Below are 57,671 nucleotides of genomic sequence, written 5' to 3' on the forward strand. Positions count from 1 at the left end.
GAACATATTAAATTAACGGATAAACTCACAAATTAAATTAAATATCATGTTAAAACCTCCTTCTAACCTTTAATCCTGTATGCAAAAGTTTGATTTTTTCAGATAAGCTTATATGCATAGTTCTGGATAGGATTAAAATATAAGAAATGAGGTTTTATTCATGGCCATTAACACACCCCTCCCAAAACAAAGGGAGCTGCCTTCCATATCTTCAGAACGCCTTCCGTGGGCTGGGCTACTTGCTTTAGCCATGGCGGGATTTATTTGCATCCTCACTGAAAGCTTGCCTGCGGGACTGCTGCCGCAAATCGCAAAAGACTTGGGGATCACAGAAGCCCTCACAGGACAGTTGGTGACTCTTTATGCCATTGGATCACTTGTTGCTGCCATTCCCTTGACTGCTGCTACACGCGGATGGAGACGCCGACCTCTACTGTTAGTATGCATTAGTGGTTTTCTTGTCTTTAACACCGTTACCGCCTTATCTTCGGATTATATCCTGACACTTGCTGCTCGTTTCATGGCTGGAGTCTCTGCGGGTGTGTTATGGGGCATGACAGCAGGTTATGCACGTCGGATGGTCCCGGATTCGCTAAAAGGTAAAGCCATGGCTGTGGCTATGGTCGGCACACCGGTAGCATTAGCCCTGGGTGTCCCAATCGGTAGTTTTCTCAGTTCTTATGTCGGCTGGCGCCTCATCTTCGGGATGGTATCTCTTCTAACCGTGGCTTTAATCGTATGGGTTCTCTGGAGAATGCCGGATTTTGCCGGAGAGCCAGCTGGTGAACGTCTTCCACTGCATAAGGTGTTTTTAATTCCGGGAGTTAGGCCTATTCTGTTTGTTGTTCTGGCCTGGATGCTTGCCCATAACATCCTATATACCTATATTTCTCCCTACCTTGCCCAGACCGCATTTGCTAACAGAGTCGACTTGATTTTGCTCATTTTCGGTATTACTTCCATTGTTGGAATTTGGTTAACCGGAATGCTCATTGACCGATTTTTGAGGAGATTAGTTATCATCAGCTTGGCATCATTCGCTCTAGCCTCTGTCGCGATGGGAATCGCTACTCATCAACCTGTGATTATTATCCTTGGCGTCATGATCTGGGGACTTACGTTTGGCGGGGCCGCGACACTGTTACAGACTGCCATCGCTCAAGCCGGAGGCAAAAGCACAGATGTCGCCCAATCGATGCTGGTTACAGCATGGAATCTGGCAATTGGTGGAGGAGGCATCATCGGGGCCATTCTTCTTGAAGTATTTGGAGCAGGATACCTTTCTGGGGCGCTGTTTATCTTGCTTATTCCTGCGTTGCTTGTAGCTAGGCGTGCTAATAAATATGGATTTACCAGAGCAAATTAACAGGAAGGCATTTTTCATGAGTTACACGCAGGAGGAAAGAGGAGTTCACTTGATGTGGACTCCTCTTCTGTTTTTCATTTTAAAGACCAGAATCTTATTCTGCCTGTGCCAACAGATTTGGTCCTTCCACTAGATTCTTATGTGCAATTGGAGAAGACATGGTGATTAAAGTCATGTAAGTACCGTACGGATCACACTTGTTCTGAAACTCCTCGAGTCCCTGAATGGTATCTGTGAGGATTTTCAGCAAGTAATTGTACTCTCCGCTTATCCGATAACATTCCACAACTTCAGGTGACGCACGACAGAAATCCAGGAAAGGATAACAATCCCGCGTACGAAAAAGAACATAGGCTGTGCTCTGCTTGCCCAATTTGGATGGGGAGATTACGGTTCGATATTCCTCGATAATTCCCTTTTCTTCCATTCGTTTGACTCGTTCAGTAACGGCGGGCTGAGATAACCCCACCAGTTTGCCGAGTTCGGTCATGGATAATCTCGCCTGATTCTCCAAGTGATACAGAATATGCTGATCTATTTCGTCCATGTGATCCACTCCTTTAAATACATAAGATATATTCAGAAATCACCTTAAGTATATTCGCTAATTCATTATAATGCCTTTAACAAACCATGTAATACAAGATCAATCATTTATATAATAAACACAGTTATCATGAGAAATCAAATACATCAGTTGGTGAGAGGAAGATAAACATGAGAAAAAAAGACATGACGACATTGCATAATTGTGTGGATGAAGCCATTGACCGCGCTCTAAGCGAAAAAAGAATTGTAGGAACAGTTGTACAGGTTGCATTAGGAGGGGAACTGATATACAGCCGGGCTGCTGGTTTCGCGGACAGGGAGCAAAAGCGCAGCATGTCGGAAAATGCTCTGTTTCGACTTGCTTCCGTAACCAAACCTATTGTCTCGACAGCGGCTCTGGCATTAATCTCACAAGGAAAGCTGAGTCTGCATGATCCGGTGACACGCTGGCTTCCTGCATTCCGGCCCAAACTCGCTAATGGCCAGGACGCTTTAATATCAGTACATCAGTTGATGACCCACACCGCAGGCTTGACATACCGTTTCTTCCAAGAAGATCAGGGAACCTATGAGCTCGCAGGAGTATCGGACGGAATGGATTGGTCTGAAATGAGTCTGGAGGAGAATCTGCAGAGGCTGGCTTCTGCTCCTCTTCTGTATGAGCCAGGCAACATGTGGAGATATTCCATTGCGACAGATGTACTTGGTGCCGTTATCGAAAAGGTAACTGGGATGTCACTACGAGAAGCTGTCCAAACGCTGGTTACTCATCCACTCCACATGACCGACACTGACTTTGTTGCGGTGGATTCGGAACGATTAACAGCCGCATATGCTAATGGTTCTGAAGAACCGCGTCTCCTTCATCAGGTGTTGGAGCTGATTCCTTTTATTGAGGGCACTGCTGGCTTCCGACTGTCACCCAATCGTGCGAATCGTACTTCTGCTTACTTGTCGGGCGGAGCGGGTATGGTTGGAAGTACCCGAGATTTTCTTACTTTACTTGAAGCCTTGCGACAAGGAGGACAGCCTCTCCTTACAGAAGCCGTTGCGGCTGAGATGTCTACCAATCAAATCGGTGATCTCGTGATGCCATACTGGCCAGGCAGAGGGTTTGGCCTTGGTTTTACCGTACTTAAAGATCCTGTCGCAGCCGGTACACCGGAATCCCCGGGTACGTGGCGAATGGGTGGAACATACGGTCATTCCTGGTTTGTTGATCCAAAAGAAGAACTTAGTGTTGCAGCATTCACCAACACGGCACTTGAAGGGATGTCGGGCCAGTATACAACCGATATCTGTGCTGCCATCTACGCGAGCATTCGTGAAGGCAAAGAGGCTGCAAGAATTTAAATACGAATAACCGCCCAATATCATTGGGCGGCTTTATTTGGCAACGATGGTAAGGCTACTGTCTGTTATTACTCAAATTTTTCTTTTTAAAAAGGTAGATCCCCGCAACAAGAATAAACCACACTGGCGTGACAAACAGTGCAACACGCGTATCCTCGGCCAATGCCAATACCACTAGCACAAACGCCAGAAACGCCAGGATTAAGTAGTTCGAAAACGGATATAGTGGCAGTTTGAAGCGGCTACGACTCGCCAGTTCCGGCTGAGTACGACGATATCTGAGATGACAGATCACCATGATGCCCCAGACAAAGATGAAACACACGGTCGACACACTCGTGATCAACGTAAATACGCCTTCTGGCATGATATAGTTCAGAACAATTGCAATCAAAATAACAATCGTGGAGAAAAACAGCGCATTGGAAGGGACTTTCCTCTTGTTCAGTCTTGCAAATGATTCAGGTGCGTTGCGATCCTTTGCCATGGAGAACACCATACGGCTTGTACTGAAAATGGCACTGTTACACGCTGACGCTGCGGAAGTCAGTACCACGAAATTCACAATGCCGGCGGCAGCTGCAATACCCACAGCGGCAAACACTTGTACAAACGGACTTTCAGTAGGCACAATGGCGTTCCACGGGTAGATGCTCATAATAATCAGCAGTGCGCCAACATAGAAGAGCAGTACCCGGATCGGAATCTGGTTAATCGCTCTAGGAATAACCTTCTCCGGATTCTCCGTTTCCCCCGCTGTGAGTCCCACCAGTTCCATGCCTACAAAGGCGAACACCACCATCTGGAACGATATGATGAACCCATGCAGTCCATTCGGGAACCATCCCCCATGACTCCACAGATTGGTGAAACTTGCTGGACCCTGATCCGTGGTAAAACCTTTGAATATCATATATAAACCAACAACAATGAGTGCCAGAATGGCCACGACTTTAATCAGGGCAAACCAGAATTCCATCTCACCAAACAACTTGACCGTTGCCAAGTTCATGATTAGTAAAATGACTAACGCAATTAACCCTGGCATCCATTGAGGTACATTTGGAAACCAAAACTGTGTATACAAACCAACGGCCGTAATATCAGCCATGGCAATGGATATCCAGCAGAACCAATAGGTCCAGCCTGTAATAAATGCCGCCATATTTCCCAGGTAATCACGCACAAAATCGATAAAGGAATGATACTGCAAGTTGCTTAACAGCAGTTCCCCCAATGCACGCATGATCAGGAACAATACAACACCTGTAATAATGTAGGCCAGCAAGATGGATGGCCCAGTTAGCTGAATCGTTTTGCCTGCTCCGAGAAACAGACCTGTACCAATCGCACCTCCGATCGCCATCAACTGCACATGCCTGTTCTTTAATCCCCTTGTTAACGTTTCTTGATGCATGATCAACCACCACTCTCTTTCTGTACATGCTCTCTACGATGCAAAATATTATTACTCATCATATAATAATCTGCCCAGAATACATATCCCTCTTTTATATATTTTTTTGCACAGCAAAGAGGCCACCTTTGTAAGAGGTGACCTCTTCATATGCTCCTATTCATGCCCTTGGCTTTTATAATCTTAAGTTGCATCCGATCCAAACTATCATCAGCCTATGTACATTCCTTTGTTATTCTCATGCCACGTTATGCTGATTATACATATCTATAGAAGTATTTTAAAATAAAAGCCAAGCATAGAGCGGCAACAACTAAAAAGGTAATCGCTAATGAACGTTCGTTTTTCCAAATTCGAATAGCATTTGCAACACTAATCATCAATAGCGCAATATAATTAAGAACACTTGAATACGATTGAAACGAGTTGAAAACGATCATTATAAATCCTACGATCCAGATTAACAAAAACCACAGTGGAGTTTTCCGAAAAAGCTGCTTCATTATGATTTACTCCTTATATATTAAATTGGTCTTTGTATTAGATATTCTTCAACAGGGATGAAAATCCCTTTATTTAGGTTATAAACCCAAATTCTTAATACTATTCAGACCCCATTCTAAGTATTTTCACAGTAAAAAGGGCTCCCGATAAAGGCGCCCTCTGGTGTGTTAATCTATTCCTTTTTCTTTTCCAATCTGTTCTGAGGATATCAATTAGTGTAATTTCATTGCCCTCTTTGTCCGTGCCATTTTCAGAGAGCGCGGTGTATCAAATTTTCGATCTTAATGCATCTCCCTACAAATGCGGAAGGTTCAGAAAGCACCATCTTTTTAACGAAAAGCGCTATCTATCCAACAACTACTTTTGCTTATAAAACTCATGATACAGCTTCATTAACGCTCGCTTCTCAATCCGTGATACATAAGAACGTGAGATGCCCAGTTCCTTCGCAATTTCGCGTTGAGTTCGTTCCTCCCCGCCTGCTTCCAGGCCAAATCGACCGATTACAACTTCCTTCTCCCGGTCATCCAGGATATCTAGATTGCGATAAATTTTGCTTTTTTCAATCTTGAGCTGTACCCGATCTACAACATCATCAGCTTCTGTGCCAAGGATGTCGATTAATGTAATTTCATTGCCTTCTTTGTCCGTACCGATAGGGTCGTGCAGGGATACGTCTTTGCGTGTTTTCTTCAGGGAACGCAGATGCATAAGTATCTCGTTTTCAATACATCTCGCCGCAAATGTGGCAAGCTTCGTGCCTTTGCCTTGTTGAAAACTTTCGATGGCTTTGATCAAACCAATGGTTCCGATGGAAATCAGGTCTTCCTGATCTTCACCCGTATTGTCGAACTTCTTGACGATATGCGCGACGAGGCGCAGATTGTGTTCAATGAGCAGATTGCGAGAGTGAGCATTGCCTTCAGCCATAAGGCGCAAATGTTTGGCTTCATCACCCTCAGCCAGTGGCTGGGGGAACGCATTATTTTTGACATACGAGACGAGTAACGTTAACTCTTTAATGAATAGAGCAATTGCGGTAAACAATCCGGGCACAGATGACACCTCCTGCAGTTTTACAACGATCTGGCCTGAGCACATGTGGGAACAGGGTCGATCTATTGTATGTAGGCAGAGGCCCAGAAGTGCACGTACACTTGAAAAAGGGGATGATCTTGCGAAGATTTCACAGACTCACAGAAACAATGGAGCCCACCCGCTGAAGCAGGAGAAATTCTTTTTCCACACTTTCGATAAAATACTTCTTTTCACCAAATAGGACAACATCATTCTGGGCTAATGAAACATCGCTTTTAAAATAGATCACATTGTCCGTTTCCCGGAATGCACCTTTGTAATAGAACATCCTATTTCTCTCCTTCATGTATCTACCTATGTAATTAACTACCCGCTCCATGTGGATCTGCTTCCTTCATGCTAACATATTCGCTCTCATTCATCATGTCATATTCGCACACTAACCAACATAAAGCCCCAGCCCTGTGCAGAACAGAACTGAGGCTACATATCGATATGAATTCCTGTTTCTCCTGTCGATTGCTTCAAGAAGCTAATTCAAATTAAATTATTTGAAGATTCTTTGTGAGAACTGATACAGGCCGCTGTTCCAGACAGATGGTTCGTGTCCACCTACATCCAGATAAAAGGTATGCGGAATATTCATGCTGCTCAAGCCGTTTTTGAAGTTCTGGCTGACCCATAACAGACCGTCACTTGATCCACAGGAGATCCACAACAATTTGAGTTGGCTGGCTACTTGTCCCGGGTTGGAAACCAGCTGTGATACAGATTGCGTATTCGGTGCAGCCGAGAAGGCCCCTACCCAAGCGAAGGTATTCAGATTTTTCAATCCGAAGTTAAGCGATTGCCCACCACCCATGGACAGACCGGCCAACGCACGGCTATTCTTGTCTTTGTATACCGGATAATTGGCCTCGATATGAGGAATCAGATCCTTGAGCAGGTCTTGCTCAAACCGTTCAAACGCAGCCACTTTGTCCGGAGCAAAAATGTCACCGACTGGACGGTCGTCCTTCATGGCACGGCCATTCGGCATGACAACGATCATCTGGGACAGCTTGCCTTCCGAATACAGGTTGTCCAAAATGTTCTTGGGTTTCATTGCATTGACCCACTCATGCTCATCCCCGCCGATGCCGTGCAGGAGATACAAGACGTTATACTTTTTATTCGGAGAATATCCTGGCGGTGTATACACGGTCGCTTTCCGTGTATTGCCCACCGTTGTGGAGTAATAGGATATCAGATTGGTATTTCCGTGCGGAATATTGTTTCGATAGCCATCAAAACCCGGTGGTGCCGGCACCACCGGAGTATTAGCAAGCGCATTGTTTGCGTCATTGCCGGATACATTCATAGATTCATACGCTGTGTTCTGAGCACCAACCTCGCTGGAATCCGTAGCAAAAGCCATTGTTGGGGCAATCATGGCAACGATCATCGAAAGACTTAAAAGGATTGTAATACGTTTTTTCATCTCAATTTCTCCTCTCAATTTTGTCAAACTTAAGTATGCGTTTCTCGAAGTTTCACTGGATTACGCTTGATGCTGAAGTTCAACTTTTTCTAACGCGGTGAAGTAAGCTTCCTCTCAACCCAAAATTGAAAGCCCTTACAATAAACAGGTTAGATCACCTCCCTTCCCTTCAGAAAACACTGAAACATGTAGATTTCACTCTGTTTTCCCGACATAGAATTACTTATATAGTATATTTAAACTTATTTATCCATTTTTTGCAACAATATTTTCATTTCTAGCGATTCAATTCAATGATCTTATAGCATCAGAGTTTTTCTTCTTTCTTCTTTATTCTCGAATCATAATTAAAAATTGTAAAATACTGTTGTTAAATTGAATATTTTACCTTATTATAGCTTCCATAGGGGGGTGTCTATGAACAATTTCAATAGATTCATAATATTTTTCTTCTGAGATATGCTTACGCAAAAGTTTCAACGTTTCGGCCGCCAATATCTTTTGCAACTACTTTATTTTCTGGGAGGAAAATGATGATGTTCAATGTACGCTTGTCGATCAAAAAAGCATGGGCTTCATTCCTGGTTATTACATTATTGCTGCCTTTACTTGTGGGGTTATGGCCATCCAATGTCTATGCTGCATCTAACAATGAAGGAAAAATATCCATAACCGCAGATGATGAGTTCACACTTTTTATAAACGGCAGACAGACGGGAAAAGGCACCGAGTGGGCCAAAGCCTATACGTTCCCTGTGCCGATTCAATCTGGCATCAATGTGATTGCAGTTCAAGCGAAGGATATAGGCCTCTACGCAGGACTGCTGGCAGACCTTAGCTACGGAGATGAGAATCTGGTTACGGATTTCAACTGGAAAGTATCTGAACGATATATCGAAGGTTGGGAGCAACCCAAATTCGATGATTCGTCATGGTCACGTGCTACTGACTTCGGACGGTATGGCAGTGATCCTTGGAAACAGATTAGTGGCATGCCTGAGGAGACCAGTGCACGCTGGATCTGGGCAGGCAAGACCAATGTGAATGCTCCAGTTTCAGAAGCATATTTTCGAATCTCATTTAACGTCTCCGAAGATGGACTGGCTATTAGCAATCCCATTTCTTCTTCAGGTCAATTCGAGCAAGTCGATTATCAGTTAAAACCGACCCAACCCATGCCTGCTTCCATGGTGAAGAGACTTCCCGTGGTAAATGCCGTCTTTGAAACGGTGGAAGAGAAAGGTTCAATAGAACTTAGCACCCAAGAGGCTGCCCAAATCGGTAATAACCTAGCTCCTGGTCAGATTTTTCTCGATCAGTCCTCTGCCCGGGCTATCAAAGTTACAAGCGTCAATAGAAGCTCTGGTGGTATGCGGGTAGATTACACCACTCCGGGTGTGGAGGAATTGTTCGATTACTATGATATTCCCGAGCAGGAGGTCTCGTTCGAAGAGCGCAATATCGTCATGCCCGATCCTGAGATGGTATTGGATAGCAAGGAATGGCTTGTTCAGGAAACCCCTTCCTTGTTAGAGACCGATATAACTGACGATGCTGAAATGCGACAGTTCAACATCGACAACACGATTCAAAATGATTTAGATGCAAATATGGACAGGGTTGCGGATGCAGAAACAATGGATATCGCTTCCACGGATATCGCACCCATGGATCCGAATGATGTGAATTCCATGGACATGAATGATACAAATGATATGGATCTGAATGAAATAAACTCCACGGAATTAACTGATATTAATTCAACGGATCTGAATGATGTGATTCGTGCTGCTGGAGCAGGTGATTTTGCCAATTGCAAAAAATCCGGCAATGAGTTTGTCTGTGATTTCAAGAAGGTACTTGTAAATCAACAAAATGCAAACGGTAACAAAGTGTTCGTTGAAGCAGGTGGCAAGCTCACCTTGATTGCACCCAAAGTTACGGGGAAATACGGATTTTGGGGGAAATATGATCTGAAATTTACTGCTGGTGAGAAAGCCAACATCTATATCAAAGGTGATGCCAAGTTCAAAAAAGAAGTCAAAGTTCCAATCATGGGCTTCAACATTGGTGCTGGCAATCTCGGAGCCGTATCTGTCGGCGTTTTTCTGGTCATCGGTATTGACGGCAACGTCACCTTTGAATTTCAGGTCGATCAGGGATACACGGTTACCGCGGGAGTCAAAGGGAAAACACGTGTCTTTATTCCCGTGAAGATCCAGCCTTACAGCAGTGTGAACAGATATCTTACGGTAACCCATAAAATTGAAGGACAGATCACTGCTTGGGCAGGAGCCAAAGCGGAAGTCGGTCTGAAAATTGCCGGCAAAAAAATACTTGAGGTAAGTGTTTTTGCCGGCATTGAAGGCACAGGGAAATGGACAAGCAGCAATAATGTACCCAGTACCATGTCTCTAAAGATTGATGCTCTCGTCAAAGGAGAAGGAGCTGTATTTAATAAGTCCTTCAAACTCTTCGAGCTGCGCTGGAATTTGGTGAATCTGGTGAAAACCCCTACCAATCCGGGAACCGGACAGAACCTGGCACGAAATGCTGCCATAACGGTAACTTCCACCTATCCCGGGTATTCAGCAGCCCGAATCAATGACGGGGATCGTAACACGGCCTTGGGGGAAAATTATAGCTGGGCCAATAACCGTAATTCCTCACTTCCCCAATATGTCGTCATTGATTTGCCGGCATCGAGTTCAATCCAGCGAATTGATCTGTATACCACCCAGGGATACCCGCTTGCCAATTATGATCTGCAATACTGGAATGGCTCAAATTGGGTGAATCTTGTACAGATTACAGGCAATCAAGAGTTAACGCGTTCACACACATTTTCAGCAGTCAGTACCTCCAAGATCCGTGTCGTAGCGAGTAAAGGTCCTTCGCATCAGCCAACCTATGTGCGAATCAATGAGCTTGAAATCTATTAAAACAACATGCCCAAAAAGCCTCAGCCCCTGGTTACACAGGATGGCTGAGGCTTTCTTGACATCTGTTTAGTGTACGGATACTGGATTAACTACCTCAGCACCCTCGGGTGAAGTCTGTCTGTCTTTCATCAACAGACTGATGAACAAACCCAGCAAACCCAGTGCAGCAATTACTGCGGCATACAAAGGCACTGAGATAAGTCCCGTATGCGTAATTGCATACCCACCCATATAGGCACCAGCGGCATTTCCCAGGTTAAATGCCGAATGACTTGAGGTTGTCGCAAGCAGCGGTGCTTCACGAGTCATATTCATGATTCGAATCTGCAATCCTGGCATAATACCAAAAGCGGCAACCCCCCAGAAGAATATCGTGAGCACTGCCAGATACGGATTCTCCAGTGTCAGCGTGAGCACTGCCAGAAGAACAGCAAGGATACCAAAGTTGACGATTAACGAAGGCATCAGCTTCCAGTCTGCCAGACGGCCGCCAACCAAATTTCCCAAGGTTACACCGAAGCCAAACAACACCAGAATCCAGGTCACACTTTGCTCCGCAAAGCCGCTAATATCCACAAGCATCGGCGTAATATAGGTGAAGACTGTAAACAAACTTCCGCACCCCAACGCCCCAATAAGCAGAACCAGCAACACTTGTGGACGAACCAGATTCCGAAATTGCTGTCCGAGGTTCGCTGGTGCTCCTTGCGGGAGGACGGGAATGAAACGAATGATACCAATCAACGAAATGATGCCCAAGATCGTAATCGCCCCGAAAGATGACCGCCATCCAAGCTGTTGCCCGATAAACGTACCAAACGGAACGCCAATAATGTTGGCAATCGTTAGCCCTGCGAGAACAACCGATACCGCTCCTGCCCTTCTCTCGGGCGCAACAAGCCGCGTCGCCATGATTGAACCTACACCAAGGAACGTACCATGAGCAAATGCCGTTAAGATCCGTGCTGAGATTAGCAACCCGTAAGTAGGAGCAATGACAGACAATGCGTTACCGATAATGAAAATGCACATCAGCAGCACCAGCAGTTTTTTCTGCGGAATCTTGTGTGTAAATACGGTCAATATCGGCGCACCTACCGCTACACCAAGCGCATATCCCGTAATGAGTTGCCCAGCCTGCGGAATGCTTACATTCAGGTCTGTTGCCACATTGGGCAGCAGGCCCATAATAATAAATTCAGTCATACCAATCGCAAAAGCCCCTATCGTCAGACATAACAGGGATAATGGAAACGCCCCTCGTTTACCTGACGGTGAAACCTGTGGTTGTACTGTGTGTCCAGTCGTGCTCATAGATGTTCTCTTCTCCTGTCTGTCTCTTTATCAACGATTTTCTATCGCCTTCAACCACAAGGCATCTGTTAGTTGTTCGAACGTTCCACGCATGGCCAGCTTGTCCCGCCAGTGTGCCGGAATACCACTCAGTCCATAATAAGCACCTGCGATTTGTCCGTACACCGCACCCGTGGTATCCGCATCATCACCCAGATTAACAGCTAACAACGCGCCTTCCTCAAAACTTGAGGACTTATAGAACGCCCATAGTGCTGCCTCAAGTGAACGAACCACATAACCACTGCCCTTAATTTCCGGCGGTTCTTTGCTCTGATAGGAACCCATAACAACCTCTTCAATAGCAGGCGAAAAAGTAGGTTCTTCCCTCCACTGTCTGCATGTCTCCGGCATCAGCATGACGCTCTTGTCCGCTCCGCGCAGACCGGCAACAATTATGGCGGCCAGCACTTCACATGCTTCCACGCTTTCCGTTGCAGCATGTGTTGTCCGGGAGCTCAGCCCGGCATAACGAACCGCCTCGTTTGGTTGATTAGCATAAGCCATCGCGACAGGTGTAAGCCTCATGATAGAGCCATTGCCCGCCGTCATCGGGTCAGTTGATCCGCTGTAGGCTTCTCCAGTTATCTCAAACCTCTCCAAGGCACTTCGTGTGGCCCCGCCGATATCGAAGCAATCGCCTGTGCTGCTCATATACCCGACCTTGTACCAATTGGTGTATCTGCGCATCTGATCCGCAGGATCAAAGTCTGCCTTGCGTACCAAACTTTCTGCCAGACACAGAGCCATGGATGTATCATCTGTCCACTGCCCTGCCTCCAGCCCAAATACACCTCCACCCACGATATCCGTTACGGGTTCAAACGTGCCCGGGCTGCTGAATTCCACGGTAGTTCCCAACGCATCACCCGCTGCAAGCCCGATGAAGCAGCCATTGAAACGGTCCTTTTGCAACATGCTTGTCTTCCTCCCTTACTCCATATACTTTCAGAATCTTTCTTCCATTCTCCCACAGGGCCTGATCTGGCGTAAAGCTAATAAAATCCAATAAATTCAGCTCCATTTCTTCTATTATAAAAGTGTCGAAAGTTGTTGAACGGCCAGACTATCCAATTTTCATAAAAAAAGTTTTATTTTTTTGAGCTGTAAAAACAGTTTATTCAGTACACCGCTTACATGCAAAAGGATTAACGGTTTGCAACGTTCATCATTTTCTGAAAACAAATCATACATGTGAAAATTTTCAATGTAAACAATCATGACGCGCTTGACCCTTTGGTTTGTCCTATGTTACGGTTTTATTAGCTTCAAACGCATATTTTTTCCCAAATTAATATTCGTTTTCGGTGTATTGCGTCAACTAATATCCCGCAGGTTAATGAATACAGGGAATGAATTTGCAGAAAATTTTCACTTTTTATCCCCAAACTAATTCTGAAACAGGAGGAACAAATTTATGATTAAGGCACTGGTGTTTGATTTCGACGGAACGATTATTGATACAGAGACAGCATGGTATATTGCTTTTCGTGATGCTTACAAGGAACACGGCGTAGATTTAACCCTGGAGATGTATTCACAATGCATCGGTACCAGTCTGAAAACATTTAATCCATATGAGTACCTCATCACAGATTTGAATCTTCCGATCGATCGGGAAGAGTTCAGGGAATCCGTTCAGTTGCAGCACGCTGCATTGATGAACAAAGAAAAGGTGCGTCCTGGTATTCAGGAATATCTTGAACAAGCACGTGAAGCCGGACTGAAACTCGCTGTAGCATCCAGCTCCAAACGGGAGTGGGTTGAACAACATCTGGAACAACTGAAACTGAAAGATTATTTTGAAGTCATTCGTACGGCAGATGATGTTGCAAATGTGAAGCCTGACCCGGAACTCTATACTCAAGCACTTGAAGCCCTTGGAGTAACTGCAGACGAAGCCGTAGCGATTGAGGATTCACCTAACGGCGCGCGTGCAGCTGCTGCGGCTGGTATGCACTGCGTAGTCATATCGAATACCATCACAGGAACACTGGAATTCGATATGCCTCACCAACGGCTGTCTTGCTTGACTGACCTTACATTTAACGATTTGATTTCGAAGCCACTCGTCACTACCGTCTAAGGTCTGCACGAATTTCGCGATTTAATCCTTAAAGGGGGAGTTCACACATGAAAGCTGTACATTTTGGTGCGGGCAATATAGGCCGCGGTTTTATCGGTCATATGTTGTCCGCTTCCGACTACGAAGTCTGCTTTGTCGCACGTAACCCGAAGAAAATCTCCATGCTTCAAGAGAGACAGGAATATCCGATTACACTTGCCAATAGAGATCAGGACACTACGATTGTCAACAACGTGACGGCTATCAATGTGAATGAGCAGAATCTCGTTGCTGAAGAGATCGCTTCAGCCGATGTGATCACAACCGCGGTGGGTGTATCTGCACTCGGAGATATCGCCGAACCGATCGCCAAAGGCATTCAACTTCGCATGAAAAACAATAATCAGGCTCCACTGCATATTATCGCTTGCGAAAATGCCATCGGTGGTAGCACCAGGTTGAAGAAACGCATCTATCCATTTCTGGATGAACAAACTCGCAAAAAAGCCGAACGTTATGTTTCTTTCCCCAATGCAGCTGTGGACCGGATTGTTCCGGCTCAAAACCACAAAGACCCGCTGCAGGTCACTGTTGAACCTTTTTACGAATGGGTCGTTCATCGTCCAGCACTTCTGGATGGATTTAAGAAAATAGACGGCGTCCACTATGTGGATTCGCTTGAACCTTATATCGAGCGTAAAATGTTTACGGTCAATACAGGCCATTGTGTCGCCGCATACTTCGGCTATCTCGAAGGATTCAAGACGATCCGCCAGGTGATGAGTAATTCCACCCTGCGGGTCAAAGTGCGCCATGTTATGGAAGAGACCGGTCAGATGCTCATCCAGAAGCACGGATTCAACGCTCAGAAGCATAACAAATATATCGATACCATACTGGAACGCTTCGCCAATCCCAATCTGACGGATCAGGTCACCCGGGTTGGGCGTTCCCCCCTTCGCAAGCTTTCACCTCATGATCGGCTTGTTCGCCCAGCGATGCAGGCCAGTGAATTCGGAATTGAAATTCCTCATTTAACTTCTGCTATGGCGGCCGCAATGCTGTTCAATGACAAACGCGACGAGGAAGCCATGAAGCTACAACACATGATTCGCGAAGATGGCGTCTCCGCCTTCATCCGTGAACGCATGGGAATTCCCGACGAACATCCCGTTCATCAGAATGTAATCGCCCGTTATCAGGAACTCAGAGGACGCAAGGAATCGACCATACTAACCTGAGTAACGGATCAGGGCATGGGTTCGATCCTGCAAACTGAATAGAACCACGGCCAAGAAGCCGGGAGGAACCTATGCAGCAGCATCGCTCCTTCCGGCTATTTGTCTATGCACGGCGTGGCGTGGCACGGCACGGTACATTCTATCTATATTGTAGTAACGTTAATAAAACAGCGTATCTCCTCTCTCAAGGAAACACGCTGTTTGGGGAATCTTTTTAATTTAATACATCGTTTGGCTCAGCCTTGTAGCTCATCCCTTTTCTACTCATTCATAATGGAATTGAGGGATGCATATGCCATGGGCAGGAAACCTTCCGAAGGTTCACCAATAGGTGCTTGGATGTGGAAAATGAAACCATTGCCGTCCAGTTCTTTGACAATAAAGTACTCTGTTTTCTTATCATTCTGGGACATCATGTATAATCTTGCATCCTTCATCGGGCCGTTGCTGAGTTGTTCAGCCGTTAACTGCTTCACTTCTCCGGTCTCGGACAACTCTTCCTTGGCATCCATCTTCAGCGCATCCAGATTGTAATTCGCCGGCAGCTTCTCAATCTCTACCTCATAATCCGGATCAATCTTCATTGTTAATTCATGGTCTTCGGCGTCAAAAGTCATCGGTTCAAACACATAAAGTGAATAACCTTTCGCTTGTGCCAATGTCACTGGACGTTTCTCGGTCATTCCTTCTACCGTCACTTCCAGCTCTGATGTCTTCGGACGATCGGACGTTACTGTACCACCTGCATTGGAATCGTTATTGTCATCACTCGATTCAATCTTTGCAATCTCTGTAAGTACCAACTGTTTCGTTGTTGCATCAATCGTTTTCTCTACATATTTGAAACGAACGGAATCTTCGTCATCGATATCATCCAGAGACTTCTGCAGATCTTCGCTCACCTGGAATGACATCGGCTTCTCATTCACTCGAATCTCAACGGTATGCGGATCAGCCCATCCAGTCAGGATACCTTCTGCTTCTATTGCAGCACTTTCATTTGGTTGTTGCTCCGGTGCTGGTGACTGTTCTTCCGTATTATTCACTGGTGGCTGTGCAGCAGGATTACTGTTCCCACAGGCCACAAGCGAGAATCCCATAAGTAAAACCAGGAGTGATGCACTGACTTTCATTGTATTTCCTTTTCGCATATGAACACCTCCGTTAGCTTATACGCAATGATGCTTGTCCATGTTGCTTCTCATCCATTGGCTTGGCTGTATACTAGTACTTACACGGGAGACAGGCAGCTCAATCATGCAAAATGTCTGAATGGTTGCTCAGATCCTCTGCTCAGCTGGCCTGATCCATCTGTACCAGTTTGGCATTGGCTCCGTTAAACGCTTTGGTCTGGAGGTTAAATTGCTTTCGGAATTCAGCAAGCTTCGCATATTCGCTATTCCGTACCCGAATAGCTCGCTTAATCTTAACCAGATTAGGTTCTGCACTTTCTCTCATCAGATCATACAACTGCTCATCGGCACTCAGACTCAACTGATACGAAGCAACAAAATTTTCCAATGCACGTGCTCTTGCTTCATATTGATCCAGCACCTTTTCAGCCTGTGCCAACGTTTCTTCTTTTTCAAATGATAGTTCTTTCAATGAACCGCGCAGGGCCACCGTCTTCTCGTTGGTCTGTTTCATGGCCTCTTCCGCCTGTTTCAACAACGTTCTTCGTTCATGAATATGATCTGCTGCCTGATCCAGCAGTGCTTCGAGATCACTGTTTTTGTTCTTGCCTTTGTCTAAAATAGACTTGTATAACTTCATATCTTCCTGCTCATGACTGGTCAGCGTCTTCAAACTCTGATCGATCTCCTGACCGCTGAGCACCAATTGGTTTATCTGATTTGCCGCAGGCTCCTGCGGATCTCCACAACCACTCACCAGCAGAATTAGCAATACACTAACTGCCGCAAGCGCCACTTTTTTACTCGTTAGCACCCAAGTCCTTCCTCTCTTGCATCATCTTGTTGTTATATTACAAGCGGGTATCTCCGCTAAAATTGGCTACCCAGTGTGCATCCGGATCGTATACTTCGAACTCGTAACCCCGATCTTCGAGTAACTTCAGAATGCGTGGTAAAGCCTGCACCGTCTGCTCCCGCTCATGCATCAGAATCACTTCCTTATCCCGATGTACACTTTTGCTCACCCGGGCCACAATCTTGTCCGGCTGACCGGGAAGATTCCAATCGAGTGAATCTGTCGTCCAGTCCCACATTTTGAATCCAGCCGCCGCAATGTCACCTCTGAACTTTTCACCGATCTGTGGACTGCTGCCATAAGGTGCACGAATCAGATGAGGTGTAAAACCAATCAGGTCCTGCACCATCTTCTGCTCTTTCTTGAACTCTTTCACAAAGTTTGCCGAGTTGCCGCTCTTATACAGCTTTTTATAGTTATGCGTCATGCTGTGAAGTCCAGGATAACTGCCTTCTTTCAACAGTCGTTTCACTGCTTCTGGATGCTGATTCAACTGACGTCCGATCATGAAAAAGGTAGCCTTCGCCTCATGCTGCTTCAATATATCCAGCAGTTGTTCCGTATATTCAGTTGGCCCATCATCAAACGTTATGTATGCCAATTTGCGAACCTGGCCCTGGAACCGTGCCGGCTCCTCCTTCGCATCCGGAGTAACTTGTATCATGCCGAGCTTGGCCGGCTGTTCGATTACAGTAATCGGAGGCGGCGCCACAACGCTTTTGATCCAATGCGTCATGCCAAAGAATACATATGTAATACCGGTAACGAACAGTACCAAGAGCATTAGAGCTATGATTACCCTTCCATACCGGATTTTTCTTCGTTTATGTGTTTTCGTGCGACTTGTGCTAGGCGGAATACTGCCACGCTCTCCCGCTCTCTCTTGTTGAACTCTCACTGTCATGCCACTTCCTTACTTTCATTTTTCCCGATTATTGGTATATTATCTCGTTTCATGTCTCTATATAGAAGATTAATAGAAAAATGGATCGGGAGAATGACAGAATAGTTACAAGCCCGGTTACAATCTACTTATCTCTTCATTCTCTTTATCTTTCCTGCGGTTGTCTTCTCCTGTATAATGAAGTGATTTACGCTATCAGACTTCAAGAAGGAGCTACACCCATGACAAGCTTGAACCGTGCCGGCAGATCCATCTATCTGTTATTCTTTGTCGGCATTATCGCCATTTCTTTTTCTTCGATCTTTGTACGCTGGTCTACCGCAGATGTTGCGGTCATTGCCATGTACCGTCTTTTTCTCACCAACCTGCTAATGCTGCCGTTTGTCTGGAAATACAGACATGAGATGATGCGTCTAAGCTTACGGCAGTGGGGCTTGCTGCTTGCATCCGGTGTGATGCTGGCCCTTCATTTCCTGCTCTGGATGGGTTCGCTACGGCTCACCAGTGTTGCCAGTTCCACAGTTATTCTCGCGCTGGAGCCAATACTGATTCTTGCCGGTTCGGTATGGCTGTTCAAAGCCAAAATTAACCGCATGATGATCATCGGCATGGGCATCGCCCTGCTTGGATCAATCGTCATTGGCGCAGGAGATTTCCAGTTGGCAGGTACTGCCCTGCAAGGTGATGTCCTGTCTTTACTTGGCACAATCGCAGTCGCCGTTCATATGCTGCTGGGTCAATTTTTGCGAGCGGGACTTAGTGCATTTTCGTATAACTTCTGGGTTTTCTTCGTAGCTGCTTGCACGCTGGCGGTATATAATCTGATCATGGGCCATCCGTTCGGAGGTTACGCTGCGTCAGAGTGGGGAATCTTCCTGCTGCTCGCCATTGTGCCAACGATCTTTGGACATTATCTCTTCAACTGGCTGCTTCAATATATGAATGCCACGACGGTATCCATGGGCGTACTTGGGGAACCCGTATTCTCTTCATTACTGGCCTGGATGCTGCTCGGCGAATCCCTCAGTGCATTACAGATGTCTGCCGGGGTGGTCATCATATTCGGGGTATGGATCTTCATTCGATATGGCAAAACCAAACCTCAACCCATTCCTGCTGATGCTCCTATCGCTGGCAAAGGGCCTGTTGAACCTACCACGGTATAACGTATTCATTCGTAAAGCATCGTTATAAACGACTCTACCACTCTCATAAGGCGGTGTATTTTGATGAAAAATATTGTATCCATGCGCTGGCTGCTCGCCAGAATGTATGAACCGGATGTAGTTATTGCAGATTGCCGATTCTTGCTCGGTCAGCCGGAGGCTGGAAGACAAGCCTATGAAGCTGGACATATTCCAGGAGCTGTCTATCTCGATTTGGAAAAAGATCTGTCTTCTCCTGTGTCTGCGCACGGAGGACGTCACCCGCTTCCTGATCCGGCTGTGCTCGCAAGTCGTCTCTCCAAAGCTGGCATCGGCTCCAATAGTCGTATTGTTGCTTATGACGATCAAGGCGGGATGAATGCATCTCGGCTATGGTGGCTGCTTCGCTATATCGGTCATGAACAAGTGTATATCATGGACGAAGGTTTCTCCGCTTGGAAAAACGCCAAATTCCCGGTGACTACGGATGTACCGGTTCAGATCCCATCTTCCTTTGAGGTGAATGTGCAGCCAGCCATGCTGGCAAGTGTTGAAGATGTTCAGCAGGCTTCGGCAAGTGGCAGTGTCGTGCTAATTGACTCCCGTGATGCTCGCCGTTATGCGGGTCTGGAGGAACCGATTGATGCCAAGGCCGGACATATTCCGGGTGCGGTGAATTATTTTTGGAAAGATGTGTTGGATTGGGATGGACGTTGGACAGATACTGGGGTGTTAGAAGAGCGTTTCAGTAAGCTGGACAAGGATGGTGCAATTATCGTGTATTGCGGTTCTGGCGTCTCGGCCTGCCCTAACGTGATTGCACTGGAAGAAGCGGGATATACAAATGTGAAGTTGTATTCTGGAAGTTGGAGCGACTGGATCAGTTATGATGAGAATCCGGTGGCTACCGGGGAAAATTAAGAATGTAGCGAGGGTGCACATTATCTAAAAAAGAATACATCGCTAGGTGGCTTATCTGCCCCGGCGATGTATTTTTCTATGTTCGGAGTCAACATCAATTCAACAACACAAACCAGTAAGTATTTAAAAGCACACAGAAGTAGACATCAAGTGGCAGCTTTTTTTGATTCATGATAACGGAAAAAACCGTGATGGACATCTGTCCACCACGGTTAAATAATGAAATCTATTATTACTTTTTACTTAACGATACATTTGCTGTTAACGTCTTATCGATCGTCGTCCAGTTGACATAAGCACCTAGTATTTCATTAATAACAGAAACCGGAACTACGGTTTCGCTATTTAAAAGCTTAGGTACGTTACTATTGAACACTAGTTTATCGTTAATTGAATACACATCTGAACCAATTTGCGCACTTATATTTTTCGTACCTAATTTGATTTGCGTTGTACGCGTCTTATTATCCCACACTACTGTACCGCCCAATAGCTCGGAAATTGTTCGAATCGGTACGTAGAACTCATTGTTATGAACAACCGGTTTGATTACCGTACCACCTACGTTCATTGCAACGTCAACATGTTCAAGGAAATCGGTTTTTCGAATGAGTCCATGAACCCCTTTAGTTCGGTCTACGACCTGAGATACTTCATAATCCGTTGCGGCCGATAGGTACGCATAAGCTACACTTCTATCCATATCAAGCTTATCAGATAAGAATTGAATCGATTCACGTACTGATTCTTTCATTGCTTCATCCAAATCAGGGTCCAGTCCAATTGGAATCCAATAATCCTCTGTTTCAGCAAAGGGTTGCGTGAATTCTCCACTATGTGGTAGTGATGGATCACCTTTCTTTAACACCGTTAACCGAACTGTCCCCCTTAAGGAAGCTTCCAATGCAGTTAACGCTACTTCTCCATCTCCTTGAGCAAAGTGTGGATCTCCAGTATAGAATAGCCCGCCTTTAACTTGAATCGGATAATAAATAGTTGCACCAACACCCAACTCGTTAATATCCATATTCCCTCCTGTTTCAATAGGTGGGATAGAACTCACAACTTCACTGGTATTTGGTGCAACCCCCATAACACCTAGAAACGGGTTAATTGGAAAACGTACATTTTTGCCAGCTTTTGTTGGTAATACTCCATACCAATTGCCGTTGATTTCTTCAATAGGCGTAAATATAGATACATTATTATATAATTCCGGTTTTGTTGCGCTAGCTCCCTCTTGTGGGCCTGTATTTTCTGGAAATTCGTTAGGAAGGGCACCTTTACCATGGCGGTTAGAAATGACACCATACGGAACTCGAGTCTGCAACGAAAGAACTTCTACTTTAAGAACATCTCCTGGCTCTGCTCCCTCAACCGCTACTGGCCCAGTGATAATATGAGGTCCGTCTTTTACATAATCATGCTTAATCTCAGAAGCCGCAATCACCTTCGCATCATCCAATACTCCATCGGGTGAGATACCGAATTTGCCGAAGTACTCCACTGGATTTCTCCCTTGATCCTCTATCAGTCCCTCATGCGATACCGTATCAAATGTTACAGCACTTCCTGATGGTACAGTAAAAATCGGAGAGCTGTCTCGATTAGGCAGTGATCCCCAGCGAATGTTCTCAATCGCAGACGTTACATAATAATCACCTTCTACCTTATCGATGGTTGTTGGTTGCAGCGGCATACTAAAACCCACTGAAGGTAGAGCAAATGTAAACATACCTATAATCCCTACTGAAACTCCAAATTTCCTAATCGTTCGGTTAATAAACATTATGCTCCCCCTCTGTAATATGTAATATTTTCTAACATAAATAAACACTAACATATAAATACATTTACAACAATATCTTTTTTTGTCAATAAACATGACACAATAGAGATAAATATCAAGAATAAACTTATAAACACAAATAATACGTCAACATACTTGTCATATGAAAGATATGTAAAACTAAAATACTTCTAGCAAACTTAAGGATCCATCTTCAGAGATTTGAACAAACGAAATTAAGTTACAGGAAAACTATGTATGTATTTCATGTTTCTGAACCCGCCGCAGGAATACTCTGCACTCCGGTTCAGGCTTAATCACCTGTCTGCACGTGATTGCACTGGAAAAAGCGGGATACTCAAATGTGAAGTTGTATTCCGGAAGCTGGAGTTACTGGATTAGTTATGAGGAGAATCCGGTGGCTATCGGGGAAGAGTAGGTACGGATCACAAGTCTGCAGGATCTCAAAAACAAATACACCGCCATGCAGGCTGATGCCTGGGGCGGTGTATTTTCAGTGCCTGAGCGTCACCCTAGAATACGGGAGAGATAGAGGTATCGTTGGACGCGAAGACTGATCCAACAAGATCTTTTCCCGCTCAATGAAACAGGATCTGCAAAAGAAAATGAGGAGAAGCATTCATGAGTCCATGAATCAAGATAATCACCCATATTTTACGATAGCGGGCCCATAAATAACCAAGAAACAGACCTGTAACCCCATGATTTGCAATTACTGTTGCCACATCAATATCCCAATGACCATTTCCTTGAATGGCGACATGCCAAATGGACCATAGTATTGAAACTAGTAGTATGGCGGGCCATCTTCCAAGCAACGTCTCCAATCGGGTTTGCAGCCATACCCGATAAAAAACTTCCTCCAATACGCTATTGATCATAAAACCAATCAACACCAAGAGAAGTAATTCTGTCATATCGGTTACTACGATTTCTCCTTCTGGTTGTGCAATTGGAGAATAGAACTTTAGATAACCCCAGACCAAAATAACGATTAGTGGTACGATGACGTGTCTGCGAGTGCGAGGTTTTACCGAGATAATGTCTTGATGCCCGCCAGCCATTTTGCGATAAATCAGAAATAAAATCAACGGAGTGAACATTAATGTCGTTAACTTGAACGCCAAATAATATAGCTGGAAATGTAATCCTTGCTGGTCTATCGTTATCAGAGAAACCGTAAATAAAACGCCTGACAGCAATAATACAATCGATTGAACGACCAAGTGCTGTTTCTCCACTTGTTGGAAAATTGAGGAATCATGACTTTGATAAGGAATCATATGGATTAGAAAAATACCAAGAAATGCCGGTAACATACTATGCCATATTGGAATCACTTCCTCATGATCAGCCGTGTACCTTATATTCAAATTTCCGGTCCACACTAACCACAATACAGCAGCAAATATAATGATCATACATAATAAGCCGATTGCCTTTCCCCATGCTGGAAGCATTACTTTGAATTGCTGATTCATTCCAATTGCACTCCTTTGAGTGGCATGTTGCGTTTGCCCCATTCTTTTTTTAATTCAGTTGAGTTAAATAAATTCTAGCACATCCCTTCTTCATCGTCTATTTATTTCAGTTGAGTTAAATAATATGATATTCTGTGTGTATGCCAAAAATCGTGGACCATGAGAAGATGAAGAATATTATCGCTGAAGCTACTTGGAAAATCATTAGTGAGAAAGGCATTCATCATGCAACGTCAAGAACGATTGCGAAGGAGGCCGGATTATCACAAGGCGCTTTAAGACATTACTTTTCAAAACAAGAGAGTCTATTAGCGTTTGCAATTGAGTTAGTTAAGGAAAAGGTACTTACTCGAATAAAAAATCTGAATGCAAGAGAACTGGCGCCTCAAGAAAGAATTGTTGAATACTTGCTCGAACTAGTCCCGACGGATGAACAAACATTATTGGAAATGGAGGTTTGGTTTGCATTTGTAAGCTATGGAAAAACGCAAAAAGGGTTCGACGCCAATTATGAGGACCTGCAAAACGCAATCAAGAACTGCATCATGTACTTGAAAAATGAAGGTCTTCTGCGTACAACCGATGAAGAGAAGGAACAAGAAAAACTGTATGCCTTTATGAATGGGATGGCTCTCAATTTGTATCTAGAGCCGGATAAGATAAATAGAACACGAAGCAAAGAAATGATACAAGACTATATCAATTGGATTATACGTTAAAGGAAAACTTGATGCATAGATCAGGGAGCTAAGCCAGCTGACCCGCGCCTAGCAAAATACACAAGAAAGTCCGGTGGCTACCAGGGAAAAATAAAGACTAAAGAGCCCACGTTTTGCGTGGGCTTCTTTGTGCTTTCATTATATCCATACATTTTAGGTGCTTACATCTCCGACCTCTGTAACGTTCAGATTCAGCCTATGTTTTCGGCATACTTCGTAAAAATCTTTTGAAACAATGGGTTTGAAGATATTTATATAATCCAGCATAAAAAATTCATGCTTGCCAATTCGCTCTTCATGAAGGCAGATTCGAGATACAACTTTGACGATCTTACGTGGAGGTTGTTGTACAGATGCAGCAATGACCGCTTTGCGCCCATATTCCGAACGTTCATAATCAAAAACATCCAAACGATCAAGCTGATGTGTAGTCCAATAGGTTTTTTCAACCGCACGACCGTCGTGGTAACACACCGTTGTCGGAATAAACTGTGTGTTTGTTTTCGTTTCCTCCAACAGCGTTTTAAAACGATCTGATACATGTCTCGTTCCTGTGATCGTCTCAAAATAATCTACGTTCAGGTTGCGCACCGTAGGGAGTAGCTCAACCTCTGCTGTTGTCCCCTCGGGCAACGGATTCTCTATCGCCAAATAATTCATATCCAATTGGGGAGTGAAGGTTGTTCCGCCACTAATAAACCCTCTACGTGGATATTGAGATTCCAGAAAATAATAGTTCAAAAGAATGATGTCTCCTTTCCAAATAAAGTGCCTTTCAATCAATTATACAGGTTAAGCGGCCCCTCCAATTACTCCGCGGTTTTAAGCAAGTTATCCACAATAAAATCAAGCTGTTTGTCTAACGAATAAATATCATTGTAGAAAAATAAACCAAAGCTCATATCAATCAGACGTCCTTCTTTGACTGCGGGGATGTTATTCCAAATTGAATTGTCTGACAGATCAACCATTCCTTCAAAGGAAGAACGGAATATATAATCACCCACATATTCAGGTAATACTTCATAAGAAACGTCCTTGCTTGTTGCATCGTTTCTTGCATTTTCAATTTCACGTTGCAAGACTTCAGGTGCTTTCATCCCTAAATACTGATAAATAATCTGCGACCCCCGGCCATAACCCAAGCCTGTCATTACAGCCATGGAACCTTTGTTACTTTCCATAATTGTGACGGTTTTATCCAAGATACCTGCTTGTTTAAGTTTTTCCTTGCTTTGCTCAACCTTTTTGTGAAGGTTATCTAACATTTCCTGAGCTTGTCCCTCTTTACCCAGAATTTCTCCAAGCAAATTCATACGTTCTTCTACTGGCAGGTCATAAGGAATATATACTGTAGGGGCAATCATTTTAAGTCCTTCATATATTTCTTCATTGGTAACAATAATGAGATCGGGATTAAGCGCAGTTACTGCTTCCGGGTCCGGCTTAAATGCTCCTAATGAAGTGGCACCTTCCAGTTCGCTCGCAAAAGCCGCTCCTTCTTCTATAGAAGAAATCCCCACAGGATTTACGCCTAAAGCAAGCAAATCACCCATTAGATACAGGACAACCACTCGTTGTGGATTAACCGGTACTTCAATATCACCTTTTATGGTGGTTACGGTCTTCATTTGAGATTGTGTATCTGTATTGTTAGCGTTGTTGGCCGATACCTGATTCGTTGGCTTCTGAGAACCTTCATTGGCTGCAGGACTTCCTGCCCCACCAGTTGAACAAGCACTAAGCAATAGGGTTAAACAAAGTAATAATGTGATAGCTAAGGGTGTCTTTCTACTTCTGTACATCAATAATTCCTCCTCAAATATATGGTGATTATGATAATCATTATCAATATATAAGGAAGTTAGATCCTGTACAATGCCTAATCGTGCCACAGTCGATGGTACATTAGGACTTTCATGCTGCTTTCGATAACGAATAGGTGCAATCCCCATATATTTCTTAAATATTTTAGCAAGATAATAACCATCAGGATAACCAACAGCCTTGGCAATTTCCTGTAAAGTAGCATCTGTAGCAAGCAGCAGTTCCTTCGCTTTGTTCATCCGGATTTGAATGACAAAATCAATCGGACTATAACCAGTCTGGCGTTTGAATAGCCTTGATAAGTGACGTGAACTGCTATCCATAAGCTCTGCTAACAAGTCCATTGTGATGGGTTCAGCGTAATGTTCCTGCATATAATATTTCATTTGTGCAACCAGGTCTGGCTTTATTGTTGGCACGCGCCCATTGTGGATCTGCCATAACAACTCGTATACAAATTGATAAAATAATGACTTTACATGGAACTGTTCCAGTGCCTCTTGCTCTTCCCAAGCTGTCATCATGTATTGTACTTTGCTTAACAAGGAAACAGGCTGATCAGGTGCAAAGCCGTATTGAAGCTTGAAGGGATTACGGTGCTCCATCAAAGCCAAAATATCCTGACGCTCAGGTAGCGGAATGATGGCTTTGTAATAAATCATATAATATTCAAGGAACTCTTCAACAGGCAAAATGTTCAGGCAACAGCCCTTCCCACCATGCAAAACATGGAATCGTGAGACCTGATGATCTTTTCCATCCAACCGTATAACAGCATTGCCACACACCGTGTATAAGAAACAGCTCACAGGGAATCGATAGGAATGAAGTCCCTCCTTCCTTTGCATAGTTATATGGCGAATATCCATTATTTTAATAGATGCCTTGTTCCATAATAAAAGATGTTCATTGAAATGTAAGATGGCTTCCCAGCTCCTTAAAATCATTGGTCATATATTAGTCAATAGAGAGTCAACTTGCATGCAAAATAGGGGCCGGATCACCCACTAACGTGAGTACCCGACCCCTTTCTTTAATATACATATGTATATACAGACCTTAATCAACACTTTAACAGATCGAAAAGAAACAGTCTATATTTTTGGGAAAATATTCTATATATTTAGGTTGCTGGCCGGCAAAATACAGTTGAAACGGAGCTTAAGTCGATGATGTCCAACAACCATCTTACTCGTGAAGAATTACAGGATTATGTGCAACATGTATTTGGTGCCAGTTACCTCATAACGCAGAGCGCAAGAATACATGGAGGCGCACAAAAAGTCATTTACAAAATTGACTGCACGAATGGTTTCACTTGTATGCTGTACGTTTGGGATATTTCCAGCAACTATTTTCAGGAAGAGATCTTGAATGAACCCACTTTCCACAGTTCCTATGGCAGCGAACTTTTCTCTTTGAATACTCGCTTTCTCACTCAACATGGAATTCGAACACCAATCTTGTATGATCTAAATAACGATAGAGACCGGCACTCTTATGATTTTGCTCTTGTTGAGTATGTGGATGGACAGAAAGCCGAAGCGTATTTCCAGCATAAAAATCACAAAGATCGGGATGAGTTGTTTCAACGGATCAGGGATATGTTGTCTAATATGCACGGAATCCAAAGAAACGTTTATGGAAACGCCAACGATAACAGCAAAAAGGCTGGGCCTTGCTACCAAGTTCAGCGGTTAGATGCCGAAACAGCCTTATCCTATGCATCCAAACACATGACAGATATAAGGAAAAATGAAGAAAGGTTGCTTGAGAAACTTTGCGAATTGGAAGCAGCAATTCAACCTAGGGATCTCTATAGTTTCATTCATGGAGAGTTAGGTCCGGATCATATATGGATAGATCATGCTATGCAACCATGCCTTATTGATATTGAGGGCGCAGGATTCTTCGATCTCGAACATGAGCATAGCTTTCTGGAGTTTCGATTTGGAGACTTTTATCATTACGTAAAAAATAACGATCTCGACCAAGAGCGGATGACATTTTATCGATTTTGCCATCACTTGTCCTTGATATCAGGAGGATTGAAACTGCTTCATAGACAATTCCCCGATCAGCAATTCGCTAGGGGGCTCGCGGAGTATCATGCCAGATGTGCAGTTCAGATGCTTTCATGAATATGGATATAAGCCTGGAAGGAGATTTGGAGCATGGAGTTTATTCACGAAGATGAAAAACTTGCAGTGAGCGTTATTCAAGCCATTCACACTGGAGATATTCCAACGTTAGAGCAACTGCTGGCAGAGAATCCGGGATTGGCAAAGATAAGAATATTGGAAAGAAAGCCTGACAACGTAGATGCCGACTCTAATATCTCTCGAACGTTGCTGCACGTGGTGACGGATTGGCCGGGGCACTTCCCTAATGGAGCGGATGCCGTGCGAGTATTGACCAAGTTTGGTGCGGAAGTGAACGCTCCTTTTGTCGGTCCAAACATCGAGACACCTTTGCATTGGGCTGCAAGCTCCAATGATGTTCAAGTGCTTGATGCCCTTCTTGATGCTGGCGCAGACATTGAAACGCCTGGCGCGGTGATCGCCGGTGGCACGCCGCTGGACGATGCTATTGCTTTTGCACAATGGAATGCAGCACGACGCTTGGTTGAGCGCGGCGCGATCTTTGCCCTTTGGCATGCGGCTGCCCTTGGAGATATTCACGCCATACAAGAACATTTTAAAGGAGCCCAACTCCCGGAACGTTATTCTTGGGGAACAAGCACCTCCCCTTCTCCTCCCGATGCAGTAACCGTTGCCTTCTGGTGTGCTTGCCATGGAGGTCAAAGAGAAACAGCCGAGTACCTGCTTGACCAAGGCGCCGAACTGAACTGGACAGCCAGCTGGGATGGAATGACTCCGCTGGACACAGCAAAACGCAATTTTTCATCCGAACTGATCCCGTGGCTTGAAAGTCAAGGTGCCAAATCCGCTAGCGAGATTCACAGGTAGATGAATAGCTAGCATGGAATTGCCAATCGCCAGCGGCTGCGAACATGAAAATATGCAAAAAAAGCTAAAGCCAAGGGATTAGTTATGACAAAATCCGGTGGCTACTGGGGATGTGTAAAAGACTCCAACAAATATACACAACGAAAAAGGACATCGCCACTTGAGCGATGTCCTTTTCGTTGTGGAGTGACCCTAGAACCGTGAGAGGCGACAAGGGTCTAATTCATTTCTTGATTTGCCATCAATAATTTCACTTGCAGCCAGATTCGCAATCAGCGGCGCCAGCGTAATTGCAGAATGCATTAGCGTCAGATAAAGTCCATTCATGTGATTATGGAAGCCCACAATCGGATAACCGTCTTCAGGCATGGGTCTCCATCCAACCTTTATGCTTTCCAGTTCCAGTTGATTTCCGTGCTTGAGACTGCGACGCAATGTGTCGTAAGCTCGCTTACCGACCGCCTGTGGTCCATTTGCCTCCGACTCGTCGATATAATCTTCCGCAGCCAGCAGCGTATAATCTGTCAGTTGACGCGCTTCAAATTGCGCATTGGAGATTAATGTGTGTATCAGTTTATTAGCAGTTTTCATCCGAATCAGAATCGAAGGTGACGAAGTTACCGGCACGTGACAACCTAACGGGTTACAAAGTTCGGGTGTACCTGTTCCTGCAGCCAATACCACAACATCCGACTCCACAAAACCCTTGGATGTATGAACACCAACCAGATGGGAACCCTCTTGCTTCAGCTGTGTAACGTTGGTGTCGAACTGAATCTTTGCTCCGTACTCTTGCGCTTTGCTCAACAACAGCTCCGTTACCGCAATAGGGTCCACCGCACCTTCTTCGCTGACAAACATGGCTTCATCCGGATATTCCTTCAGATTGGGCTCCAATGCCTCAAGCTGCTCCCGGTTTAATTTTTGAAAGTGTTGCTCCCTTAGAGGCGGAGTGTCCCAAGTTAGCGCGCCATGCCAATGAATTTTCAGTTCGGACAACTCTTGCTGAAGTGTGTGATATTCTTCCACAGCTGCATCGTACAAATGCCAGTATTCAGGAGCCACTCTATGCGTCGTATGTATCCAGGCAAATGATTTTTCCGTGACTTCGCGCGCCGCGGCTGAGTGCCGTTCAATAACAGTTACATCTTGATTTCGTTTGGCTAGATGATAGGCCATACACGCCCCAACAATCCCTGCACCAATGATCACAATTTTTTGTTTATTCAAAACTAACTCTCCCTTGTCACCCTATCCCCCCAAGGAATCGATTTTCCGAAGTTCGGATGGGTGTGCTCCTTTTTCGTCTTCTTCCCCGTACAGCTTCTCCATATGCTGCATATGGCTGGCTCCCCAGTCGCTCATTGTCTGGAGCACAGGTTTCATGAGCTGTCCGTACTCCGTAATCGAGTATTCGACCTTAGGCGGAATTTGAGCATATACTTCGCGATGCACAATATCGTGATACTCAAGTTCTTTTAACTGCTGGGTCAGCATCTTTTTCGAAATATCTGGAATGGCTTTTTGTAATTCGCTGAACCGCATTGTACCGTTGCTCAGCAGTCGTAGAAGAATCAAAGATTTCCATTTACCCGTAAGGATATCCAAGGCCGTTCCGAATTTGCAATATACCGTCATTCTTATTCCTCACTTTCTGACCATACCCGGGTATACTTTTGGTTACCTGGTTAGGTTTAAGTGCCTACTTCCAGATTGGGCCTTCTCACTTTAGTATAGAGGCAGATATTAAAATCGAGCAAGTGAGGGGATAAGAAAAGATGAATGTAACGTTATGGATCGTACAACTTATATTGGCGCTAGGTTTCATATATTCAGGATGGATGAAAACCATTCGTATCGAGTCGTCAAAAAAGACCTGGGCCTGGGTCAATGATGTGCCAAAAAGTCTAGTTATTTGGATCGGTATCGCGGAGCTACTAGGAGCGCTGGGCCTTGTTTTGCCTTGGGCACTGAACATCACTCCGGTGCTTACGCCGATCGCGGCAATCGCTTTGGCTACGGTCACCCTGTTCGGGATGCTGTTTCATATTCGGCGTAAAGAGTACCGGGAGCTTGGCGTTAATATCTTTTTTATAGTTCTTGCGTTGATCGTAGCCTTTGGAAGACTATAAAGGAAACGGGGAACGTTTTGGAAAGTGACAAAAAGCCACTAATATTATTATATAATAACCTCACCACATAAAAGGCTGGCTTCAACAGCTCATGGAAGGAAGACAACTCTCTATTGAAAGCAACCTTGAATGTACAAGAACACATACTCATCTGGAATTGTGCATCGCTCAAAATCATGGATGTACGACATATTGTCATACAGGCCGACGAGTGCGTACGTCCTTACCTGTTCCCTGCCAGCGCCTTTTTGTACGTAACGGATGGCAATGCAACCGTGATCTTAGACGGAAATGAGCATGCTACCAAACCATTTTATATGCTTCATGGGGGCAAAAACACCCGTCTGGACATCATCCTAACGGACGAATCCTTTCATTATTACCTGATTTTCTATAAAGCCTCCTTACCGCCGCCTGGCAAGCAGCATACACTTCAACAACCGGATCAACCATTGCCATTCCACCTCCAGTACGGTTTTATTCCATATCATCCTGCCATCCTCTACGAAATCACTGAGCGAATGCTGGGCGAGTGGAATAAACCGGGACGCTTGGAGCGACTCCATACCAAAACACTATTCTATCAATTTGTATATGAATTGCTCAGACAAATGGATCAACAGCAGGTAAGCATTGTTAGGCCTAACCTTGCTTCTCAGCTTATTCGCTATATGCAGGAGCACTACGCCAAGCCGCTGACGCGGGAAACCCTCGCTCATACATTCCATTACAGCGTCCCTTATCTGTCCAAGTACTTCCGACGTGAAACTGGCGCAAGTCTAATCGATTACTTAATCGGTATTAGGATGAACAAAGCAGTAACGCTGTTGCAAAAGACCGAGTTATCTCTGCAAGAAGTCGCTGCAAGCGTCGGATATGCTGATGTATCCTATTTTATAAGAATGTTCAAAAAACATACGGGAGTCACACCAAAGCAATTCAAGGATGAGTCCGGACAAGTGACAAAAGGTTCTTATCGTCCTATCCTTAGGCTTCGATCATCCATTGCTCCGAGTAAACTCCGTCGTTATATTGATATCAGAGATGATAATCATTATCAACATAGCGAAAAAGGAGATTTACGGATGTATAGAAGCAAACTACCTGTAGGAATTACCCTACTGTTGTGCCTAACTCTATTGGTTAGCGCATGTTCCAGGCCAGCAAACACGAATGGAAGCACTGGCAGTACGCAAAGTCCAACTGTAGGTGCAGAGAGTAATATCAGTAGCACCACAAACGGAAGCTCGGAGATGGTAACCTATTCTGCGGTTAACGGTGAAGTACAAATCCCCAAAAAACCTCAAAGGGTCGTAATGGTTGCAGGAGCCTTTACCGGTCATTTGCTAGCTCTTGGCCTTAAGCCTGTTGGAACTGGTGATGAGTCCTTTAACAGTTATACAGAAGGAAAGCTCGATGACGTTGTCAACATCGGTAACGATGTACCCTACGAGAAAATCATGGAGCTGCAGCCGGATTTAATTGTCGTTTGGAATGACCCTGAAACGATCGAAAAGCTGTCCAAAATTGCGCCGACCGTCGCTGTTGAATATGGAATACCTCTACGGGAGCAATTGATGGATTTTGGCAAGATGACTGGTAGAGAAGAGCAAGCGAAGGCCTGGATCGCAGAGTGGGATGCTAAAATCGCTGAATATAAACCACTCGTGGAGCAAGCGGTAGGTGATCGCACGGTTTCGATTTTTGATACGGGAAGTGCCAAAGAATTTTATGCCTACGGGAGCTTTGGTAGAGGTGGAGATATTATTTATGGCGAGTTTGACCTGAAGGCACCGCCGATCATTCAGAAGGAAGCCATCGATAGCGGCAAAGGTTGGGCCAAGTTATCACTTGAATTGTTACCACACTATGCAGGAGATTATATCTTTGTAAGTGGATGGACAGGTGATGAGAGTGGAGATTCCGTTTTTGAAGGTCCTATCTGGGATAACCTCCCTGCTGTCCAGAATAATCACGTTTATCGCGAGGAAAGCCGTGGCTTCGTGTTTAGTGACCCAATTTCGTTGGAAGCCCAACTTAAATTTGTCATAGACAGCCTAACCAAAACAGAGTGAAATTGACTAGGCCACGGTATGTACGAGGCGAGGAGCAATCCTCGTCTTTTTATGTTTTTGTATAGTCCTTATCTTTCATTTGAAGAGAGTTTGAAAACAAAAGCACACACATAAACAGGGACCTCTCACCATGTTGGCAAGAGTCCCTGTCTTTAAACTTGTTATATAGCCCATTTTCCGTTAAGTGATGGTAAGGCCCCCACTTGCATATCCGGCTACCGTTGTAGCCACATCAATTCCGGCTGTTACTGATGCTGAGAACACCATAAGCAGGCGGTCACCGGCAGATACCGGAATACTCAGTCCTGTAGTCACCCCGCTGGATATTGTACCCAGTGCCAAAATGCCGGTCAGTGGAGGAGCTAAAGTTACCAATGCACCCGGTACAGCTGTAAAGGAGTTATTAGGTGTAGTGGATCGGAATAATTGTGCAGTTAAGGTTACTGTAGATCCAACCAAACTAAGTCCGGCTGTTGTGCTGAAATAAGCGGCCAGTGAAGTAATCGTTCCTGCACGCGATGCTGAGAAAGCAAAGTTAAGCAATGTGCCTGCAGCGCCTGTGAGATCAATAATTCCTCCGTTAACACTTACTCCGGTAGAACTGTTGCCAAAACCAACTAAACTGGAAGTATTCAAAAGTCCACCCAAAACTGTAGTCAACACAACGGGAAGTCCTGATGCATAAGGAATAATTGTTCCAGAACCACTCGCACCCGTAGCCCCGGTTGTACCTGTTGCTCCGGTTACACCTGTTGTACCTGTTACACCCGTTGTACCTGGCGTGCCTGTCGCACCTGTTACACCCGTTGTACCTGCTGTGCCTGTTGCTCCCGTTACTCCAGTTGTACCTGCTACGCCTGTTGCTCCCGTTACTCCCGTTGTACCTGCTGCGCCTGTTTCTCCTGTTGCTCCTGTTGTACCTGCCGTGCCTGTCGCTCCTGTTACACCTGTTGTACCTGGCGTGCCTGTCGCTCCCGTTACTCCGGTTGTACCTGCTGTGCCTGTCGCTCCCGTTACTCCGGTTGTACCTGCTGTGCCTGTCGCTCCCGTTACTCCGGTTGTACCTGCTGTGCCTGTCGCTCCCGTTACTCCGGTTGTACCTGCTGCGCCTGTCGCACCTGTTACACCCGTTGTACCTGGCGTGCCTGTCGCTCCCGTTACTCCAGTTGTACCTGCTGTGCCTGTCGTTCCTGTTACTCCGGTTGTACCTGATGCGCCTGTCGCTCCGGTTACACCCGTTGTACCTGCTGTGCCTGTCGCTCCTGTTACTCCGGTTGTACCTGCTGTGCCTGTCGCTCCTGTTACTCCGGTTGTACCTGCTGTGCCTGTCGCTCCTGTTACTCCGGTTGTACCTGCCGTGCCTGTTGCTCCGGTTACTCCCGTTGTACCTGCTGTGCCTGTTGCTCCAGTTGCTCCTGTTGTTCCCGCTGTGCCTTGTGCTCCTGTTGCACCTGTCACTCCAGCTGTCCCTGGTGTGCCTGTCGCCCCCGTAGCCCCGGTTGCGCCTGTAGCTCCGTTGATGCTTGGGGTTTCACCCAGCAATTCGGAAGAAACCAAACGATGGGCTGTTACCAATGCGCCTGTGCTGCTCTTACCCCATACGGACACTTGAACAGGATCATTAACCGTCGCTGTTGTTGTAAAAGTAAACTCGAAGGCATCTAAATTGGCAAAATAGTTGTTGGTTACTATTTGATTAGGTGCGATGTCAAAAGACTCACTGACATACAGAACCCTCATTCCACCACTCATGTAATACCCTTGTATTTGTATGGTTGAGGTACTCACATCACTACGGTTATCAATTTTGACTGTAACTGTCTGAGTCGGCCTTACACCGCTAACAGCATTATTTTCTATTGGCCCTGTTGATAAAAAGCTCATCGCTACATCTCCTCTTTTGGGGATTTCTGATCTCCTAGATGTCATTAACTGTTTTTTCGTGCTCCACCACCCGGTGTGCATCTACCAATTGCCCAGAGGCTTGTTTGCCCCACACTGAAATCCCTACTTCCTCCACACCTTCCACGTCTGTTCCAAAAACAAACTCAAAAGCAGCTAAATCTGCAAAATAAGTTCTGGTCACTGCTTCATTAGGAGCAATACTGATTACTTCACTCACATACAGCGTTCTTGTTGTGCTTAGCACATACCCCTGAATGGATACTGTTACAGAATCCACCTCAGCCCGACTTACCAATCTAATTGTTACCTGTTGTGTCGGTCTAACCCCGGAAACCGGATTGTTTTCAATCGGCCCAGTTGACAAAATAGCCATTTTTCCCATCCCACCTTTATGAACCTCTGACTCTAGCAGTATTTGGCATAAGCTCACTCGATAGTAATATTCAAACACTCAATCAACGGTGTGGACAAAACACAGGGGGCAACCCACCATTATCACTTAATAACCTTTTACGCACAGGGCTTTGGCTATACAAAAACTGGGATATGTACAACAAAGAGAAGAAATTATGCAATGTCAAAGTTGGTCAGCAAGTAAGAGTAGATTTTGTTATATAACCAGGATCGATTCCAGAAAAAAACGAAAATAACCGTTCCTCTGGTAGATTCCAGGGAAACGGTCACAACTTAAGACGTCTTTTTCTCGTATCTAATTGTTGGCCGGGTAAAGCTATGCTTGAAAGTGTAGTTTTATAGAATATGAGATCGTATTTTACCATCAAGCCCAATGTTAAACACATAGAATAATCATTTTCTTCATCCTCTACTAAAAAATAGAAAAAGATTGTATTATCTTAAAATTGTGATATGATATCGTCAAGTTAATAAACATTTAAATGAAAATATGAAAGATAATTACATTTAAATGTGGCCAAACCTCTTTCTTCGCCAAATTTCAGTGTTCTAGCCCATTTTATTGAAAGCGATTACAAAAAGAAACCTGACAGATTATAGCTTTTCTAATCGCACCCACAGATGCAGGCTTACTTCGGGTTATAGCCACTCCCCTTGCTGCCGTGACCACGTACCCGGTGCACAGGTTGTCTGGCTTAAACCATACATGACAACATGAAGACTTATCCTAACAGCCAACCTAACCATTATTTCAAAAAGGGGGTGACATGAGGAAAATCTTTTCGTTTTTTCGGCATTTCATCATCTCAGCTATCCTGAATTTCAGCTCACCAACTAATCCAATCTCATGGAGGCGAAACGTATGATTCGTAAACCGCTAGTTTTGTTGTTGTCGTGTCTGTTAATCTTTGTCACCCTGCCCGTTGAATCGAGCCATGCAGCCAATGCAGCCGTTGCCAAACTTCCTGGAAACTCTAATCCCCTCATCGATCATAAACTGGGAGCCGATCCTTATGTGCTCGTCCATAACAATCGGGTCTATGTCTACATGACAGGTGATGCATATCTGTACAACAGTGACGGCTCTGTCCGAGAGAACCAGTACAGCACGATTGGGAAAATTAACGTCATTTCCTCAGCTGACATGGTGAACTGGACAGACCATGGTTCCATCCCGGTAGCGGGTGCGAATAATGCCAATAATGGACAAGGAATTGCCAAATGGGCTACCCAGTCCTGGGCTCCTGCCATGGCGAAGAAAACCATTGCTGGCAAAGAAAAGTTTTTCCTGTACTTTGCCAACTCGGGTGGAGGTATTGGCGTACTCACGGCTGATTCCCCCATTGGACCGTGGTCCGATCCAATTGGTCGTGCCCTCCTGACTCACGGTACACCGGGTATGTCCGGCGTAACCTGGCTCTTTGATCCGGCTGTACTTGTCGATGATGATGGCTCTGCTTACTTGTATGCTGGAGGCGGCATCCCGAACGATACCAATGCTGCTTCCATTGCCAATCCCAAAACAGCTCGGGTCATTCGTCTCGGTGCCGACATGACCAGTGTGGTGGGCAGTGCTGTGACTATTGATTCTCCTTATATGTTCGAAGATTCTGGCATCCACAAGTATAACGGCAAATATTATTACTCCTACTGCATCAACTTCGCGGGAACACACCCCACTGCATATCCAAAAGGTGAGATCGGATACATGGTCAGCGACAGCCCGATGGGGCCTTTCACGTATAAAGGACACTTTCTGAAAAATCCCGGCACGTTCTTCGGTGTAGGCGGCAATAACCACCATGCCGTGTTCCAATTCAACAACGAATGGTATGTGGCGTACCATGCGCAAACGGTAAGCAAGGCATTCCTCGGTGATGGTAAAGGGTACCGTTCCACACATATCAACAAACTGACACATAATGCGGATGGAACAATCCAGGAAGTTCAGGGGAATATGACAGGTGTACCTCAGACCACTAACCTCAACCCGTATGTCCGCGTGGAAGCCGAAACCATTGGCTGGCAAGCAGGAATTAACACTGAACCGAGTCAAGCGAGCGGTGGACCTGTAGCCAATCAGAATGTCACTAATATTCATAACGGGGATTGGATCGCGGTCGGCAATGTTGATTTTGGCTCAGCTGGAGCCTCCAAGTTCAAGGCCAATGTCGCTTCTACCGGAAATGGCAACATCGAGGTTCGACTGGACAGTCCGACAGGCCCACTAGTTGGAACACTTAACGTAAGTTCAACTGGCGGTTCGCAAACTTGGCGCGAGATGGAGACCAATGTTACCAATGCTACAGGGGTACATCGTTTGTATCTGGTGTTTACAGGCTCGGGCAATGGAAATCTGTTCAAACTGGACTACTGGCAGTTCACATCCGGTTCGGGCGGCAACCCTAACCCAAATCCTAATCCCAATCCAAACGTTACCCGTTACGAAGCCGAGAATATGACGCTTGGCGGTCAATACGCTGGCGTAGTCAGTTCCCCTTTTAATGGAGTCGCTCTTTACGGGAACAATGATTATGCAGCATACAATCAATATTTTGGATTCCCAACCCACCAGTTCTCTGTCCGCGGCGCTTCCAACAACAATAATACAGCCCGTGTTGATCTGGTCATCGGGGGTGTAACCGCTGGTTCTTTCTACTTCACGGGAACGGAGCCGACCGTTCAAACCCTCACCGGCATCACTCACGGTACAGGCAATCAGGAAATCAAGCTGGTCGTAACAACGGATAATGGCACTTGGGATGCTTACATTGATTATCTGGAGTACTCGCTTTAATTCATAGGACATGATCAATTGGGAGGATAGAATATGTGGAAAAAAATCAGTGCTCTTCTACTCGCTCTTCCTTTGCTTATAACATCATTCCCTTTGACAAGTCCGGCAGCTTCGGCCGCAACGTTCAGCAATCCGGTTATTTACGCGGATGTTCCTGACAGTGACGTCATTCGGGTAGGCAATGCATTTTATATGACAAGCACAACGATGCATATGAATCCGGGAGTCCCGGTCATGAAGTCTTACGACCTGGTCAACTGGAGCATCGTAAACTATGTATACGATACGCTTGGAAACGGGGATATACAGAATCTGAACAATGGACAAAACGAGTATGGGCGTGGTTCCTGGGCGAGCAGTTTGCGGTACAACAACGGTATATATTATGTGGCCTTTGGATCGCTTTCCACGGGCAAGACGTATATTTACCAAACCAGCAATATTGAAACAGGACCATGGACACCTTACACATTGAACAGTTATTACCATGACCCCTCCCTTTTGTTTGACGGGAATCGAACCTTTCTTGTTCATGGCAGTGATAACATCAGTATCGTTGAGCTGACACCTGATGCCAAAGCCGTTAAATCCGGCGGGCTCAATCAGGTCCTGATTCCAAACGCAAGCAGTGTTGCCGGCTCCAACATGATTGTAAAGGCAGAAGGAGCACACATTCAGAAGATCAATGGTATGTACTATGTATTCCTGATTGCCTGGCCTTCGGGTGATGGTCGCATTCAGCTTGCCTATCGTGCAAACACATTGACAGGTCCATACACAGGTAAAGTTGTACTCAGAGACTCGGGAATCGCCCAAGGAGGCATCGTGGATACCGCATCCGGCGCTTGGTACGGCTTGCTGTTTCGTGATAGCGGAGCCATTGGACGCATCCCCTATCTCGTTCCTGTGACGTGGTCTGATAACTGGCCTGTGTTTGGGGTGAACGGCAAGGTTCCCCTTAACATGAATATGCCCGTTGAAGGTCAGCCTGCTGCCAAAATCTACGGGTCCGATGAGTTCAACGCAACCACATCAGGCACACCCTCAGTAACGCAACTGTTAGTGAACGGCGGCTTTGAGGAAAGCAACATTCAGCCGTGGACCAGCAACAATACGGCGAACATCACCGTAACAAATGCCGAAGCATTCAGCGGTACAAAAAGCCTGCTCGTCAGCGGCAGACAGCAGACAGCAGGCGGAGCCAAACAGATGGTTACAGGCAAGCTGGTACCGGGAGGAACATACTCTTTTTCGGCAAAGATCAAATACACTACTGGTCCTGCAACCAAAACGTTCAATCTTAGCATCCAGAACGGTGCAAGTTATACCGGAATTACCATTATGGGCAGTGCGACGTTAACCCGTGGACAGTGGGGTACCATTCAAGGCACGTATACCGTTCCGTCAAATGCAGACCTGTCCCAAAGCTTTATTTTTGTGGAAACACCGTATAACTCGAATCCGGACCCGACCAATGATTTGATGGCGTTTTATGTAGATGACGTCTCCCTGAAGAGCAATTCATCTTCTGGTACATCCAGTCTCGGTACTTTCTGGCAGTGGAATCATAACCCTGATGCTGCCAACTGGTCCCTGCTCCAGCGGCCCGGTTTCATGCGGTTAACCGCAGGCAAAATCAGCAAAAACCTGTTAGAAGCCCGCAACACGCTGACACAACGAACCTTTGGTCCAAAAAGCACAGGGATGACCGCTTTGGATACAGCAGGCATGAAGGATGGTGATTATGCTGGACTCGCTGCTTTTCAGGCCAAATATGGTTTTGTCGGCGTAAAAATGACGGGCAGCACCAGATCCATCGTTATGGCTAATGCCAGCTCCGGCACCATGACTGAAGTAGCAACTGTGCCATTAAACCAGAACAGAATCTATCTACGCGTCATCTGTGATTTTACGAACCAGACCGACAAAGCCTACTTTGCTTATAGCCTGAACGGCAGCAACTGGACAACCATTGGCAATACACTTCAAATGTCTTACACCCTGCCACACTTTATGGGATATCGGTTTGCACTATTCAATTATGCAACGAAGTCTACCGGAGGATATGCAGATTTTGATTATTTCCGCGTAGAATAAATGTAGTTTTATTCGGTTATTAATGTTTCGTTTATTGACCAGGACCTGGAACTCCACCATGTGTGAGCCAGGTCCTTTTCAGTACATTTCTTATGAAGAGTTTCAGCTTTTAACTTTTAAAAATCCCGGAACAAGTGTTAATTCAACAATTGCGCGAGCTGGAGCGGGACGGCCTTGTCACCAGACATGTCTACCAACAGATGCCTCCCAAAGTAGAATATGGACTTACAGAATATGGCGTTACCGCCAACACCATCGTGGATGTCATGTGTGCTTGGGGGAGGGACAATATTGCTCACAGGCAACAACGGGGCGAAGATATCGTATTGTTGGAGAACAACGATTACGAATCTTGATTTCACAGTTGCACATTCCCCATACATTATGTAGGACATATGTCTCTTTTTCCACGAAAACGATTAAAAAACCTTTATATTCCAGACAAAATGATCGATATACAAAATGGGGCACCTGAATATCCCGTGTTGAGCATTGGATTCACATCTCACAAAAGCAACATGGGAAACAAAATGATACATACGGTAGCGAGAAAGAGAAGAAGAGAAGCTCTGTCTGGTGAGATGGCAAGGGCTAACAAAGGAGTAGTCATATGAAGGTACGAACGAGTCAAAGAGGAAAAACACGCAACATCTACATGAACTTGCTGTTATCTGTTCTGTTGTTGATTAGCAGCATCCCGCTGTGGCCGGTCTCAAAAGTGAACGCCGCTGATGAGGAACATCATCTGTTATCCCTGAACCGGCCTGTGTACAGTTCCTCATCTCTGGGCGGCAATACGGCAGATCTTGTGGTTGACGGCAACAAAAACAGCCGCTGGGAAAGCATATGGCAGCAAGATCCGCAGTGGATCTATGTTGACTTAGGCACGGTGGCCTCCATCTCGGGCATCTCCATCCAGTGGGAAAATGCGTATGCTTCCGCCTTTGATCTGGAAGTATCCAACGACGAGGTCAACTGGCAGTCTGTTTACTCGACAACGAAGGGGCAAGGCGGCCTGACAGAAATTGAGGTCACAGCGGAGGCACGATATGTGCGCTTGTTCAGTCATCAAAGAGCACAGCCAGCCTATGGCGTCTCTGTATACGAATTCAATGTATATGGGACGGGCGGAGCAAATCCACCTCCCAAACCATTAGCAATGAACCTTGCACTAGGACAACCGGTTACAGCGTCTTCGGAAGAAATTGATGAGCCCAGCCGTTCAGCCGAGGATAAAGCCAAAATGGAAAAAGGGAATTACGAAGCACGGAATGTAACGGATGGCCGTCCGGATACACGCTGGTCTTCCATCTACAAAGATCAGGAATGGATTGTTGTAGACCTTGGACTAATCCGGGAAATCGGGAACGTATCCCTACAATGGGAAAACGCCTTTGGACGTGCATACGATATTCAAGTATCAAATGATGCAGACCAGTGGACTACATTATACCGGGAACTGCACAGCGACGGTGGACGGGATGAGATTCCGGTATACGCCGAAGCACGGTATGTGAAATTAGCCGGACTTGGCAGAGGAACAACCAACGGATACTCCCTGTACGCATTCGACGTCTACGAGTATATCGAAGGCGATGCCAAACCTGTGCATACAATTCCGAATATCCCTGAATCGTCCTCGGTAAAGGTGGGTTCCGGCAGTTACGCTGTAAATGACATCACCATGCTGCAGCCGAAAAACCCGAAAAATCGCACGGCTGACATCACAGCGCCCCTCCCTTCCAATGACTGGTGGCAGTCTATTCTTGTATCCGATCTGGGGGATGGCAACAGTCTGGTCACACTCCCGCTTAAAAGCAGATATACCAAACAAGGACTTCAACTTCTGAATCCCGGAGCTGGTTACGTTTCGGCTGATGGTGGTTCTATGGACGCTGACGGTGAACCGGATCTGATCATGAGCACCAGCAATATGAACCCGGCGGAGGTAAATACCAAGGTGGCGGGATATGGGGATTATTCTGCAACGATCATCATGAGCGATGATGACACAGCCAAAATGAATACCACGTTTGTGAAAGGTTCCCCTTTCCTGTACAACACCTTCGATAACCCGGATACCATTATTGTTCGTTCTCCCAACATCACACGTCTCTTCGATGATCAGAACCGTGAAATTGTTCTGAATGATGGAGAATCTCTGACGGCCGATCATATCGGTGTTGAAGTAACCAATCAGGACAGAGCGCCCACGCCTCAGACCTTTACAAGAAACTACGGGATCTTTGCACCTGAAGGAACCGTATTTATGAAACTTGGCAATACGCTCAAAATCAAGCTGGGCCAGAGCGAAAACTATCTGTCACTGGCTACCCTGCCGTCCGCGGCAGAACTGTCTTATTATTACCAGCATGCCTACGCCTTTGTAACCGATACAACAGTGGACTACAATTATAATGAGAGCACTTCACTGGTAACGACTACCTTCAACTCGGTAACCCGGACGAAGCGGGCAGGCTTTTCCTCCGAGACACTGATGGCCTTGTTGCCGCACCAATGGAAACTAGCGACTACTCCGGTAACGGAGCTTGCTTACCCTTCCATTCGCGGCATGATGAAAGTAAGTGAAGGCAATACGTTTACGACACAGGATCGATTCTATGGCATTATTCCGCAATTTGTGGAGCCAGATGATCCAACCTACTCGCGTGCACAATTAATCAGCTATCTGGATCAGCTTGACGCGGATACCGCAGGCAATCTGATGAGCGAGGATCCTTACTGGCAAGGGAAAAAGCTTCATCCGCTTGCGCTGGGTGTGCTCATCAGCGACCAGATAGGAGATACGGTACGACGAGACAACTATCTGTCCCTGCTTCGAACCATTTTGACAGATTGGTATACCTATTCGCCGGACGAACCTTTGCACTCGTATTATTTTTATTATTCGGATGAATGGGGAACCATCTTCCCTTACGGTAGCGGATTCGGTGTTAATACCGGATTGACAGATCATCATTTCACCTACGGTTATTACGTTTTTGCATCGGCTGTACTGGCCACATATGACAAAACATTCTTGCAAGATTACGGCGACATGGTTGAGCTTCTGATTCGGGACTATGCCAATCCTTCACGGACAGATGATCAGTTTCCATGGCTTCGCAATTTTGATCCGTACGCTGGTCACTCCTGGGCAGGTGGTTACGCCGATAATCGCAGCGGGAATAACCAGGAGGCCGCAGGAGAAGCGCTCTTTAGTTGGGTCGGCCAATATATGTGGGGTGAGGTGACAGGCAACAAAGCCTATCGCGACACCGGGATCTGGGGCTTCATGACCGAAGAGAAAGCTGCCGAGCAATACTGGTTTAACTATGACGGGGATAACTGGCTGGAGGATTACCAACACGCTACGATAGGTCATGTGTACGGCAGCGCCTACCTGTATGGAACGTACTTCTCTAATGAGGCGGAGCATATTTACGGTATTCACTGGCTGCCGCCAGCGGAATGGATGACCTATTATGGACGTGATCCGCAGAATACTAAGGCTCTCTACAATGGTCTCATTAAGGACCTGGGTGGTCAGCAGGAGCGCACATGGCAGCATATTATCTGGCCATTCCAGTCCATTGGAGACCCGCAAGGTGCTCTAGCCAAATGGAATACGAGCGAGATGCAGCAAAATGAAGTCTTTAACGCGTACTGGTTCATGCACAGCATGGCTTCTACGGGAACACGCACGATGGATATATGGGCAGATGATCCGGCAGCAACCGTGTATGAAAAAGACGGCGTCTATACAGCTCAAATCTGGAATCCGTCCGACACTGTCAAAACCGTTCATTTCTACAATGCCCATGGCGCTTTGGGTTCGGCTACCGTGTATGCCAAAGCGCAAGTAAAGGTTAACCCGCTGGAACATTCCGTCGTTAAACAGCCGGATGCCTCTCAGGGTGTAGTCTATCTCGATCGGAGCCAATGGACTATTACGGCATCCTCCAGTTCGGAGCCGGTAGAGCGCATGGTGGACGGTGATCTGACTACACGCTGGTCATCCGGACAGATTCAGAAGCCCGGCGATTGGCTGCATATCGATCTGGGTAGCGAACAGACTATGGATACGGTATTCATGAACTCCGGCAACAACGGCGGTGATTATGCTCACGGGTACGAAATCTACGTATCCAAAGATAACGAGAACTGGAGCGAGCCTATCGCAGAGGGAGCAGGAACATCTCCAAGTCTGTCCGTTGATTTGGGCATGCAAACCGCCCGTTATGTCAAAATTGTATTGACTTCCTCTGCAGACAGCTGGTGGTCGATCTCTGAACTAAAGCTTGCCCGATTTGGCAAGCTTGAAGCAACACCAGAGCTCCCACAGCCCGTACCGCCTCCAGATCGCTCTTCATGGATCGTAACCGCCTCCTCTACTCAAGGAGCAGATGTTACAGCCAATATGCTGGACGGAAGTTCAGATACACTATGGACAAACGGTAGGAAGCAAACCAAAGGACAATGGATTACCATTGACCTCGGCCAGAAGAGCTTTTTTGATGCCATAGAATTGGACCCGGGCCATGCGAAAGAAGACTATCCGAGACAGTATCGGATTTATGTCTCGGATGACGGTGAACACTGGGGCACATCCATTGCGGGCGGCGAAGGCACGCCTGGACGCATGTCCATCACTTTCCCTGAACAGCAAGCACGTTATGTGAAAATGGTGCAGATCGGGGATTCCGATCAATGGTGGACGATCTCCGAGTTGTTTGTTCATCATAATGGAACGGGCAAACAAAAGAGGCTGCTGCCAGATGGCTGGTCCGCGACAGCTTCCTCCGGAGACGATGCAGCGGCTATACTCGACGGCTCGGACCAAACACGCTGGACCTCCGGTCAGACTCAAACAGGCGGCGAATGGATTCAGCTTGATATGGGAGCCTCGCAGCCAGTGAATCGGATTGTACTGGACAGCGCGCACAGCCGGGAAGACTTTGCTCGCGGTTATGAAATATATACTTCTCTGGATGGAGAGCATTGGGGAAAATCCTTGACTTCAGGTGAAGGATCAGATGCGCTACTTTCTATCGCTTTTACACCGCATGAGGCACGTTATATTAAGGTCGTACAGACAGGTACCGATTCTCATTGGTGGTCCGTGGCTGAATTAGAGGTCTATACCGCTGATCAGACACCTTGGATATCCGGGGAACAGGATCATCTGCTACCTGTTGAACTGGATCGAACATCATGGACAGCGACTGCCTCCACCTCTGAAGATGTTGCGGCGATGCTCGATGACGATCTGAATTCACGCTGGACCTCTTCATCTGGTCAACATGCCAATCAATGGGTTCAGATTGATCTGGGAAGCAAGCAGAGCTTCAGCCGCTTGACAATGGACTCAGGCAGCAGCAGCAACGATTATGCTCGCAGCTTCCAGTTCTTCACTTCTGATGATGGCGAACGTTGGGAAGGGGTTACGGAAGCACTGGGAACAGGACCTGTCATCTCACATACGTTCTCCAAACAAACGGCGCGATACATCAAAATTGCCTTGACCGCGGACACTCCCGAGTGGTGGTGGTCCATCGCCGAGTTAAAACTTTACCATTAATGTCATCATGATCTCTCCAACCATCTCTCTCCCGTCCTTGCGGGGCAGAGGTGGTTTTTCTTGATAAGGATGAAGCATACCTCATGTAAACTTCATGTTCCATATATCACCTTTATAGTAAGATATAGATTAATGTAAATATTATTAATTTCTAATCGATAAGGAGGGCTTTAATTGAAAAATATAATTGTCTTTGGTGCAAGCAAGGGATTGGGCGATGCATTTGTCAGAGGTGTGCCACAATCCGGTGATAAGGTCTGGGTGGTCTCCCGCAGCAAGCCGGAAAGTCTGTCCGTGGAGGATGGCGTCGAGCGAATATGGATTCAGGCTGATCTTTCCGAGCTTCAGGCCGCAGAGCAAGTTGCCAGCCAGCTTCAAGGCGAGACGTTGGATGTGCTTATTTATAACGTGGGGATCTGGGAAAAGGAAGGATTTGAAGAGCACTACACGTTTGATAAGGATGAACCCGCAGATATCAGTCAGCTGATCCATGTGAATGTGACTTCTACAATTGTATGTATACAGGCTTTACTGCCTCAGCTCCGCCAGTCTGAAGCAGGCAAGATCATCCTGATTGGTTCAACAGCCGGTTTGAGCAATGCAGGCAGCAGCCAGGTTTCTTTTGTCGCCTCCAAATTTGCCATACGGGGTATTACGGAGGCTCTAAGAGAACATACGAGGAATGACCGCATCGCGGTGACATGCATCAACCCGGGAGAACTGGCGGCAGAAATTCCGTATGAAGACGGGATGGAACGTGCACTGGCCGAGTATGATGGGACCCGCATTCCCCTGCAGGATATGGTCTCCATCGTTCGATGTATCATCAGCTTGTCCAAAGCGGCCTGCGTAAAAGAGATCAACATGCCTGCATTAACGGATACGAACACCTAGATAGCAATGACATCTACACGCCTCAATCGGTCCGTTCACCGGAGTGCGCTCTGTATACACATGCTGGACAGAAGCCCGTTTACATTAATACATGCGATAAGTGCGCAATACCTATAGAATTCAGATGTTCATGCTCAGGGATATTTTCATATAACAAATGGGATTTTCCGGCCTTGTCCAGGTGATCACGCATAGCTGCAATTCGTCCTTTGTTAACATCAATAAAACGAAAATCGATTTGGCGCAAATGCTCCAAACCGGTTAGTCCAGCAAAAGAATCCGCCTTGAGCGCCGTATTCATCTCTTTCAGTTCAATGGACTCCAAAGCACGGGCTGTCCATAGATGTGTGGTATCCCGCAACGATTTCATATAGTCCAGTTCGAGCTGTCTGAGAGAGGTCAGATGGGAAAAGTCGCATAACTGCTCCAGCTTGGGCAAGGACAGATGCAGATATTCCAGCCCACGCATCTGTTCGAGTCCCTGAATACTCGTCAGTTTGCGAACAGAGCTGAGCTTCAACATCGAGATGGTCGACTGTGTCAATACATCCAGTCCCCCTTTTAACTCACAGTGATCCAGGGACAGATACTGAAGCATAGGCAGTTCCGCCAACACATCAGCACTTTCGACCGTGCAGTTCAGAATGAGCGTATGAAGTTGGAGGCATGCCGCAATGGAAGCAAATCCGTTGAATTTGCCACGCAGTTCAAGAAAGGTCAATCGTTTGTAGTGTTTAATAAAATCGAGCACGGTCGCCTTTGCAGGTGAAATCAATCTTAGAAACTGCAGTTGCTCCATCGCACCCAGTATCGTCAAATCCTGAGCCTGCGAAAGATCAAGCTGCAAGGCAGACACATGTTTCAACTGTGCCAGTCGCCCCAAAAATCCGGATGAATATACCCCTTTAGGGTCCATATGTGATATGTGTAGAATCAGATCCGGCCGGGCAAAGAATACTTTGGCATCGAGCTCGGCAAGGTCCTCGTATGTATCCGCGTCAACGCGAAAATGAACCGTTGCTCTGCGACGCAACAGATGCACCGCCTGGTGCATCTTTTCGGCATTCCATGGAACCCCCTGTATTGAAGCATGCCATAACTCACTCACAGATAATCCCCCTTTTCCATCCATAGTTCCAATTCATTCCATTATAAACAAGATCGCCTGGATGAACCACTACCGATCCCGTTTTTTCATTCCTTTCCTCTTTTTTCATCCCTCCCCTTTCGCCCTTCTCATACTCATGCCTTTCCTTTCCGTCGCTTTCAGGATTATTCGACAGAAATCTACATAAAACTATAGATTAAGCCGACATATAACTTAGGCGTTTTGAGCTTTTTATTAATCATCTGGGGAGATGGAATATGTCGAACATGTTGAACAAGTGGGGGAAAACGGGAGCACGGACATCCAGTATGGCAAATACGTTGTCCATTGTGCTGCTGATCATTATCGTAGTTGTCTTTGCCGTGCTGGGAACATTTATGTTTGCAAGCACACGAAACATTCTGGTGAAACAGCAGGAATCCATGCTCCAGACCAAGACACAAGCCATTGTTAGTGAATTTGATGCACTATTCAAGGAAAAAGGTGCACTGGTCAAGCAAATGTCCACCAACACATTATTTCAGCAATACATAGAAACAACAGCATCTGCTGCGGATGCGAAAAGTTCAACCTACGCTGCGGAAACACAGGCGACACTCGCCGCTATCGTTAAGGCAGAGCCTTCGTTTGCCGATGCCTGGGTCGCGGGCCTGGATGGAAAAGGCTTTTGGATTCAAAATGATGGTGTCGTATCTGCACCGGACTTTGATATCCAATCACGTCCATACTACAAGCCGGTTACCGACGCAGACGGACTTTATTTCTCCGATCCGTACATTGATATTGCAGCAGGCGATGTACTCATGGGTATCTTTTATCCGATCAAAGACGAAAACAACACCACGATCGGCTTTGCGGCAGCGGATATTGCATTCAAGGATATCCCGGCGATTATGGAGAGTTATTCCCTTGGAAGCACGGGCTATTCCATGTTGCTGTCCAAGAGCGGGGAAATTCTGTACCATCCAGATCAAGAGAAGGTATTGAAGGAAAACATCCTGAACAGTACGGGGGACATGGGAGACATCGGCAAGAAAATGCTTGCGGGTGAAAACGGCGTACAACTTATGAACGACAATGGGGAACGTCGATATATCGGCTACGCTACCAGCAAAGATACGGGATGGTCCGTTGGTCTGACTATATCCGAAGAAGAAGTTCTTGCGGAATTAAAAACATTCACGTGGATTACACTTGGCGGTTTTGCTGCAGCCACCCTTCTGCTTGTGATTATCTGTTACATTACCCTTCGCCGTCTGTTACGCTCCATACCACAGCTGCTGGCCAAGATTAAACAGATTGAACAAGGTGACCTGACTGTCAAACTGGATATCAAATCTAATAATGAAATTGGACAGATCGCCACAGGCTTGAATTCCATGGTGCAGAAAATTCAGGGCATGCTGCAAATGGTCGGCAGCTCGGCGCAAATCCTGAACCAGTCGTCGAATGATCTGCAGGCCATCTCCTCACGAACGGCTGTGACCATGAATGACACATCAACAGCCATCAACGAGATTGCCAATGCAACGAATTATCAGTCCATCGAAACGGAAAATATCTTACGCAAAACAGGCTCGTTATCCAGCCAAATTGATGAAATTGCTACCGATGCGCAGGCTATGGGAACGGTCGTGCAGACATCTGCTGATCAAAGCAGCCAAGGACTTGCGGTCGTGGAACAATTATCGAAATGGTCCGAGGAAAACCATCAGTCCACCCAAGCAATGTCCTCTATTATCCAGGAGATTGACCTGAGTCGGAATGAAATATCCAGTTTTGTGGATACAGTCAAACAGATTGCCTCTCAAACGAACCTGCTCGCCCTGAATGCCTCCATTGAGGCTGCACGTGCTGGCGAACATGGAAGAGGATTTGCCGTCGTTGCCGAAGAGGTCCGCAAACTTGCAGAACAGACGGCTCAGGCAACAGAGGAAATCAACAAAAAGGTGAATGTTATTGAAGAGAAAACAACCCTGTCGGTTGAGCATACCATGCGCGGTATGAAGATTGCGGAGGAGAATGCCAAATCCGTAGAAGATACCAAACATGTATTCTTCAGTATTAACAAAGACCTGAAAGATCTACAGCAACGTATGATGCAGATTACCACTAATACCGCCAATGTACACAAACACAAAGATGAGATATTCCAGGCACTGGAGATTATCTCCTCCACCACAGAGGAGAACTCGGCATCGACGGAAGAAGTAAGCGCCAGCACGCAGGATCAGCTGGATAGTATCGAACAGGTAGCGGATCTGTCGAAACAGTTGAACCAGCTATCTGGCAAACTGCAAGACGAACTAAGCCAGTTTAAAGTAAAGTCATGATCCACAAGCTTTCCCCTGCTCTTCTCTTTTAGTCTCTGTCCATTTATTATTAATGAATATGCGTACGAAGAGGATTGGAGGCTGAATCATCATCATGAACTTTGCCAAACGAATGGATCATTTCAACGAAGGAATTTTCACCCGGTTGCTGGAGATCAAACGCCGCAGACTGGAGAACGGGCAGCCCGTTATTGATCTCAGTGTGGGTACGCCGAATATCCCACCTGCGCAGCATATTATAACTGCACTATGCGAGGCCGCAGCTGATCCGGCTAATTATATATATGCTGTGAATGATCAGAGTGAGTTGCTGCAAGCTACAAGCGATTGGTACAAGCAGCGCTATCAGGTCGAGTTAGACCCGGCAACACAGATCTGTTCCTTGCTCGGTTCACAGGAAGGGCTGGCACATATATCCCTCTCCATTGTCGATGAAGGTGATCTGGTGCTCGTCCCTGACCCCTGCTATCCCGTCTTCGCGGATGGACCGTTACTGGCCGGTGCAGAACTGTATTATATGCCGCAAAAAGAAGAAAACGGGTATGTTATTCAGCTTCAGGATATTCCGGAAGATATCGCTCATCGAGCGAAATTCATGCTGGTCTCCTATCCTAACAATCCAACAACTGCGATGGCACCGGATCAGTTCTATCTTGACCTGATTGCCTTTGCCAAGAAGTATGATATTATCGTGCTTCACGATAACGCGTACAGCGAGCTCGTATTTGACGGAAAGTCATGTGGAAGCTTCCTCGCATTCCCTGGCGCCATGGACGTCGGTGTGGAATTCAATTCCCTGTCAAAAACGTACGGACTGGCCGGAGCGCGAATCGGCTTCTGTGTGGGCAATACAACCATGGTCTCCATGCTGAAAAAGCTAAAATCCAATATGGATTACGGGATGTTCCTACCGATCCAAAAAGCAGCAATTGCCGCTATTACCGGTGATCAATCGGAGGTTGAACGGGTCAGAGCTATTTATGAACAGCGAAGAGACATCCTCTGTGATGGATTCAGCAATCTCGGTTGGCCCATCGCCAAACCTGAAGCAACGATGTTCGTCTGGAGCCGGATTCCGGCGCACTACGACAGCTCGGAGCAATTTGCCATGGATCTAGTTACACATGCAGGAGTCATCGCAACCCCAGGCAGTGCCTTTGGTCCTTCAGGCGAAGGTTACGTTCGATTCGCGCTTGTTCAGGATAATGAAATATTGCAACAAGCGGTACAATCAGTTGATGACAGCGGGATTATGAAATCCAGCTAACGGGAGTACGATTCGAATATGCTCAAGCAAAAAGTCCCCTCAAGGTCCACAGGGAGTAAGAGTTTCACGTTTGATAACGTGGTCTCTACTTCTTGTAGATGTGAGGGGATTTTGTCATTTGGTGCGGGAGTAGACATTCATTGGGTGAGGTTATCTGTGGGTACCACACGTCAGGTCCAATGATCCAATCTATGCAACCGGGTTAAACAGGAACATAAGATCATGGCTGGAGGGCATACCGTGACAGCAAAAAGCCTGCTCGGGGAGCAGGCTTCAGGTTTGAACTTTTTATACAGACTTGCGCCAGTTGGAACGATACATCAGATACAGGAAGTACGGTGTTCCGATGATCGCAATGAGTATGCCTGATGGAATCTCTGTCGGTGCCATGACGGTTCTGCCGATTGTATCGGCGAGCACCAGCATGACTGCACCCGCTAATGCGGATAGGAACATGGATCGTCTTAACTTATTCCCCGTCAGTAACCGAACCATATGTGGTGCAATCAGACCGATAAAACCAACGGTTCCTACACAAGCAACCGCACCTGCTGCAAGTAATACACCAACTGTCATGGCTAATAATCGTGTACGACGTACTCCGAGACCAAGCCCGGATGCACTATTGTCGTCAAATACCAGCAGTTCGAATCTGCGTGCCAGCCACCAAGCCACCGGTACCAGAATAACTAAAAATAATCCGATAACCCTCACCTGTTCCCAGGTACGAGCATAGGTACTTCCTGTCAGCCAGATATATCCGCTGCTACCGTATACCGCACCACGGACAATCAGAATCTGAATACCTGCTCCAGCAATGGCAGACATTGCAATCCCCAGCAACACAACCGCCGAAGGGTTCAGTCCTTTCTTCCAGGCGAGGGAGAACACCACCACTGCAGCAATGGCTGCACCGATGATTGCCGCAATTGGCAGCAAGTATATCGGAAGACCCGGCCATAAGATGATGACCATCATCGCTCCAAGCCCTGCACCTGAGGACACACCAACAATTGAAGCATCTGCCAGCGGGTTACGTACCGCCATCTGAATGAGTACACCACTGATTGCCAGTGCAGCTCCTGCACCTGCGGCAACAAGTGTACGCGGAATCCGAAGCTGAATCAGCGCGGAGAACAGTCCATCCGATTGGAACAGACTTGGTAACCAATCGGCCAGCGGAATTCGCATACCGCCAAACATCGTACTGAGCAAGATAAGCACGACCGTTATGACTGAAAATAATACAGCCATCGGGCCAAATGCAAAGCGACGCGCAGCTCCTCCTGTGCTCATTGAAGTTGACATGCCTGATCCGTTTGCAGCCTTCATGCGTGTAAGAACAAGCCAGATGAGCCACGGTGCACCAATGATTGCCATAACAGCACCCGTTGGCAGTTCCATGCTGGAGTTATGCACCATCTTGGCGAGGACATCTGCTCCAACCAGGAGCGCTGCGCCCCATATGAACACACCGGGTAAAAGTAATCGATTAGAACGTACACCACTCAATCGAACCAGATGTGGTGCGACCAGTCCCACGAAGCCAATCGGCCCAATTACACTTACAATCACAGCGGCCAGCAATACAGCAAGAATTAACCCTACTGCACGAGCCAATGTAACCTTTTGTCCCAAGGAAGAGGCTGTTGATTCATCCAACTCCAGCATATCCCACTGTCTGGACAGAATTAACGCGAGAAGGGTAATACCAACCACCCAAGGTAAAGCATAAAACACACCACTCCAGTCATTCTGGACAAGTGTTCCGGAGCCCCAAAGGAACAACCCTTGTGTCTCCATGGAGAAAAAAATATGTAATGCACTTGTAAATGAACCAAGCACCATCGATACAATCATACCGGACAACGCAAGTCGAACCGGGCTTGATGTTCGTCCGCCGCCCATGAAATAAGCCGCAAATGCTGCTAGCAAACCACCTAGTGCTGCGAAAAGAAAAGGCGACTGACTTAATAGACCTGGAAAAGCGATAGCTCCCAGCACCACCACAAAGTACGCTCCTGCATTAATGCCCAGCGTATCTGAAGCAGCCAATGGATTACGAGTAATCGTTTGCAGCAAAGCGCCCGCAACAGCCAGTGCGCCACCCGCAAGAATACCGATTACTGTCCGCGGCATGCGCAAGTCCCAGACCATATTGTGCTCTAATGAATCCTGTCTGCCTGTAAGAGCGTCCCAAACGACATGCAAAGGAATGGAAGCTTCTCCATAACACAGACTTACAAAAAAAAGCACGATGAGAGCGGTTATACCGCCCCCATATATGCTTATTGTGCGCCAATTCATAGCTGGCTTAGATCCTTGAACCGAACTCATTTGGTAATCGCCTCGACTACCCCATCAACCAATACTTTGGAGGAGATCGGTCCACCAAATGTCCATGTTGTACTATCGAGTTGATATGTGCGTTTTTCCTTCACAAAGTTCAGTCCGTTCCATACCGAGTTATCTTTCATGGCTGTGCCAAAGACGTCATCGTCTGGTTGTGTAATATAAATGAAGTTACTGTCCTTTACATCGGTTAAGGATTCAATACCTACTGTAGAGAAGCCATAGTTCTCAACTTTATCCGGCTTCCATTCGTTAACCAGTCCGATTTTGTCCAAAGTACCAATCACAACCGAGTTATCGGTAAACATACGCAGGCTGACTGCATTTTGATATGTGAACGCTTGTGTCAGTGCAAAGTTGAAGTTTTCTTTCCCCGCAGCAGCCAGTTTTTCTTTGGCTTCTACATAGTGCTGATCGAGATTACTCAGAACTTCTTTTGCTTTGTCTTCTTTACCGAGAGCTGTTGCAATGTTATTAAATATCTCTGTCATCTTGTCATAATCATAGCCGTCACCATCATACGGATCATATTCAATAGTTGGGGCAATCGCGTTAAGCTGATCGTAGACCGCTGTGTTATTATCTGCATTAGCAATGATGAGATCTGGCTTCAATGCAGCAATAGCTTCCAGATTTGGTTCACTGCGTGTTCCGATATCCGTTACACTGTCATCCAGTGCTGCTTCGGATGTTACCCACACTTTATAGTTAGCGTTATCTGCGTTACCTACTGGTTGAACACCCAGGGCAACAACATCTTCCGTATATGTCCATTCAAGCGTAACAACACGTTCTGCTGGCTTGTCCAGCTTAAGCTCTCCACGTTTATGCTTCACGGTAACAGGACCTGCTGTCTCTTCAGCCGGAGCACTACCCGAGTCACTACCTTGACTTGTATCTGTTGTAGTCGTGCTTTTACCACAACCCGCCAAAACCAGCACAAAGGCCAGCATAATCAACAGTCCATTCAACCCTTTTTTCATATCTCTTTTCTCCCCTGTTAATATGTATTTATATGATAACAATTATCATTATCACTATTGGATTATGCCGTAGGAATGGATTTTTGTCAATGGAAAGTACCTTATTCCCATTCTTTTATCAAATAAAAAAGGTAAGGATAGCTCAAAAGCCATCCTTCCCTTCTATTGATTGCTGTTAACTCAACTGCATCGTAGTGATGCATGTATTATCATTTTCATATGTAGACAATTGCGTTTCTGCAACCTTTCCATCTCCAACAATACGAATCAGATAGGTTCTGTCTCTAGGCACCCAAAAATCCATAAATCCGTTCGCACCAGACTTAATCACTGCATCTTTCATAAAAGTGTTGCCTTGAGAATCGTGAATGGTAACACTGAATTCCTTATTAATCATTTCCCCCTGACAACCGGTCAAGCTATGAATTGCACAGGGATGGGTCTGGTCCACATAGGGTGCAATGGAAAGGAAAAATTCGTTCTCAGGCAAATCATATGTAATGGTTTTTTCATCTTGATCGGTGACGATTAACTGTTTAGCATTGATGGAGGCAGATTCCGGTGTCTCTTTGCCTGTGCTGATATCTTCCACCAATTTTCGGATGTTGGGTGCATTGGCTGTACCCGCCTCTTCCTTGCCCGTATTGCTTGCAAACAGATAGGTTCCGATTACAATCACAACTGCAACACTTGCAATGATCCACATTTGTTTTTTCATCTGGAGTCCATCTCCTCGTCCGTTTTGGTTTATTATAAGGGAGGACACAGTGATACGGACAGTTTACGACACCAAAGTCACCATATATTCACATTTTTGTATTGTAGCAAGATTAATCTGCTGCCTGTGCACTGTATCATTGATAAGTAAGGGAGGTTGTGTATATGTTTAAGTCTCCATCTGTATCTGACACCGATCGAAGAGTACACAAATCCAAACTGGCTCTGAAGACAGCCCTTCTGGAATGGATGTCCCGTAAGCCATTAGCCAGTATAACCATCACCGATATTGTCAAATCCGCCGATTTGAACCGCAGCACATTTTACAAGCATTATGTATACAAAGAAGACCTGTTTGATGAATTGTTAAATGACGTGATTGACGATCTAAAATTAGCCTATCGAGCACCCTATCAGCATTTCCGAGATTTCGATATTAAGGACCTTAACGCCTCAGCAATTCAAATTTTTGACCATGTGCTGGCTCATGCTTCCTTCTATACATTGCTGGTTCATTCTAATGTGCTACTGGATTTCAGGGATACGCTCTATATAACACTTAAGAACTTGTATCTGGAGGATGTGACCGATCTGTCGCCTGATCCACGGTTGGATAAGGAACTTCTCGCCTGTTATCAGGCCAATGCCGTTCTTGGGTTAGTTACGGGTTGGGTACAAAGCAACTTCAAATACAGCGCCTCCTATATGGCTGAACAACTGTTGGAATTCACACGCATGAACCGATCCCAAGAGATTTATCGGTCTAATCTCCATTCTGCAACGAGTCCAGCAGGATAAAGTTACGCCATAACTCTGTAGTGGGATCTACTCTTAAAAAGAGGTACTGTCTCTCCTGAAGCTTGAGAGACAGTACCTCTTTAGTATGTCGAAACATTTATTTTAATTAGTTGCTGATCCAGCCACCATCTACAGGCAATTCAACACCTGTTATGAATTTGGATTCATCAGATGCCAAAAACAGGTAGGCGTAAGCAATATCCATAGACTCACCAGCATGTGGAGGCAGTGGAGCAAGATTTTTGTAATTCTCCCCCATCTCCACCTGGGATTTGATGCCTGCTTTCTCCACCATACCCGTAAACACAGCACCCGGATGTACGGAGTTCACACGAATATTGTCTTTGGCAAACCACTGTGCCCCGTGTTTGGTCAATGAACGTACAGATCCCTTGGAAGCACTATAAGCCGCGCCCTGGGCATCCGCTATTCCACCAATGATTGCTGCAATGGAAGAGGTATTAACGATCGAACCTTGTCCATTCTTCTGCATATAAGGAATGACTGCCTTCATGCCGAGCCATACACCTGTACCATTAATGGACATAACCTTGTCCCAGTCCTCTAGCTCAGCTTCCAAAATGCCTTTGGCCATATGAATTCCAGCATTATTGACCAGAATATCTATTTTGCCGTATTTCGATACGGTTTCTTCCACAACAGCGTTCCAGGACTCTGGGCTGGACACATCCAGCTTCAACGCAATGGCTTCACCGCCACCAGCTACGATCTGTTTAACCTGTTCCTCCAAAGCTTCGACTGCCACATCGGTAGCCACTACCTTGGCTCCTTCTTTTGCAAATAATTGAATACCTGCCAATCCCATTCCACTTGCGGCACCGGTTATAATTGCAACTTTTCCAGTTAATCTGCCCATTCATATCATCCTTTCCTATTACGATGAGTGCCTCATTACGACACCCAACCTGTTAACACCTTTAGTATACGGATGAAATGAAAGCTCTTTCAATCAGCAAATAGACAGGCTTTTGTGGGATAACCGATAATGTGTGCTTCCTTTTGTCTGTTATGTCAAAGTTAATCCACAAATCTAAACCAATCTGTTGTTTTCACTCTCATACTGTATTCCATCTCAACGTGCCATAATTCGGTCTGCCATTTCCTCGGCTTGAAGTACCGCAGAC

At 45.9% G+C, this 57,671-nt stretch carries 43 protein-coding genes and 1 pseudogene; 21 read left to right on the top strand and 23 right to left on the bottom strand.

The features are described from left to right. The first annotated feature begins 160 nt into the window (after positions 1–160). Positions 161–1,366, top strand: a complete 1,206-nt coding sequence (locus tag MKY95_RS24645) for an MFS transporter (RefSeq protein WP_339194832.1) — start codon at positions 161–163, stop codon at positions 1,364–1,366. 94 nt (positions 1,367–1,460) lie between these two features. Here MKY95_RS24645 and MKY95_RS24650 read toward each other — a convergent pair whose 3' ends face one another. Continuing rightward, entirely contained in the window at positions 1,461–1,913 is a 453-nt protein-coding gene (locus MKY95_RS24650; protein ID WP_017687134.1) for an Lrp/AsnC family transcriptional regulator, read from the bottom strand. Positions 1,914–2,083: 170 nt separating this feature from the next. Between MKY95_RS24650 and MKY95_RS24655 the strand changes: the two genes are divergently transcribed. Next, on the top strand, positions 2,084–3,268 hold the full coding sequence (locus MKY95_RS24655; protein ID WP_076328149.1) for a serine hydrolase domain-containing protein: 1,185 nt from the start codon (positions 2,084–2,086) through the stop codon (positions 3,266–3,268). Between the two features lie 55 nt (positions 3,269–3,323). On the opposite strand, the gene MKY95_RS24660 is transcribed toward MKY95_RS24655, so the two are convergent. From MKY95_RS24660 to MKY95_RS24675, 4 genes are all read right to left on the bottom strand, one after another. Further along, the gene (locus MKY95_RS24660; protein ID WP_339194836.1) at positions 3,324–4,685 is read right to left on the bottom strand and encodes an amino acid permease; all 1,362 of its coding nucleotides are present in this window, start codon (positions 4,683–4,685) and stop codon (positions 3,324–3,326) included. An 861-nt stretch (positions 4,686–5,546) separates the two neighbouring features. After that, a complete protein-coding gene (gene sigK / locus MKY95_RS24665; protein WP_017687130.1) occupies positions 5,547–6,245 on the bottom strand; it encodes an RNA polymerase sporulation sigma factor SigK in 699 nt (232 codons plus the stop codon). Positions 6,246–6,375: 130 nt separating this feature from the next. Next, a complete protein-coding gene (locus MKY95_RS24670; protein ID WP_036615241.1) occupies positions 6,376–6,555 on the bottom strand; it encodes a hypothetical protein in 180 nt (59 codons plus the stop codon). Positions 6,556–6,774: 219 nt separating this feature from the next. Beyond that, positions 6,775–7,707 carry an alpha/beta hydrolase-fold protein gene (locus tag MKY95_RS24675; RefSeq protein ID WP_036615244.1) on the bottom strand — a complete coding sequence of 311 codons (933 nt, stop codon included), beginning with the start codon at positions 7,705–7,707 and terminating at the stop codon, positions 6,775–6,777. Positions 7,708–8,237: 530 nt separating this feature from the next. Here MKY95_RS24675 and MKY95_RS24680 point away from each other — a divergent pair. Next, positions 8,238–10,649 (top strand): hypothetical protein, encoded by a 2,412-nt coding sequence (locus MKY95_RS24680; RefSeq protein ID WP_339194840.1) that lies wholly within the window; start codon positions 8,238–8,240, stop codon positions 10,647–10,649. 66 nt (positions 10,650–10,715) lie between these two features. On the opposite strand, the gene MKY95_RS24685 is transcribed toward MKY95_RS24680, so the two are convergent. Together MKY95_RS24685 and MKY95_RS24690 are read right to left on the bottom strand one after the other, a co-directional pair. Further along, a complete protein-coding gene (locus MKY95_RS24685) occupies positions 10,716–11,963 on the bottom strand; it encodes an MFS transporter (RefSeq protein ID WP_339194843.1) in 1,248 nt (415 codons plus the stop codon). A gap of 30 nt (positions 11,964–11,993) precedes the next feature. Next, a complete protein-coding gene (locus MKY95_RS24690) occupies positions 11,994–12,920 on the bottom strand; it encodes an ADP-ribosylglycohydrolase family protein (RefSeq protein ID WP_076328154.1) in 927 nt (308 codons plus the stop codon). A gap of 499 nt (positions 12,921–13,419) precedes the next feature. Here MKY95_RS24690 and MKY95_RS24695 point away from each other — a divergent pair, with 499 nt between their 5' ends. Next, positions 13,420–14,088 carry an HAD family hydrolase gene (locus MKY95_RS24695; protein WP_036615249.1) on the top strand — a complete coding sequence of 223 codons (669 nt, stop codon included), beginning with the start codon at positions 13,420–13,422 and terminating at the stop codon, positions 14,086–14,088. A gap of 47 nt (positions 14,089–14,135) precedes the next feature. Then, entirely contained in the window at positions 14,136–15,308 is a 1,173-nt protein-coding gene (locus MKY95_RS24700; RefSeq protein WP_339194846.1) for a mannitol-1-phosphate 5-dehydrogenase, read from the top strand. Positions 15,309–15,568: 260 nt separating this feature from the next. Here MKY95_RS24700 and MKY95_RS24705 read toward each other — a convergent pair whose 3' ends face one another. The 3 genes from MKY95_RS24705 to MKY95_RS24715 form a co-directional block, all read right to left on the bottom strand. Next, on the bottom strand, positions 15,569–16,459 hold the full coding sequence (locus tag MKY95_RS24705; RefSeq protein WP_076328157.1) for a hypothetical protein: 891 nt from the start codon (positions 16,457–16,459) through the stop codon (positions 15,569–15,571). Positions 16,460–16,601: 142 nt separating this feature from the next. Continuing rightward, complete coding sequence (locus tag MKY95_RS24710; RefSeq protein ID WP_076328158.1) at positions 16,602–17,255, bottom strand: YkyA family protein; 654 nt, start codon at positions 17,253–17,255, stop codon at positions 16,602–16,604. Between the two features lie 37 nt (positions 17,256–17,292). Next, positions 17,293–18,195: a polysaccharide deacetylase family protein gene (locus MKY95_RS24715; RefSeq protein ID WP_235431597.1), complete on the bottom strand. Its 903-nt coding sequence runs from the start codon at positions 18,193–18,195 to the stop codon at positions 17,293–17,295. A gap of 227 nt (positions 18,196–18,422) precedes the next feature. Here MKY95_RS24715 and MKY95_RS24720 point away from each other — a divergent pair, with 227 nt between their 5' ends. Both MKY95_RS24720 and MKY95_RS24725 read left to right on the top strand, forming a co-directional pair. After that, on the top strand, positions 18,423–19,367 hold the full coding sequence (locus MKY95_RS24720) for a DMT family transporter (RefSeq protein ID WP_076318813.1): 945 nt from the start codon (positions 18,423–18,425) through the stop codon (positions 19,365–19,367). A 63-nt stretch (positions 19,368–19,430) separates the two neighbouring features. Continuing rightward, positions 19,431–20,267, top strand: a complete 837-nt coding sequence (locus tag MKY95_RS24725) for a sulfurtransferase (RefSeq protein ID WP_076328159.1) — start codon at positions 19,431–19,433, stop codon at positions 20,265–20,267. Positions 20,268–20,499: 232 nt separating this feature from the next. Here MKY95_RS24725 and MKY95_RS24730 read toward each other — a convergent pair whose 3' ends face one another. After that, the gene (locus MKY95_RS24730; protein ID WP_339194849.1) at positions 20,500–22,056 is read right to left on the bottom strand and encodes an acetamidase/formamidase family protein; all 1,557 of its coding nucleotides are present in this window, start codon (positions 22,054–22,056) and stop codon (positions 20,500–20,502) included. 295 nt (positions 22,057–22,351) lie between these two features. Here MKY95_RS24730 and MKY95_RS24735 point away from each other — a divergent pair. Continuing rightward, a pseudogene (locus tag MKY95_RS24735) lies at positions 22,352–22,495 on the top strand (sulfurtransferase); the annotation flags it as partial. A 160-nt stretch (positions 22,496–22,655) separates the two neighbouring features. Here MKY95_RS24735 and MKY95_RS24740 read toward each other — a convergent pair. Next, on the bottom strand, positions 22,656–23,558 hold the full coding sequence (locus tag MKY95_RS24740) for a type II CAAX endopeptidase family protein (protein ID WP_339194852.1): 903 nt from the start codon (positions 23,556–23,558) through the stop codon (positions 22,656–22,658). 140 nt (positions 23,559–23,698) lie between these two features. Here MKY95_RS24740 and MKY95_RS24745 point away from each other — a divergent pair, with 140 nt between their 5' ends. After that, entirely contained in the window at positions 23,699–24,277 is a 579-nt protein-coding gene (locus MKY95_RS24745) for a TetR/AcrR family transcriptional regulator (protein ID WP_036615266.1), read from the top strand. Between the two features lie 153 nt (positions 24,278–24,430). Here MKY95_RS24745 and MKY95_RS24750 read toward each other — a convergent pair whose 3' ends face one another. Together MKY95_RS24750 and MKY95_RS24755 are read right to left on the bottom strand one after the other, a co-directional pair. Then, positions 24,431–25,018 carry a DUF1629 domain-containing protein gene (locus MKY95_RS24750; RefSeq protein ID WP_339194855.1) on the bottom strand — a complete coding sequence of 196 codons (588 nt, stop codon included), beginning with the start codon at positions 25,016–25,018 and terminating at the stop codon, positions 24,431–24,433. Between the two features lie 68 nt (positions 25,019–25,086). Next, entirely contained in the window at positions 25,087–26,973 is a 1,887-nt protein-coding gene (locus MKY95_RS24755) for an AraC family transcriptional regulator (protein ID WP_339194858.1), read from the bottom strand. Between the two features lie 300 nt (positions 26,974–27,273). On the opposite strand from MKY95_RS24755, the gene MKY95_RS24760 reads away from it, so the two are divergent. After that, positions 27,274–28,245: a phosphotransferase gene (locus MKY95_RS24760; protein WP_339194861.1), complete on the top strand. Its 972-nt coding sequence runs from the start codon at positions 27,274–27,276 to the stop codon at positions 28,243–28,245. A gap of 66 nt (positions 28,246–28,311) precedes the next feature. Further along, positions 28,312–29,073, top strand: a complete 762-nt coding sequence (locus MKY95_RS24765; RefSeq protein WP_339194863.1) for an ankyrin repeat domain-containing protein — start codon at positions 28,312–28,314, stop codon at positions 29,071–29,073. Between the two features lie 192 nt (positions 29,074–29,265). Here the strand turns inward: MKY95_RS24765 and MKY95_RS24770 are convergent, their stop codons facing one another. Both MKY95_RS24770 and MKY95_RS24775 read right to left on the bottom strand, forming a co-directional pair. Continuing rightward, positions 29,266–30,303 (bottom strand): FAD-dependent oxidoreductase, encoded by a 1,038-nt coding sequence (locus MKY95_RS24770; RefSeq protein WP_339194864.1) that lies wholly within the window; start codon positions 30,301–30,303, stop codon positions 29,266–29,268. 21 nt (positions 30,304–30,324) lie between these two features. Next, positions 30,325–30,711 carry a helix-turn-helix domain-containing protein gene (locus tag MKY95_RS24775; protein WP_339194865.1) on the bottom strand — a complete coding sequence of 129 codons (387 nt, stop codon included), beginning with the start codon at positions 30,709–30,711 and terminating at the stop codon, positions 30,325–30,327. A 140-nt stretch (positions 30,712–30,851) separates the two neighbouring features. On the opposite strand from MKY95_RS24775, the gene MKY95_RS24780 reads away from it, so the two are divergent. Together MKY95_RS24780 and MKY95_RS24785 are read left to right on the top strand one after the other, a co-directional pair. After that, positions 30,852–31,205, top strand: coding sequence for a DoxX family protein (locus MKY95_RS24780; RefSeq protein ID WP_339194867.1), 354 nt, complete (start codon positions 30,852–30,854; stop codon positions 31,203–31,205). A 176-nt stretch (positions 31,206–31,381) separates the two neighbouring features. After that, complete coding sequence (locus tag MKY95_RS24785; protein WP_339194870.1) at positions 31,382–33,280, top strand: AraC family transcriptional regulator; 1,899 nt, start codon at positions 31,382–31,384, stop codon at positions 33,278–33,280. 180 nt (positions 33,281–33,460) lie between these two features. Here MKY95_RS24785 and MKY95_RS24790 read toward each other — a convergent pair whose 3' ends face one another. Further along, the gene (locus MKY95_RS24790; RefSeq protein WP_339194872.1) at positions 33,461–35,164 is read right to left on the bottom strand and encodes an exosporium glycoprotein BclB-related protein; all 1,704 of its coding nucleotides are present in this window, start codon (positions 35,162–35,164) and stop codon (positions 33,461–33,463) included. Positions 35,165–35,198: 34 nt separating this feature from the next. Then, positions 35,199–35,558, bottom strand: coding sequence for a hypothetical protein (locus MKY95_RS24795; protein WP_036617491.1), 360 nt, complete (start codon positions 35,556–35,558; stop codon positions 35,199–35,201). Between the two features lie 903 nt (positions 35,559–36,461). On the opposite strand from MKY95_RS24795, the gene MKY95_RS24800 reads away from it, so the two are divergent. The 5 genes from MKY95_RS24800 to MKY95_RS24820 all read left to right on the top strand — a co-directional run bounded on the left by MKY95_RS24800 (position 36,462) and on the right by MKY95_RS24820 (position 46,968). Continuing rightward, positions 36,462–38,396: a carbohydrate-binding protein gene (locus tag MKY95_RS24800; RefSeq protein WP_339194876.1), complete on the top strand. Its 1,935-nt coding sequence runs from the start codon at positions 36,462–36,464 to the stop codon at positions 38,394–38,396. A gap of 33 nt (positions 38,397–38,429) precedes the next feature. Then, positions 38,430–40,493: a family 43 glycosylhydrolase gene (locus MKY95_RS24805; protein WP_339194879.1), complete on the top strand. Its 2,064-nt coding sequence runs from the start codon at positions 38,430–38,432 to the stop codon at positions 40,491–40,493. 122 nt (positions 40,494–40,615) lie between these two features. After that, positions 40,616–40,849 (top strand): helix-turn-helix domain-containing protein, encoded by a 234-nt coding sequence (locus tag MKY95_RS24810; protein WP_339200037.1) that lies wholly within the window; start codon positions 40,616–40,618, stop codon positions 40,847–40,849. Positions 40,850–41,103: 254 nt separating this feature from the next. Next, on the top strand, positions 41,104–46,074 hold the full coding sequence (locus MKY95_RS24815) for a discoidin domain-containing protein (protein ID WP_339194883.1): 4,971 nt from the start codon (positions 41,104–41,106) through the stop codon (positions 46,072–46,074). Positions 46,075–46,248: 174 nt separating this feature from the next. Beyond that, complete coding sequence (locus tag MKY95_RS24820; protein ID WP_036617480.1) at positions 46,249–46,968, top strand: SDR family NAD(P)-dependent oxidoreductase; 720 nt, start codon at positions 46,249–46,251, stop codon at positions 46,966–46,968. A gap of 79 nt (positions 46,969–47,047) precedes the next feature. On the opposite strand, the gene MKY95_RS24825 is transcribed toward MKY95_RS24820, so the two are convergent. Then, the gene (locus MKY95_RS24825) at positions 47,048–48,076 is read right to left on the bottom strand and encodes a hypothetical protein (RefSeq protein ID WP_339194885.1); all 1,029 of its coding nucleotides are present in this window, start codon (positions 48,074–48,076) and stop codon (positions 47,048–47,050) included. Positions 48,077–48,333: 257 nt separating this feature from the next. Here MKY95_RS24825 and MKY95_RS24830 point away from each other — a divergent pair, with 257 nt between their 5' ends. Further along, complete coding sequence (locus MKY95_RS24830) at positions 48,334–50,409, top strand: methyl-accepting chemotaxis protein (protein ID WP_339194887.1); 2,076 nt, start codon at positions 48,334–48,336, stop codon at positions 50,407–50,409. 94 nt (positions 50,410–50,503) lie between these two features. Next, positions 50,504–51,676 (top strand): aminotransferase class I/II-fold pyridoxal phosphate-dependent enzyme, encoded by a 1,173-nt coding sequence (locus tag MKY95_RS24835; protein WP_339194890.1) that lies wholly within the window; start codon positions 50,504–50,506, stop codon positions 51,674–51,676. A 288-nt stretch (positions 51,677–51,964) separates the two neighbouring features. Here the strand turns inward: MKY95_RS24835 and MKY95_RS24840 are convergent, their stop codons facing one another. The 3 genes from MKY95_RS24840 to MKY95_RS24850 form a co-directional block, all read right to left on the bottom strand. Beyond that, positions 51,965–54,013: an iron ABC transporter permease gene (locus MKY95_RS24840; RefSeq protein WP_253502300.1), complete on the bottom strand. Its 2,049-nt coding sequence runs from the start codon at positions 54,011–54,013 to the stop codon at positions 51,965–51,967. Next, positions 54,010–55,011, bottom strand: coding sequence for an iron-siderophore ABC transporter substrate-binding protein (locus MKY95_RS24845; RefSeq protein ID WP_047843871.1), 1,002 nt, complete (start codon positions 55,009–55,011; stop codon positions 54,010–54,012). The genes MKY95_RS24840 and MKY95_RS24845 overlap by 4 nt, the downstream gene beginning before the upstream one ends. 175 nt (positions 55,012–55,186) lie before the next feature. Beyond that, positions 55,187–55,729: a CueP family metal-binding protein gene (locus tag MKY95_RS24850; RefSeq protein WP_339194894.1), complete on the bottom strand. Its 543-nt coding sequence runs from the start codon at positions 55,727–55,729 to the stop codon at positions 55,187–55,189. Positions 55,730–55,893: 164 nt separating this feature from the next. On the opposite strand from MKY95_RS24850, the gene MKY95_RS24855 reads away from it, so the two are divergent. Next, positions 55,894–56,526: a TetR/AcrR family transcriptional regulator gene (locus MKY95_RS24855; protein WP_047843873.1), complete on the top strand. Its 633-nt coding sequence runs from the start codon at positions 55,894–55,896 to the stop codon at positions 56,524–56,526. Positions 56,527–56,632: 106 nt separating this feature from the next. Here the strand turns inward: MKY95_RS24855 and MKY95_RS24860 are convergent, their stop codons facing one another. Then, positions 56,633–57,403, bottom strand: coding sequence for a glucose 1-dehydrogenase (locus MKY95_RS24860; protein WP_047843874.1), 771 nt, complete (start codon positions 57,401–57,403; stop codon positions 56,633–56,635). Between the last annotated feature and the right edge of the window lie 268 nt (positions 57,404–57,671).

Origin of the sequence: Paenibacillus sp. FSL P4-0176 (genome assembly GCF_037975265.1) — a bacterium.
Classification (GTDB): domain Bacteria; phylum Bacillota; class Bacilli; order Paenibacillales; family Paenibacillaceae; genus Paenibacillus; species Paenibacillus amylolyticus.

Bases quoted from the DNA above. Each gene is read 5' to 3' on its own strand.
- MKY95_RS24690 (WP_076328154.1), bottom strand. From the start codon at position 12,920: ATGTTGCAAAAGGACCGTTTCAATGGCTGCTTCATCGGGCTTGCAGCG.
- MKY95_RS24680 (WP_339194840.1), top strand. From the start codon at position 8,238: ATGATGATGTTCAATGTACGCTTGTCGATCAAAAAAGCATGGGCTTCA.
- MKY95_RS24830 (WP_339194887.1), top strand. From the start codon at position 48,334: ATGTCGAACATGTTGAACAAGTGGGGGAAAACGGGAGCACGGACATCC.
- MKY95_RS24655 (WP_076328149.1), top strand. From the start codon at position 2,084: ATGAGAAAAAAAGACATGACGACATTGCATAATTGTGTGGATGAAGCC.
- MKY95_RS24670 (WP_036615241.1), bottom strand. From the start codon at position 6,555: ATGTTCTATTACAAAGGTGCATTCCGGGAAACGGACAATGTGATCTAT.
- MKY95_RS24805 (WP_339194879.1), top strand. From the start codon at position 38,430: ATGTGGAAAAAAATCAGTGCTCTTCTACTCGCTCTTCCTTTGCTTATA.
- MKY95_RS24860 (WP_047843874.1), bottom strand. From the start codon at position 57,403: ATGGGCAGATTAACTGGAAAAGTTGCAATTATAACCGGTGCCGCAAGT.
- MKY95_RS24740 (WP_339194852.1), bottom strand. From the start codon at position 23,558: ATGAATCAGCAATTCAAAGTAATGCTTCCAGCATGGGGAAAGGCAATC.
- MKY95_RS24760 (WP_339194861.1), top strand. From the start codon at position 27,274: ATGATGTCCAACAACCATCTTACTCGTGAAGAATTACAGGATTATGTG.
- MKY95_RS24795 (WP_036617491.1), bottom strand. From the start codon at position 35,558: ATGGCTATTTTGTCAACTGGGCCGATTGAAAACAATCCGGTTTCCGGG.
- MKY95_RS24850 (WP_339194894.1), bottom strand. From the start codon at position 55,729: ATGAAAAAACAAATGTGGATCATTGCAAGTGTTGCAGTTGTGATTGTA.
- MKY95_RS24730 (WP_339194849.1), bottom strand. From the start codon at position 22,056: ATGTTTATTAACCGAACGATTAGGAAATTTGGAGTTTCAGTAGGGATT.
- MKY95_RS24755 (WP_339194858.1), bottom strand. From the start codon at position 26,973: ATGGATATTCGCCATATAACTATGCAAAGGAAGGAGGGACTTCATTCC.
- MKY95_RS24645 (WP_339194832.1), top strand. From the start codon at position 161: ATGGCCATTAACACACCCCTCCCAAAACAAAGGGAGCTGCCTTCCATA.
- MKY95_RS24695 (WP_036615249.1), top strand. From the start codon at position 13,420: ATGATTAAGGCACTGGTGTTTGATTTCGACGGAACGATTATTGATACA.
- MKY95_RS24815 (WP_339194883.1), top strand. From the start codon at position 41,104: ATGAAGGTACGAACGAGTCAAAGAGGAAAAACACGCAACATCTACATG.
- MKY95_RS24650 (WP_017687134.1), bottom strand. From the start codon at position 1,913: ATGGACGAAATAGATCAGCATATTCTGTATCACTTGGAGAATCAGGCG.
- MKY95_RS24705 (WP_076328157.1), bottom strand. From the start codon at position 16,459: ATGCGAAAAGGAAATACAATGAAAGTCAGTGCATCACTCCTGGTTTTA.
- MKY95_RS24800 (WP_339194876.1), top strand. From the start codon at position 36,462: ATGATTCGTAAACCGCTAGTTTTGTTGTTGTCGTGTCTGTTAATCTTT.
- MKY95_RS24785 (WP_339194870.1), top strand. From the start codon at position 31,382: ATGGATGTACGACATATTGTCATACAGGCCGACGAGTGCGTACGTCCT.
- MKY95_RS24855 (WP_047843873.1), top strand. From the start codon at position 55,894: ATGTTTAAGTCTCCATCTGTATCTGACACCGATCGAAGAGTACACAAA.
- MKY95_RS24660 (WP_339194836.1), bottom strand. From the start codon at position 4,685: ATGCATCAAGAAACGTTAACAAGGGGATTAAAGAACAGGCATGTGCAG.
- MKY95_RS24725 (WP_076328159.1), top strand. From the start codon at position 19,431: ATGAAAAATATTGTATCCATGCGCTGGCTGCTCGCCAGAATGTATGAA.
- MKY95_RS24840 (WP_253502300.1), bottom strand. From the start codon at position 54,013: ATGAGTTCGGTTCAAGGATCTAAGCCAGCTATGAATTGGCGCACAATA.
- MKY95_RS24745 (WP_036615266.1), top strand. From the start codon at position 23,699: ATGCCAAAAATCGTGGACCATGAGAAGATGAAGAATATTATCGCTGAA.
- MKY95_RS24790 (WP_339194872.1), bottom strand. From the start codon at position 35,164: ATGAGCTTTTTATCAACAGGGCCAATAGAAAATAATGCTGTTAGCGGT.
- MKY95_RS24780 (WP_339194867.1), top strand. From the start codon at position 30,852: ATGAATGTAACGTTATGGATCGTACAACTTATATTGGCGCTAGGTTTC.
- MKY95_RS24835 (WP_339194890.1), top strand. From the start codon at position 50,504: ATGAACTTTGCCAAACGAATGGATCATTTCAACGAAGGAATTTTCACC.
- MKY95_RS24720 (WP_076318813.1), top strand. From the start codon at position 18,423: ATGACAAGCTTGAACCGTGCCGGCAGATCCATCTATCTGTTATTCTTT.
- MKY95_RS24675 (WP_036615244.1), bottom strand. From the start codon at position 7,707: ATGAAAAAACGTATTACAATCCTTTTAAGTCTTTCGATGATCGTTGCC.
- MKY95_RS24775 (WP_339194865.1), bottom strand. From the start codon at position 30,711: ATGACGGTATATTGCAAATTCGGAACGGCCTTGGATATCCTTACGGGT.
- MKY95_RS24845 (WP_047843871.1), bottom strand. From the start codon at position 55,011: ATGAAAAAAGGGTTGAATGGACTGTTGATTATGCTGGCCTTTGTGCTG.
- MKY95_RS24685 (WP_339194843.1), bottom strand. From the start codon at position 11,963: ATGAGCACGACTGGACACACAGTACAACCACAGGTTTCACCGTCAGGT.
- MKY95_RS24700 (WP_339194846.1), top strand. From the start codon at position 14,136: ATGAAAGCTGTACATTTTGGTGCGGGCAATATAGGCCGCGGTTTTATC.